Here is a 57,671-nt window from a genome sequence, read left to right on the forward strand (position 1 = left end):
CTTTGATACCGACAGCGCACTGTCGGCCGTTGACCTGCGCAAGATGCAGGAGCGTGCCGAGGTGATGCAGCTGGGTGGGCAGCTGCTGTTCAAGGGCGTGGGCGACCTGGGCGGCTACCTGAGCCAGAAGGCGGAGACCGAAGAAGGCAAGGCGTTCTGGGCCGACGGCGGCAACGGCCGCGCGCTGCTGCACGGCATGGCCGGTGCAGCGATGGCCGCATTGGGTGGTGCGGATGCGCTGAACGGCGCGGTGAGTGCTGCTGGTGCGGAGAAGGCCAAGATCGCGATCTCGGAATTCCTCGAGAGCAACAAGGGCAACCTGAGCTGGGAGGACTACCAGTCGCTGATGGAAGTTGGCAGCGCGATGGTGGGCGGGGCTCTGGGTGGAAGCACGGGCGCCAACATTGCCGTGACCGGGGATCGGTTCAATCGGCAGCTGCATCCGGATGAGGTGAAGTGGATCAACATGAATGCTGCCGCGTTCGCCGCCCAGGAAGGTATCAGCGAAGCAGAGGCGGTACGCAGGCTGACCACGGAAGGTGCCGCGCGTGTTGATGCAAAGGTCAACCGGTTGGTGGGCAACGAGAACGTTGATCTCGAAGCAACCGCGTTCCTGAGCAAGATGGGTGGGACGTACGGGTTCACCGCGACGGAGGCTGAGTACAACAACTTCAATCTCTATGGCAACGAGCTTCTCAACAACGATGCGCTGTACGGGCAGGTCATCGGATCCCTGCAGTCCTCCGGCGTATCCAAGGATGCCCTGCAGCTCAAATTCTATGATCTGAACAACCTCCGCGGAACGAAGATCCGGGGTGGTGACGGCTGGACGATGATGGGGACCTTCAGTGGCGACATTGGCGCCGCTGGTAGCGTGATCGCCAGCGTAGCCAAGGGCGACGGCAACGGTGCTGCCATCGGCGCAGCGACGTTCCTGATCCCGGTGCGGTTGCCCGGGGCGAAGATCGTTGGTGAAGTGGGTGCGGAGATCGCCGGGGCCGCGACCAAGCAGGGTGTGCTCAAATCTGAGGAGATCCTGAAGTCGGTACAGAATGCGGCTAGCGAAGCTGCCAAAGAAGGGCATGTAGCATTCGCTAATGATGTCGTAAATCTGCCGCTCTCCAACATCGGTCGAATTGATCACTCTGCCAGGCATTTGATTGAAGCTGGAATAATTACGGAGAATTCTGGGTCAAAAGCCGCTCGGCAGGCATTTCAGGATATTGGGCGGGCTATTCTTACAAAACCAATAAAAACTTTTGATCACGTAATGGTTCAAGGCGGGCAGCCGGTTAAAGGCTTTTATGGGAAAATTAACGGAGAGGACGTTGTTATCTTTGTGGCGAAGGAGCCTCGCGGCAAGATAGCGGCTGGAGATATTGTTACAGTGATCAAGCCATCCCCGCAGCAGATCAAGAATTTCGGACTATGATAACGAAAGGCAGCCTCGGAATATATTGGGCCATTCCAGACCAGTCTGGTCGTTTTGTTTATCAGGAGGAGGTATGCGGAATTATTTTCTACGGGTATTGGAGTTGTGGTTCGATTGGCGAATTTGGCAAGAATAGTGCCTCGTTTGAGGACATATGGAGTGGTCGCGTCGATGTGAGATTCAGGGAGTGGGAGGGGCAAGGTATGAGCAATTTGTCCGCCGAAGTTAAGATAAATTCCTGGCCTGATGAGGACGAGTGGTTGATATGCATTAGGCGATCACTGGAATGGTTTGTTGAGGGGGGCGCAATCATTTCCTGGTGTGGATCGGAACTGAGTAGCCCCTCCTTGGATGTGTTCTCATCAGTGGATAGCTCTGGTTCGGTATATGCCGCATATAGTGAACGTATCGGCTTTGTTTGTGGTTCGGGATTGAATTGTGAGTATCAGGATGTAAGTCCTTCGGAACTTGAACGTTTTAATAGGCTTGTTCTGGGGGCGGTGTAGATCTACTCATATTCTTGCATTTAGGGCTGCGCAAGTAGTTTCATCCGGGGCGATCGAGGACTCTTTTTATCTTTTGCTCGCATCATTTGCATCTAGAGATGGAATTGTGCGGCTTGGGCGTGAATGGCTGAGCGCGCAGGCGTCAATATGAAGGGAGATCGGTGATGTAGAGATCTCCGAGATCTGTGCTGGTGCGAGTGTGATATTTGTTTCGGGCCGATGATCTGGACTCTGCGCTTCGCCAAGACATTCCGCAGCACTGGATTTTTGATGACGTTGGAGATGCATTGAGGGCGAGCAAAGTATCTGATTCAGATCAGATGTACGCCCTGCTTGAGGCGCTTTATGGGTTGGCTGCTGATTATTGTTTGGCTTGGTATATTGCTGGACCGCTGTTTGAAATCAATATTGATCTTGAGCCTTGCTTTCACTTTTGGAGTGCTGGTGGGTGCTGTGCGCTCACGCGTAATGAGTTTATGGTCTCCAGCCGGACGGCACCTCTCAACTAGAGTGTGTTACGAACCTTGCCATGATCCCGCTGCCGTAAAGGGATGGTCGCATTTCCCCTTTCGCGAGGTCGTACGGGATGGTTCAGAGGCGGGAGTCCGCGTTGTCTTTGCTATCTATGGCTAAAATTCAGAGGCCATGGTTATATTTGAGCCTGATTTGAAGTGTCGATGATGGGCTTTGCGTAAAACGTAGCTGCGATCCTTCAGTTTTTCTGCCAGTGATCTGGACTATGCACTTCGCCATGGCATTCCGCAGAATTGGACTTTTGACGAGGCGGGAGATGCATTGAGAGCGAGAATGATGTCTGAATTAGATCAGATGTGCGCCTTCGAGGTAGTTTATATGCCTGTGGAAACAAATGATGTCGTGCGCCTGCTAGAAGACATTCCTTCGGAGGAGATTTGTCGTGGCAGTACCGGGGTAGTGGTTGCCCTCTTCTCCGAGCCAGAGGAGGCCTATGAGGTTGAGTTTTGCGACGAGCATGGCGCCTCAACTGTACAGGTTGCACTGCGGCCATCGCAGTTTGAGATCGTGATGTAGTAGCTCGTCGATGTCGCCTTAGCGGCCAATGTCGCCGCTGGCGTGGGCGACGCCATGCAGCAGGGGCTTCCGACGCCACCGACGGCGTGAGCCTGCACATCGGCATCGGTTCCTCCAGCTCCAGTGCCAGCCAGACCAGCGACGACCAGTTGGCGGTGGACCGCACCATCCGCAGCCAGGGCTACTTCAGCATCGTCGCCACTGCCGGTGACCTGAACAGCGCGCTGTCGGCCGTTGACCTGCGCAAGATGCAGGAGCGTGCCGAGGTGATGCAGCTGGGTGGGCAGCTGCTGTTCAAGGGCGTGGGTGACCTGGGCGGCTACCTGAGCCAGAAGGCGGAGACCGAGGAAGGCAAGGCGTTCTGGGCCGACGGCGGCAATGGCCGCGCGCTGCTGCACGGCATGGCCGGTGCAGCGATGGCCGCATTGGGTGGTGCGGATGCGCTGAAGGGCGCGGTGAGTGCTGCCGGTGCGGAGAAGGCCAAGATCGCGATCTCGGAATTCCTCGAGAGCAACAAGGGCAACCTGAGCTGCAGGCGCTGTCAGCCCCGCTTTCCCGCGAACCGTGCCTCGATCTCCTCCAGTGACTTGCCCTTGGTCTCCGGCAGCCAGAACGCGGCTACCAAGAAGAACACGAAGGTGCACGCCGCCCAGAACACGAACATGCTGGCGTAGCCGTAGTGGCCCACCGCGGGCAGGAAGATGGCGGCGATGGTGGTGGACACGAACTGGTTGATCAGCAGTGCGATGCTCATGCCGTTGGAGCGGATGCGGTTCGGCATCAGTTCCGACAGCGCCAGCCACACGCACACGCCGGGGCCGACCGCGAAGAACGCGACGAACACCAGGATGCAGGCGGCCACCGCCCAGCCGTGTGCCGGTGGCGGCACCGGGCCGATGCGCGCCTGTTCGATGCGCAGCGGCGCCTGCGCGGCACTGGCCGGGTCGGCGAACGGGTTCAGATGCAACTTGCGGAAGAATGCGCCGATCACGCTGTCTGGCTGTACGGTGCCGGTGCGGTCGATACGCAGTTCGCGATCAATCAGGTTGTCGCTACGCACGGCGCGCACGTTGGTGAAATCACCGTAGGCATAGGAGACGGTCAGCTGCATCGGCCGCCCTTCGCGGTCGATCCCCGCGCCCAGGCGCTGCCACTGCGCATCATCCAGCACCAGCTGCAGGCCGTCGCAGTTGACCGCCGCCTGCAGCTGCGGCTGCACATCAGCGCGACCGCGCTCGGCCTGGAAGAACAGCGTGGCCGCGGCCAGCAGCGCCACGCAGATGCCACCACTGCCGAGCATCAGCAGGAACTTGCGGCCCTTGCGGTCGACCAGCAGCAACGCGACCACGGTCATCACCGCATTCAGCAGCTTGATCGCCACGTCGGCGCCGTTGGCCACTGAACCGGACAGGCCGGCCTGATTGAGGATGTTCACCGCGTACGCCAGCACCGAGTTGATGCCGGTGGCCTGGGTGCAGGCCAGCACGACGCAGGCGAGCAGGAACGGCACCACGTAGCGGCGGCTGAGCAGCGGGTCGCGCTTGCTGTCGCTGCTGCTCGATTCCGGCGCCTGGATCTGCGCAAGGGTGGGCTCCACATCGGCAGCGGGCAGTACGCGATGCAGGCTGCGGCGGGCTTCATCAATGCGGCCCCGGCGTACCAGCCAGCGTGGCGATTCGGACAGCCAGAAGATGCCCGCGCAGAACAGCAGGCCCGGCGCCAGGCAGGTCCAGAAGATGGTGCGCCAGGCGTGGTCCTTCACCGTGAACAGCTCCTGCGCCTGCTGTGCCAGCGGCAGCGAGCGCACGGCTTCGGCGGCGGCATCCACGGCGTGGGCGTGGTACAGGCCGATCAGGGCTGCCAGCACCAGGCCAACGGTCAGCAGCAGCTGGAACATCGCGGCGCCGCGCCCGCGTCGCTCGGGGCTGAGGACTTCGGCCAGGTACAGCGGAATCACTACACCGATCAAACCGCCACTGATGCCCTGCAGCAGGCGGCCCAGCAGCAGCGGCGTGTAACCGGAGGCCAGCGCCATGATCGGAATCGAGGCGGTGAACAGCAGGCCGGCCAGCAGCATCGCGCCGCGGCGGCCGATCAGGTCGGCGATCATGCCGGCGAACAGCGACGACAGCACGCTGCCCAGCAGTACCGCGGCCACCACGAAGCCGAGCTGCTGGCTGCTGAGCTGCCAGGCGTGGCTGGCAGTCGCTTCAAGATAGGGCAGGGCGCCGGCGATGATGCCGATGTCGATGCCGTACAGCAGGCCACCGAGGCCGCCGATGAAGAGCAGGTAGCGTACGGGCCAGCGCGGAGCGGTGCTTGCGGTCATCGGCAGTTCCTGTGGTAGCGCCGGGCCAGGCCCGGCGGCGGTTCGTCGCAGAGTGCATTCTGTAGAGCCGAGCCATGCCCGGCTGCTTTCCGTTCCGATATCGAGGTTCCCCATGCCGCGCTTCGCGCGGTGAGCCGAGCATGGCTCGGCTCCACAGGGAGCCCGCGCGGCATCCGGGCCGCATCGCTTGCGTCAGCTCAGATCAATCACGCGCCCGCCAACCACCACCTGCTTCAGGTGCAGTTCGGCGTCCAGTACCACCAGGTCGGCGCGGGCGTCGGGCGCGATGCGGCCGCGATCGCCCAGGCCCAGGTAGTCGGCCGGGAAGGTGGAAACACGTTGCGAGGCGTCGGCCAGCTCCAGGCCCACGCGCACCAGGTTGCGCAGCGCCTGGTCCATGGTCAGCGCGCTGCCGGCCAGTGAACCCGTGGCCAGTCGCACGCAGCCGCCGCACTTGTGCACGCGCTGCTCGCCCAGCGCGTACTCGCCGTCGGGCATGCCGGTGGCGGCCGTCGCGTCGGTCACCGCATACAGGCGCGGGATCGCGCGCGCGGCCAGGCGGATCACGCCGGGATGGATGTGCTGCAGGTCGGGAATGATCTCGGCGTACTGTGCATGCGCCAGTGCTGCCGCCGCGATGCCCGGGTGATAGTGATCGACGCCGGTCATGCCGTTGAACAGATGGGTGAAGCCGGAGGCACCGGCCTGCAGCGCGGCCACGCCTTCCTCGTAGGTGCCGGCGCTGTGGCCGAGCTGCACGCGGATGCCCATTGCCGCCAGCGCGGGTATCAGTGCGGTGTGCTCGCCGATTTCCGGAGCCAGCGTCATCACCCGGATCGGCGCGAGTGCGTGCAGTTGCCGCACCAGCGCCAGCGTCGCCTCGATCGTACGGTTGGGCTGTGCACCCAGGCGCTGCGGGCTGATGAATGGTCCTTCCAGATGCACGCCGACGATGCTGGCGGCGTCGGCATCGGGCGCCGCCATCGCCGCAGCCACGCCCTGCAGCGCGTGCTCGATCTCATCCAGGCCGGCGGTCATGGTGGTCGCCAGCAGTGTGGTGGTACCGAAGCGCAGATGGGTGCGTGCGATGGTGCGCGCCACGTCGCCGCCCTGCATCAGGTCCACCCCGGCCGCACCGTGTACATGCAGGTCGATGAAGCCGGGCAGGATGACCGGCAGCTGCAGGTCGTCAGCACCACTGTGGTCATCCACCTGCAGCTGGCGCACGTGTGAATCGAAGTGGACCTGGCCACGCCGCCAGCCCAGCGGGGTGAGGATGCGGCCGTGCAGGGAACGGGCGTCGGTCATGCGGGAGGCTCGGCGATGATCACTTCGATGCCCAGCCGCTGCAGCCCTTCGCGGGTTGCGTCGTCGATACCGGCATCGGTGATGATGGCGTGGATCTGGTCCAGGCGGGCGATGCGGTGCAGGCTGACGCGGCCGAACTTGGAGGCGTCGGTCAGCACCACGATGCGGCGCGCACGCTCGACCATGCGGTGGTTGAGGCGGGCTTCGGCCTCGTCGTGGGTGGTCAGGCCGAACTGCAGGTCCAGGCCATCCACGCCCAGGAACAGGGTGTCGAAGCTGTACGAGTTGAGGCTGGCCTCGGCCTGGCTGCCCTGCAGCGACAGCGACTGCTGGCGCAGCAGGCCACCGGTCAGCAGCACGGTGATGCCCGCGGCATTGGCCAGTTCCCAGGCGATGTTCAGGCCATTGGTCATCACCGTCACGTCGCGATGCGCGCGCAGGTGGCGGGCCAGCGTCATCGTGGTCGAACCGGAATCGATGATGATGTTGTCGCCCGGCTGCACCAGGCGCGCAGCGCGCGCACCGATCGATTCCTTCAACGGCAGGTTCAGCGCGTCCTTCTCATGGATGTCCTGTTCCTGCGGCGGCGTGCGCACCAGGGTGGCGCCGCCGTGGGTGCGGTTGGCCAGCCCCTGCGACTCGAAGTGGGTCAGGTCGGCACGGATGGTCACCGCCGACACGCCGAAACGCTCGACCAGATCGGCCACCTGCACCGAGCCGTGCTCGATCAGCAGCTGCAGGATCTGTTGCCGGCGGGAGCGGGTGTTGCGCATGGCCATTCTCGGTTTCGCGGGGAAAGGTAGAGATTAGCCGTTCGCAGCAACTGCGGCAGCCGAACCTGCGTTCTGCGTGCGGGTTCCGGCCTGGTTGGCGCTGCAGGCGCGCGCGTACTCGCCCAGGCACAGGCCGATGCGGTGCTGCACCAGCGCGGTGGGGGTGTTGGCCAGCGTGCCCTCACGCACGGCGCGGTACTGCTCCGGCAGGTACTGGCTGAGCAGCACCAGTGGCGGCGCGTTCTGTTCCAGGTTGGCGAACAGGGTCTGCACCGCCTGCACCAGCGCGGGCTCGCCCCAGTAGTAACGGCAGCGGTCGCTGAAGGAGTAACTGCGCAGCAGGCGCAGCGCGGCGTCATCGCCCTGGTAGTAGGACTGCCAGTACTTCGGCTGCGCCACCATCACCTCGTCCAGCACCTGCGGCAGGCGCGAGCACTGTGCCGCCGGCAGCAGTTCGGCCTCGATCGCGGCCAGCGCGAACAGCGCTTCGCGGTAGGCGAAGGTGGCCGCGGGCCCGACCTTGAGGATGGCGAAGTGGTCGCGCACCAGCGCGTGCAGGCCGCTCTCGCGCTGGTAGTCGGTGGAGTGCGCTTCGAACACGATGCGTGGCTGCTGTTCGAGGAAATCGGCCAGCGTACTGGCAGCGGAGGCGTCGTACTCGTGCACGCTGCTGTGGTCGAAGTCCACGCCCGGCTGCACCACCATCGCGATCACACGCTGCCACGCATCGCGCAACTGCGAGGTATCGAAGGCCTGCCGGTGGATGGCCAGGGTCTGCGCGGCGGCGGCCGGCGTGGTCACCTGCAGGCCCTCGGCCAGCGAGGCTTCGCCTCCGGGAATCGGCACTTCGGTACCGATCACGTAGACCGGCGGCGGCAGGCCATGTTCGGCGGCGGTGCGCTCGGCGATTTCGGCCAGCTCGGCCGAGCGCGCGGCGACGATGGCATCGGGCAGCGGCACCGGATCATCGGCGCAGGACATGCTGCAATCCAGATGGATCTTGTGGAAACCGGCGGCGACGTAGGCCTCGATCAGCACGCGCGCGTGGGTCATCGCTTCGGCCGCCGGGCGCTTCTGCCAGGCATTCGGGCCGAGGTGGTCGCCGCCCAGCATCAGCCGCTCGCGCGGGAAGCCTTCTTCATCGGCCAGCGTGCCCACGTAGTCGCGGTACTGCGGCGGGGTCATGCCGGTGTAGCCGCCGAACTGGTCGACCTGGTTGGAGGTGGCCTCGATCAGCAGCACGGTGCCATGCGCCAGGGCGACGTGCATGGCCGCGCGCAGCACCTGCTCGTTGCTGCAGCAGACGCTGTACAGGCCGACGTTGGCGCCGGCGCGGTGGGAAGCAAGCAGGGTCTGCAACGGGGACATGGTCAGGCTCCGGAGATCAGGAAAACGAGGGTTGGCAGGCGAGCAGGGCAGCGCCACGTGCGCCACCGGCATCGCCGAACCGTGGCGGCACGATCGGCGGGACCTGCACGCCATTGAACAGATGGGTGGCGATGGCGGCCGGCAGCTGCTGGTACAGCGGCGCGTACTGCGAGAGTCCGCCGCCGAGCACGATCACGTGCGGGTCCAGCGCCAGCACCAGCGCGGCCAGGCTGTGGCCGAGCAGATCACGATGGATGTCCAGCGCCTTGCGCGCGCGGGCATCGCCGGCTTCGGCCAGCGTGATCACCGCACTGGCATCGACGGCGCTGCCTCCGAGGTGGCGTTCGATCATGGCCAATCCGCTGCCGGACACATAGCGCTCCACGCAGCCCTGCAGGCCGCAGCCGCAGTCCAGCAGCGGCAGGCCATGGCGCTGCAGCAGATGGCCGGGCACGCTACAGTGGCCCCATTCGCCGGCCAGACCGTTGAAGCCGGACAGCAGCCGGCCCTGCAGACAGAAGCCACCGCCGGCACCGGTGCCGAGGATGGCGCCGAACATGCTGGGGTAGCCGTCGGCGGCGCCGCCGTGCGCTTCCGACAGGGCAAAGCACTGCAGATCGTTGCCGAAGTGCAGCGGGCGCTGCAGGCGTGCCTGCAGATCCTGCGCCACGCATTGGCCGGTCAGTGCAGGCACGTTCGCGCTGAGCTGGCGGCCGCTGCGGCGGTCACGCACGCCGGGCAGGGCAATGCCGATGGCCGCATCATTCCGGCCCAGCGCGGCGTCGGCCTCGGCCACCAGCGTCACCACGGCCTGCAGGAAACCATCGTAGTCGCCCTGCGGCGTGGCCACGCGGCGGCGCCAGGTGACCTGCATCGCCGCATCGCACGCCACCAGCTCGATCTTGGTGCCGCCGATGTCGATGCCATAGCAGGCGTGGGCGATCAGCTCAGCCATGGTGGATGGTGACGCCCTTGACGACGCGGTTGACGGTGCCGTCCGGGAACGGGTTGTCCGGGGTCAGTCCCAGCGCGGCCGAGCGCTGCAGCGCGAACAGCTGCGCGAAGCCCAGCCACACCGGTGCCAGCCACGGATCGTCCAGCGCCGGTACGGTGAGGGTGTAATCGTCATCGGCGCCGATATCCGAATGCGGACCGATCGCCAGCACCTGCCCGGCCACGCCATCGCGGCGCAGTTCTTCCAGCAGGTCCTGCTCGTAGCGGCGCGCGAGCGGCTGCACGCTGCGCAGCACCACCACTAGGGTGTTGCCATCCAGCGTCGACTTGGGGCCGTGACGGAAGCCCAGCGGCGTGTTGGCCAGCGCCAGAACGCGGCCAGCGGTCAGCTCCAGCACCTTCAGTGCACACTCGCGGGCCAGCGCTTCCAGCGGCCCGCTGCCAAGGTAGATCACGCGGTTGAACGGGCGCTGCGCAAGCGTTGCCACTGGTGCGTCCCACTGCGCCTGGCCTTCGCGGGCCAGCGCGGCGATCTGCTTCAGGCGCGCCACGCGCGCATCCCACGGCGAGCGATCGAACACCGTCAGTGCCGCCAGCAGCATGCAGGTCAGGCTGCTGGTCATGGCGAAGGCACGATCGCAGCTTGCCGAGGGCATCAGCAGGGTGCAGGTATCGGCACGGCCGGCGCCACGGCGGGCCAGTTCGCCATCGGCGTTGCAGGTGATATCGAGGAAGTGCGCGTCGTCCACGTCGCTGCGCACGCGGTCCACCGCGGCCACGCTTTCCGGACTGGAACCACTGCGGCCAAACGAGACCAGCAGGGTGGGGCGGTCGCGCTGCAGGTACAGCGCCGGATGGGTCAGCAGGCTGGTGGTGTGCACCACGCGCACCTCGGCCGGCCACTGCGCGTTGATCGCATCGGCCACCATCTCGGCGATGAAGCCGGAGCTGCCGGCGCCGGTGAACAGCACGCGCTGGTTGGGATCGTTGAGGCTGTCGCCGAGGAAGGCCTGCAGGCGGTCGCGGGCACGCGACAGGTCCTGTGCAAGGGCTTCCCACAGCGCAGGCTGCTGGGCGATTTCGGTAGCGGTATCGGCTCCGCCAAGGCGCTGCCAGGCGGACACATCGGAAAGCAGGGTGACGTCCATTCGGAGGTTCCAGTTGGGCCAGCGCACCATCTGCGTTTTCTTTCGAAATGTCAAATAGCGAAAGTAAAAAGAAAGAAAATGGCGTGGTGGCTTTTCCCGCCAGGGAGTGCTCGGGGAAACGAAAGAACGGGCCGGATGCCGTATCGCACAATGCTTAACAGGCACCTGCAAGCGCTTACACAAAGTATTGCGACGCAACAACTTTCGTTTCAATGGAATATATCTTCCTTTTTCCTTTCAATTTGTTGACATCTTTCGAATCGCTGCCCTAGAGTCGGCCCAGTCGCTTTCGAAACGCCCGGTGAACGGGTTGGGAGTCCGCGTGGAAAACTGCGTTCGTCGCTCGCCGCTGATGCTGGCCCTGATGCCGGCCTTGATGCTGGCGTCCATGACGGCCCGGGCCGAGCCGGTCGGCAACCTGCGGTCGGTCAGCGCCAGCGCCAGCCGCGATGGCGTGCAGGGCTGGGACCTGCAGACCGACAAGGGAGCGCGCATCCGCATTGAACTGCCGGCGACCGACATCATCCGCGTGCAGGCCGGCCGCAACGGCACGTTGACCGGGGCCGGCGACAAGGCCGCACCGATCGTGCTGCCGCAGCCCAAGGCGAACGTGCAGGCGCAGCTGGAAGAAGACGCGCAGGAAATCCGCGTGCGTACCGACGCACTGGTCCTGCATGTGCAGCGGCAGCCGCTGCGCCTGCGCCTGGAACGTCTGGACAACGGCCAACCCACCGCGCTGTGGCAGGAACTGCAGCCGCTGGACCTGGAGGCCACGCAGAGCGTGCAGGTGCTGTCCTCGCAGGCCGATGAGGGCTACTTCGGGGGCGGCCAGCAGAACGGCCGTTACCAGTTCAAGGGCCGCGAGCTGGAAGTGTCCTATTCCGGCGGCTGGGAAGAGGGCGACCGCCCCAGCCCTGCACCGATGCTGCTGAGCAGCCGTGGCTGGGGCATGCTGCGCAATACCTGGAGCGATGGCAGCTACGACCTGCGCCAGCCCGATCAGGCCACGCTGCTGCATCGCGAAGACCGTTTCGACGCGTACTACTTCGTCGGCGCCGACCTGCCCAAGCTGATCGAGCGCTACACTCAGCTGACCGGCCGCCCGAACATGGTGGCGCGCTGGGCGCTGTCCTATGGCGATGCCGACTGCTACAACGACGGCGACAACAGCAGGAAGCCCGGCACCGTGCCCGAGGGCTGGAGCGACGGCCCGACCGGCACCACGCCGGATGTGATCGACAGCGTGGCCAAGCAGTACCGCGAGCACGACATGCCCGGTGGCTGGATTCTGCCCAACGACGGCTACGGCTGCGGTTACAAGCAGTTGCCGGAAACCGTGAAGGGGCTGGCCGGCTACGGTTTCCGCACCGGACTGTGGACCGAGAACGGCGTCGACAAGATCGCCTGGGAAGTGGGCAAGGCCGGCAGCCGCGTGCAGAAGCTGGACGTGGCCTGGACCGGCAAGGGCTACCAGTTCGCGATGGACGCCAACCGCCAGGCGTTCAACGGCATCCTCGACAATTCCGATTCGCGCCCGTTCCTGTGGACGGTGATGGGCTGGGCCGGTATCCAGCGCTACGCCGTCGCGTGGACCGGCGACCAGAGCAGCAGCTGGGATTACATCCGCTGGCACGTGCCGACCCTGGTCGGTTCGGGCCTGTCCGGCATGGCCTACGCCAGTGGCGACGTCGATGCAATCTTCGGCGGCAGCGCCGAGACCTTCACCCGCGACCTGCAGTGGAAGGCGTTCACGCCGGTGCTGATGGGCATGAGCGGCTGGTCGTCGAATGCGCGCAAGCACCCGTGGTGGTACGACGAGCCGTACCGCAGCATCAACCGCGATTACCTGAAGTTGAAGATGCGCCTGACCCCGTACATGTACGGGCTGGTGCGCGAGGCCGCGCAGACCGGCGCACCGCCGGTGCGGGGGCTGATGTGGGACTACCCGCGCGACCCGCATGCACAGGATGAGATCTACAAGTACCAGTTCCTGCTCGGCCGCGACCTGCTGGTGGCGCCGGTGTACCGCAGCCAGGCCGCCAGCCGTGGCTGGCGCCGCGATATCCACCTGCCGGCCGGGGGGTGGATCGACTACTGGGACGGCCGCCGCGTGCAGGCCGGTGCCGACGGCCGCCAGCTGGACCGCCAGGTGGACCTGGCCACGCTGCCGGTGTTCGTGCGTGCCGGCGCGATCCTGCCGATGTACCCGTCGATGCTGTTCGATGGCGAAAAGCCGCTCGATGAAGTGACCTTCGACCTGTACCCGCAGGGCGATTCGCAGTACACGTTGTACGAAGACGATGGCAACACGCGCCGTTACCAGCAGGGCGAGTCGAGCACGCAGCAGATCCGCGTGCAGGCGCCGGCGCAGGGCAGCGGCCCGGTGCAGGTGCAGATCGACGCGGTGCAGGGCCAGTACAACGGCCAGCTGGCGCAGCGCCGCTACGGCCTGCGTGTGCTCAGCCGGCAGGCGCCGCGTGCAGTGCAGGCCGGTGGCCGCGCCTTGCCGGCGCTGGCCGATGCCGCCGCCTTCAACAGCGCCAACGAGGGCTGGTACTTCGACGCGCGGGAGCGCCGCGGCACGCTGCATGTGCGCACGGCCACACAGGACATCCGCCAGCCGCTGCAGCTGCAGCTGGACTTCGCGGTGGCCGCTGCGGCCGCCGACGATGCCTATCCGGCCGCGCCGGTGCTGGGCCGCGAACTGCCCGCAGACAGCCTGCTGGTGGTCAACCGCCCGGCCGAGGAGCCCGGCCATGCGCTGGAGAACGCCTTCGATGATGATCCCAACACCTGGTTCCGCAGCGTGCGCAACCAGGCCGTGCGCACCGGCGCGCACGAGTGGGTGATCGGCTTCGGCGAGCGCAGGATGATTGATGGCATCGACATCGCGCCGCGCAACGACAAGAACTGGAAGCACGGCCAGGTGCGCGATTACGAGGTGTACCTGGGCGACAGCAATGGCGAGTGGGGCGAGCCGATCACCCGTGGCCGCCTGCAGCTGAAGCAAGGCGTGCAACGCATCGACTTCCCGGCCCATGCCGGCCGCCTGCTGCGCTTCCGCGTCCTGAGCGTGCAGAACCCGGAAGGCGACGGCGCCAGCAGCACCGACCCGATGGTGACGGCAGCACAGGGCAGTGCCCGCGCCTTCGATGCGTTGCAGCCGCGCGACGTCGGCCCGATCGCACTGTCCACCTTCCACATCCTCGAACACCAGGAACCGGAGCGACCGGCCCGGCAGCGCTATCTCTCCGAGCTGCCGGTGCCGGCCGCGCTGGCCAGCCAGCTGCGTACCGACCAGTCCTTCCGTGGCGACGCCGGCATGCGCATGAACGGCCTGCAGTTCCGCCGTGGCCTGGGGGTCGGCGCCAACAGCCGCATCGACCTGCGCCTGCAGGGCGGCTGGCACCTGCTGCGTGCCGACCTCGGCATCGACGACGCCTGCCGCAACGCCGGCGGCCTGCAGTTCCAGGTATGGGGCGACAACCGCCTGCTGTACGACAGCGGCCTGGTGAAGGCGCCCGGCGTGGTCAAGCCGGAGCTGGACATCCGTGGCCTTTCCACCCTGAGCCTGCGCACGCTGGGTGCGCAGGGCAGCCAACCCGCCCAGGTCTGTGCCAACTGGGCCAACGCCGTACTGATCGGCCAGGAGGGCGACTCCGCCAGCATCGTCGCCCCATGACCCCCACGTAACACCGCTCCTCCCCCGCCCCATCCCGACTACGGCCCTCATGGCCGTGGCCCGGGAGCGTTTTGCCCGCCGAACGCCCACGCGCTCACTCAGTTGCGCCGCACCCCTGCCAGGAGAGAACCCCGATGTTGCCCGCCCGCCACCACCGCCCCCCCTGCCGCTCGATCGCTCCGCTGACGCTGGCCATTGCCGGCGCGCTGTTCTCGCTTGCCGCTCCTGCCTTCGCCCAGGAGAGCAAGGACAACGCCACCGACCTGGCCCGCATCGAGGTCACCGGCTCCAACATCCGCCGCACCGACGTTGAAACCGCCTCGCCGGTGCAGGTGATCAGCAAGCAGGACATCCAGAACATGGGTGCGCGCACGCTGCTGCAGGTGCTCGACAACCTGCCGGCCGCACGCCCTGCGCAGCAGGATGCGCGCTCGCTGTTCACCGGTTCCGATGGTGCCTCGCAGGCCAACCTGCGCGGGCTCGGCGCACAGGGCACGCTGGTGCTGCTGAACGGTCGCCGCCTGTCGTACTACGGTGCGCCGGCCGGCTTCCAGACCCAGTTCGTCAACATCGATGCGATTCCGGCGGCGGCCATCGAGCGCATGGAAGTGCTGACCGACGGCGCGTCGGCCGTGTACGGTACCGACGCGGTGGCCGGCGTGATCAACGTGATCACCAAGCGCAACTTCCAGGGTGCCGAGATCAGCTTCACCAACGACACCTCCTCGCGCATCGATTCCTACGGTGAGCGCCAGGCCAGCATCACCGCCGGCTTCGGTGACCTGGCCGAGAACCGCTTCAATATCTATGGCGCGGTCAACATGTACCGTCGCGACGCGATTCCGCTGAGCGATTTCTACGACAAGCGTCCGGACCAGTACTACGTCAACAACCCGAACTACCTCAACAACCTGCGCCTGGGCGTGGGCAGCAAGCCGGGCGAGTTCAACCCGGGCACCTACTTCGCCTTCGATCCGGTCACCGGCCGCCGCGTGCAGGAAGCTGCGCCGGGCTGCAAGAACGTGCTGACCAGTGAAGCGGCCGGCCCGCGTTGCGTCTGGGAAACCTGGATGAACAACGAGATCGATGCCGGCGCCAAGTCCGAGCGCAACACCGCCTACCTCAACGGCACCTTCCTGGTCGGTGACAACACCGAGATCTTCGCCGAGGCGACCTACACCGACATCGACCTGCGCGCCAACGGCGGCACGCCGCGCACCTATGGCACCACGACTGGCAACCCGACCAGCTGGTTCTCGCGCAACACCGGCAACACCGTCAACCAGTTCCTGTACCCGTTCCTGGGCCCGAACAACGAGTACAACCACGCCAGCCCGCAGTTGAAGGCCATGATGGGCGGCGTGGTCGGCCTGAACTACCTGCTGCAGGATGCCGGCCCGAACTACTTCGGCCAGCGCAATACCGACAAGAGCTACCGCGTGCTGGCCGGTGCGCGTGGCAACCGCGGTGACTGGAACTGGGAGACCGCCTTCGCCAGCGCCGGTACCCACTCCACCACCTACCAGACGATCAACGTCAACACCAAGGGCTTCGAGAAGGCGTTCGGGCCGTACACGATCGATCCTGGTACCGGTCGGGTGATCATCTCCGACCACCCGGCGTACAAGTTCGGCGAGATCAGCGAAGCCAATGCCGCGTTGATCCGTGAAGCGTTCCCGACCTTCGACATCCAGTCGTGGACCCGCCTGCATACCCTGGACGGCAAGATCGAAGGACCGCTGTTCCAGCTGCCGGCGGGCGAGATGCGCGCCGCGTTCGGTTTCAACGCCAGCCGTGAGACCTTCTACACCCCGGGCAACGCCGATGCGGCCAATGGCCTGATCACCCAGCAGGGCGGCTCGTGGTTCGACGGCAAGCGCAACACCTACGCGCTGTTTGCCGAGACCGTGGCACCGATCACCGACAAGCTGGAACTGGATGCGGCGGTGCGCGTGGACAAGTACCCGAGCTTCAGTGCCAACGTGGCGCCGAAGATCGGCTTCAAGTACCAGGCGTTCGATCAGCTGATGCTGCGCGGCACCTATTCCACCGGCTTCCGCGCACCGAGCCTGGCCGAGTCCGGCAACGGCGGCGTGTTCGCACAGCTCGGTGGCTTCCGTGACGAACTGCGCTGCGGCGAGACCAACGCCATCGCCAACCTGCTGCTGAAGTCGCAGCGGCCGGGTGACGTCGACCTCGGCAAGACCCTGCTGAACGTCGACTGCAGCCGCACCGTGGCGCGCATGACCCAGCCGAACAAGGATCTGAAGCCTGAGAAGGCGAAGATCGCCACCCTCGGCTTCGTCTACGAGCCGGCAACCTGGCTGTCGGTGTCGGCCGACTACTGGTTCATCTACCGTGACAACGAAATCGTCGCGCCGGACTACCGCCGCATGGAAGACATCATCTCGATGTCGCGCTCGCCGATCACCGACAGCGACCGTGCCAATCTTGCCCAGTTGGCGGCGATGTGCGCCGACCCGGCCAGCGGCGTGAGCTGCCCGGCCACCCTGCCGGGCTACTCCGCCGGCAACGTGGCCAGCGTGGTCGGCCAGTACAAGAACCGCGGCAAGACGCTGATCGACGGCTTCGACATCGACGCGCGCAGCCGCTTCTCGCTGGGCGACTGGGGCAGCCTGAACATCGGCCTGGCCGCCACCATCGCCAACCGCAACCGCTTCTATATGGACGCGGAGAACGGCTGGTACTACGGCGACGTGGTGGGCTACTACAACAACCCGCGCCTGCGTGCCACGCTCAATGCAGACTGGACCTACAAGCAGGTGACCACCAGCATGTTCGTCAACTACGTGGGTGGCACCAAGTGGGCCACCGACCAGATCGACGAAGAGAGCAACAACAAGGAAACCTGCACCGGCGGCTACCTGGCCCTGCAGAAGAGCAAGTGCGATGGTGCACCGTCGTGGTGGACTGCCAACATGAGCGTCACCTGGCGCCCGGACGATGCGTGGAACCTGAGCTTCACCGTCAAGAACCTGTTCAACCGCCTGCCGTTCTACGATCCGAACAGCTTCCTGGGTGACTCCAGTGACTACGCCACCATCTTCGGTCGCGGTTACAGTGTGACCATCGGCTACCGGTTCAAGTAATTCCGTTTGCGTGACCTGGCGTGCCGGCTGCGGCCGGCACGCTGCCAAGAGGAGAGATGTTTGCCATGAAGCGTAGGGAATTCATCGCGGTCAGTGCCGCTGTCGCCGCCAGCAGCCTGCTGCCGCAGACCCCGGCATGGGCACGCGGGCGCAAGGTGCGCCTGGCCATGATCGGTACCGGCATGCGCGGGCTGGTGCTGCTGAAGGAGCTGGTACGTCGCGACGACGTCGAAGTGGTTGCCCTGTGCGACATCGAGCCGATCATGCTGGGCCGTGCCACAGAGATGGTGGCGAAGGCCGGCAAGCCCGCGCCGAAGACCTATGGCCAGGATCGTGATACCAACGCGTGGAAGCGCCTGCTGGAACAGAAGGGCATCGATGGCGTGATCATCGCCACGCCGTGGGAGTACCACGCACCGATGGCGATTGCCGCGATGCAGGCCGGCGTGGCCGTGGGCTGTGAAGTGGTGGCCGGCATCACCCTGCAGGACCACTGGGACGTGCTGAAGACCCAGCTGAGCACCGGCACCCCGTACATGCTGCTGGAGAACGTCTGCTACCGCCGCGACGTGATGGCGGCGTTGCAGATGGTGCGCCAGGGCCTGTTCGGCGAACTGGTGCATCTGCAGGCCGGCTACCAGCACGACCTGCGCGGCGTGAAGTTCAATTCCGGCGATCCGGACCAGCCCTACGACAGCGGCGTGGAGTTCGGGCCCAAGGGCTGGAGCGAAGCCCGCTGGCGCACCGAGCATTCGGTGGAGCGCAACGGCGAGCTCTACCCCAGCCACGGCATCGGCCCGTGCGCGATGTACACCGGCATCAACCGCGGCAACCGCTTCACCCACATCAATGCCTTCGCGACCAAGGCACGCGGCCTGCACGAATACACCGTGGCCAAGAGTGGTGGCACCACCCACCCCAGTACCCAGGTGAAGTTCAAGCTGGGCGACATCGTCACCACCACGCTGGCGTGCGAGAACGGCGAGACCATTCTGCTGCAGCACGACACCTCGCTGCCGCGCCCGTACTCGATGGGCTTCCGCGTGCAGGGCACCAAGGGCCTGTGGATGGACGTGAACCATTCGATCCACATCGAAGGCCGCAGCCCGCCGCACCAGTGGGAAGAGTTCAAGAAGTACCAGGATGAGTACGAACACCCGCTGTGGAAGCAGAATGCCGACACCGCCGCCAGCGCCGGCCACGGCGGCATGGACTGGTTCGTCATCCATGCATTTGTAGAAGCACTGAAGGCCAAGGCACCGATGCCGATCGACATCTACGACGCAGTGACCTGGAGTGCGATCACCCCGTTGAGCGAGCAGTCGATCGCCAACAGCTTCCAGACGCTGGAGTTCCCGGACTTTACTGCTGGTGCGTGGAAGACGCGCAAGCCGATCTTCGCGTTCGACGGGAGGTATTGAGGTTTACACCCTTCCACGCTGTGACGGAGACGCCGGGCACTGCCCGGTGTTTCTGTTTCTGGAGGCATTCGCCTTGTAGAGCCGAGCCCACGCTCGGCTGAATTTCCGACACGTTCCCCCCCCTGAATCAGAAAACTCTGAAATCCGACCCACTCCACAGTTTCTGACGTGAATGTGTAAACGACATCGGAGATAACGTCCCCCATGCGGTCAGACCGCATTCCGGACCAGGGACGATCCGAAGCATGACGTGGTGAGGCAACCGCCCCACGTTCTCGTTCCTGCCGGTGCTGTGCTTGTCCAGGAAGGAGAACAGGGATGTTGGAACGACTGAAGACCATTTCGTGTGCCGCACTGGCGATGATCGCGCTGGGGAGCTTGGCTCCTTGGGCTGCGCAGGCGCAGGAGGTGCAGAAGAAATGGGAGAGCTACCTGTCGATGGGCCAGCCGCGAGCCACCGAAGCGGCGGTGCAGAAGGACATCAAGTCGCTCTTTTCCCAGTACGAAAAGGACAAACCCTTCGATTGGCATGTCAAACGCCAACGCGTCCTTGGAAAGAAGGTCATCTACGATTACCGGGTGAGACCCGAGAAGATCGTTACTACCGACTGGGTCTACATCCACTCAGGGCAGGAGTACTCATCCGAAGATCAGATTCGTAGCGTGATCCTCGCTACCCGCGTCAGCGACCCGCAGTGCCCGGCGACTTCACTCACGGAGGATCCTTGGGTGGAGCTCCTCGGACTTGGCAGGGGCGACGACGGTAGCGTCACCAACGAGGAGAAGGATTTCCATTACACCTTGAACTTCTATCATCAGAGCACTCAAGAATGCTCGTCGATAGTGGGGTGGGAGCGTGTGCGCCGGGCCAGAACGGCGCTTTGTCCGAATCGACCGTCCCTGACGTGGAATGAGGCCCTGCAGATGTGCTCCCTGGTCCAGCAGGACGAGCCGCACATGTCGCCCATGCTCTCCTATACAAGCGGGCCGCTGCCGCCGCAGCAGTGTCCTGTTGGTAACCCGTGTGATCCGACCACTGGCGATAAATCCCAGCCTGAGCCGGATTTCAACCTTGGATGGGTGAGCTTCCAACGCCACTATCACTCCCTGACGAGCACGGCGGGCGGCGCGTTGGGTACGGGCTGGACCCATTCCCACAATCTGCGGCTTACCGCAGGCGTAGACGATTCCACCTTCCCTCCCAGCTCCGAACTGAAAGTTGGGCTGATCGGCGCCGATGGCGGGCAGACCGCATTCCAGAAAGTGGGGGCAAGCTACGAAGCCATGGACGGAAGCGGCGATCGCGCGGTCCAGCAGGGCACCAACTGGCAACTTTCACGTGCCGGAGAGCGCATTTATTTTGATGCTGATGGCTTGATGCAGCGCCGCGATTTTGAAGACGGTACTTCGCTGACCTATGCACACGACAGCCGCGGCCGCCTGCTCAGCATCACCCATTCAACCGACCGACGCGTGGACGTCCAGTACCTCGCGCCAGGCGACGATTCACTGATCTCGGCCCTGGTGATCGCCGGCCAGCCTGTGGTGAGCTACGCCTACTCCCCGGCCGGGGAACTGATCACCGCGACCTATGCAGACGGTGCCAGCCGTACGTATCACTATGAGGACGCCCGCTTCCCGGGCTACCTGACCGGCGTGACCGCCGAAGACACCCGGCGCTACAGCTGGTACGGCTACGACGCCAAGGGGCGGGTCACCTGCAGCCGCCATTCCGGCGATTGCAGTCAAGCCGACGTGGGCATTGATGGCGTGCGCCTGGAGTACACGCCGGCAGGCACCACCATCGTCACCGACGCACTGGGCAAGCAGAGCACCTACGCGTTGACCGCCAGCGGCACCAGTGGCCTTCCGCGCAAGGTCAACGGCATCACCGAGAGCAACGGCAGCATCAGTCGCACCTATCTGCCCGAGGGCACCGATTTCCGGCGTCGGCTTCAGTCGGTGACCGATCGCCGTGGCGTTGTTACCAACTACGCCTATGCCGAGGCCAGCGACGCTGTCGCAGGTGCTGTCAGTGTGACCACCACCACCGAAGCGGCCGGTACTCCGGACCAGCGCATCAGCGAAACGCGCGTGGCCATGGACAGCAATCGGCTGGTGCAGCAGACCGTCGGTAACCGTGAGGTCCGCGTCGCGCGCAATGCACGCCTCCAGCCAACCACCATCACCGTGCGCGACAGGGTAACCGATGACACCCGCATCACCACGCAGACCTACTGTGAGGCCGAAGGGCCGGAGTGCCCGCTGGTGGGACTGCTGCGTAGCGTGGATGGCCCACGCAGTGATGTGGCGGATGTCTCCACCTATGCCTACTACACCGCGGACGACGCGGGATGCGCGACCAGTGGTGCCTGCAGTTATCGCAAGGGCGACCTGCGCAGCGTGACCAATGCGCTGGGCCAGACGGTCGAGACCTTGGCCTACGACGCGTTCGGGCGGCCGTTGTCGGTCAAGGATGCCAACGGCGTGGTCACCGATTACACCTACCATGCGCGCGGCTGGCCGACCTCGGTCACCGTGCGCGGTGCCACCACAGCCGAGGACCGGGTGACCCAGATCAGCTACTGGCCGACCGGCCAGGTGCAGCAGGTCACCGAGCCGGACGGCAGCAGTGTCACCTATGTCTATGACGCCGCCCAGCGCTTGACCGATATTGCGGACAACAGCGGCAACACGATCCACTACGCATTGGACAACGCCGGCAACCGCCTCAAGGAAGACACGCTGGATGCAGGCGGCACCCTGCGCCGTACCCTGGCGCGGACGTTCAACACGCTTGGCCAGCTGACCGCGCTGAAGGATGCGGGCAACCACGCCACCGGCTTTGCCTACGATGCCAACGGCAACCCACAGACGGTGACCGATGCCCTGCAGCGCGTGACCAGCCAGCAGTACGACCCGCTGAACCGCCTGGCGCAGACCCTGCAGGACGTGGGCGGCGTCGCGGCGGAGATCCGCAGCCAGTACAACGCGCTGGACCAGGTCACCCAGGTCACCGACCCGAAGGGCCTGCACACCACCTACGCCTACAACGGGTTCGGTGATCTGACCGGGCAGGTCAGCCCGGACAGTGGCGCCAGCAGCTTCACCGTGGACGCCGCCGGCAACCGCAAGACGGCCACCGACGCGCGTGGCGTCACTGCCACCTATCACTACGATGCGCTCAATCGCCTGATCGGCATTGCCTATCCAGACCCCAATCTGGACGTGGGCTACAGCTATGACGTGGCACCGACTGCCTGTGCCGCCGACGAGCGCTTTGCCAAGGGGCGCGTGGGTCAGGTGCTGCATGCCAATGGCAGCACCCAGTACTGCCACGACCGCTTCGGCCAGGTCACCCGTAAAGTGCAGACGATCAATGGTGTCACCAGCACGCTGCGCTACGCCTACAGCAAGTCGGGCCGTCTGACTGCGTTGACCTACCCTGACGGCAGCGTGGCCGACTACGTGCGTGATATCCAAGGGCGCATCAGCCAGATCGGCCTGACCCGGCCCGGCCAGGCACGCCAGATCGTGGTGAACAACGTGACCTATGCGGCCTTCGGCCCGGCGACCGGCTGGACCTACGGCAACGGCCGCCAGCTGCAGCGTCCGCTGGATCTGGATTACCGCCCGCAGGCGGTGCATGACCCCGCGGCAGGCGGTCTGTCACTGGGCTATGGCTACGATCCCGTCGGTTCGATCACCGAGCTGAAGAGCGGCGCAGGCTCGTCGGTGCTGGCCAAGTACGCCTACGACGCGCTGGGTCGCCTGACCCAGACCCAGGACGGGACGACAGGCACGCCGATTGAAACCTATGCCTACGACGCCACCGGCAATCGCACCGCGCTGACCACCTCGGCAGGCACCGCCAGCTACACCTATCCCGCAACCAGCCACCGGCTGACCGCCGTGGACGGCGAAGCGCGCAACCATGACGCGGTGGGCAATACCACCAGCATCGGCAGCAAGACGTTCACCTACAGCGATGCCAACCGCATGAACGCGGTGAAGCAGGGCGATGCCGTGCTGGAAAGCTACGGTTACAACCACCGCGGCGAGCGCGTACTGCGTACCCCGGGTAGTGGCGCAGCGCAGATCACCCTGTACGACGAAGCAGGGCAGTGGCTGGGCAACTACTCGGCTACGGGCCAGGCGCAGCAGCAGGCCATCTGGCTGGACAACTACCCGGTGGCTTTGATCAGCGTGCCGAGCGCCGGCGTGCCGGAACTGGCCTACGTGCAGCCGGATCATCTGGGCACGCCGCGCGTGGTGATCGATCCGGTGCGTGATGTGGCGATCTGGGAGTGGAGCAACAAGAGCGAGGTGTTCGGCAACCAGATTCCGAGCGCTGATCCGGATGGGGATGGTGTGGCGTTCGAGCTGGCGCTGCGCTTCCCGGGCCAGCAGGCGACGGATGCGAGTGGGTTGTTCTACAACTACCAGCGTGAATACGACCCGGCTGTGGGGCGGTATTCGCAGAGTGATCCGATTGGGTTGATGGGGGGGGGGGGCAGTTACGTGTACGCGAACTCCAATGTTGCATCGTTCCTGGACCCATTTGGGTTGCAGTCTTCGATTGCCCGTGCCGTCCGCTCGCCCCCAGGAGGCTACTACGGGGGCGGAGACGGTCAGCTCCAGCAGCAAAACCCGGACCTTCCCAATTACGGTCGCAACGAACCGCCTGGGTTATATATCTATCCAGAGAAAATTGCAGAATCGATAGTGGCCAATGCACTCATTGCGTTGTCGAAATCCAAGGACCTTGTCTTCCCTGGGTTGATGATGAACAAGAGTGAGGATGGCTCAGCTTGTCCAATTCCGGGCCAGCGCGGCTTGCCGGCAAGTGGTGAGCCGAATACATGGTCAGATCACCCGACAGGCAAGCAGTCTCGTTACTATGGGGACGATGGAAGTCCCAAGTTCGACGTGGACAGAGGGCACGATCATGGCCAAGGAAATCCGCATGTTCACGAATGGGAAAGTGGGGTCAGAAAATCGGGGGTTCCGGTAAGTGATTGGCCGAAGAGGTGAGCCTATGAGTATTGATATTCATGATTTCCAGTTGGCTGGAATTCGTCTTGATCCGGTGTCAGGTGTGACCGTTTCTCTGTTTGATGATTCTTCGCAGGGATCCTATGATTTAGTCTTTGGTCGAGTCAGAAAAGCGAGCATTGATGGTTTCTCTAGCCAGAATGTCGTGCTCGATCTTAAGGTCTTCAATCGAAAGGATGATTCCTTTGAGTTCCAGCGGTGTTGCTTCCTCCTTGGTTTAGACCCAGTGGCTGCCCGGGAAATCGTCGATGGCGACACCTTGGTCTTCATTGAGGCCTCTGTCGGTGCGGAGATTGCACTTCTGGTAGATGGCACTTGGGAAGGCCGGTTGATTCCTGTCAAATCATGATTCTTGAGCAGAGCTTCCCGGGGCGATCGAGCTATCGATCACGGGGGCAACAGCAGATGGATACGCCGGATGGGGAGGGAATTTTCATTTCTACACAAATCCATCGTGAGTGCGGAGTGATCAGTTGAGGGCATCGCTCCACGGCGCACTCACCGCTTGGCTTGAGCTGGGACGGGCTGTGGGTCATGTGGGCCGGCAGGGAGCTGACGGAGAGATGGATTACAGGACGGACCACCATCGGGCCAACGCAATGGGCTCTACCGTGCGTGCAGCCCGATGAACATCATGGATCCTGTACTCAGCGAACTGCTTTCCCGGCTCGGTGTCGACACTGACTTCGGCGATACGGTGCTGACCTGTCCGGAGACCCAAGGAGCCTATGAGGACACGCCCCTGCATGTGGTGGCCTATTACAACGATGTGGCCCTCCTCAGCGCATTGATGCCCTTCGTGACCACCATCGATGTGCATGGCGATCTTGATCTGACGCCGCTGGCAAGCGCGGTGGCACATGGCAGCTTCGCGGCTGCGGCCTATCTCCTATGGTGCAGACCCACACGCACGGAATGAGCTTGATCGGACACCACTGGAAATGATGTGCCAGGACCCGAGGTTTGATGATGTGGTGTGTATGGTCGACGCCGCAGATGGAACCTGCTGATGGAAACTTCTGAAAAGAGGTTTTACCGATGCGCCTGATGACCTTCATCTGCCCACTTTGTGGCGCTAGCGGGCAGCGCTTTCCCCTGCGATTTGCTGGAAGGCGTCAAGCAAAGACGTCGTGCCGGGGGGGGCGCGTGGAGCTTCGTTCAGACCCGCGGTTGGGCACGTACACGCTCTATCTTCTGTACACACAGGTCGTCATCCTTGTGGCGGCATTGCCGCTGATCGGGGCCAGTGTCGCGGGTGAATGGGTACGGCTGGGAATGATCTGTCTGGTAGTGCTGATGCTGTGCTGGTTCCCGGGCGTGATCAGGCACGCACGAAGTCCGATCGTGCGCGCCTGCCGGGATGCCGATTACAGCTATGCGCGCAGGCCAGGTGCTTCGACTGCGCACGCTGCCGCAAATCCGGAGCAGCGTAGCGACACGCCAAGTGCCAGCCCATGATAGGGAAGTCAAGAAATGACATACCATCTTGGGCGCGAGGTGCAGTCCCTGAATCGTTTTGCAGAACGGGTTGCAGATGGTAATTAACATTTGGCCGGCCCTTTCTGGGGCTCTCATGTCCATGCCGAAGGCTGGCATCTTGCGTGTAGCGGTGCTGCTCTTGCCAATGCTGGGGGGCTGCAGCATTCATCAGTTTCAACATACGGAATGGAGGTCGGACTGGGTCGATGTTTCGTCCGGTGCGATCTTCCCTGGCAATTCAACGACGCTGCCGCTTGACCGCATTTCCACGCTTGATCCTGATAGTGAGGCAGCCATTGCGAAGTGGATGTTGGAGCATTCGCTGGTCGTTGTCTCGGCATCAGAGGTTGAAGGGAAGATCGGTCCAATGCCGTTGAGTGACCTGAAGCCAGCGCCCGGGGAGAGCGTCTATCTCGTCAGGGCCGCTTCGGATGAAAGTAGGGGCAAGTTCATCGGCTACGTCAACGACAGGGGACTTCTCATCGTGTATGGGGTGATGGGGGGCTGCGGTGAGCAGAAGCAACGGGTGGTTGCCGTGAGCCTTCGGGAGAAGCCCGCCAACGTATTCGGTCGATGCTCGGCGGCGCTATAGTCGAGTGCCATGGTTGGAACGCCACTCCATGGGCGGTGAGCGGGTGGAGCTTGAAGTTGGAAGTCTTTCGATGACTAATCTGATATTCAAAGAGTCGCATTGGGGCAGCAGGAACCACTGGCCTAACATCTTTCCGCCCTGGCCTGCCTCCTCTACGAGATAGGGGGGAGGTTGAATGAAGAAGTGTGATTGCAGATGCGCGTGCAGGTGCCGGAGCATCCCATGGGCTGCGTGATCGCTGTGAGCCTGAAGGAGAAGCCCACCAGTGTCTTCTCGGGATGTTCTGCAGCGCGCTGACAGCTCTGTTCGTTGTCGCCGCTCCAGAGTAATCAGCGCAAAGGTTGGAATAGGGCGGGTAATCCAAATAATTTGGTTGAATGGACGGTGATTTACCATGGACCTTGAAGCGAAAAGGGTAATTTTCTTTTCTCAACAGGATGAACGGTGCTTCTTCGAGTGGATTGGTCGAATCGGCTGCATCGGGAATGTAGTCGGCAGAGGGGATGTCATCTATCTACCCCTGGATCCAGATGCGGTTCTGGAGGAGGAGGTCTGGGAACTGGCCGCACTGTTCAGGAGGTATCGGATTCCACTGGCCCAGCTGCGAACGCTGGAGGCAGGCAGGTACTCTCGAGCGCTGCGCGATGCCTTGCGCGAGTAGGGCGCCAAGCGGGAGGCAAGGTGCATGAGCTCCCGCACTCCTCCACAAAGGAACGCGATCGGGCTGCACGCCCTCGGAGAGGTACAAGATGAAAGCCAGGCAGATTCTTCGGTACGGGCTGGCCTACGCGGTGTCGTGTGGAGCACTCTGGCTGTTCCTGCACTTTGTGGGCAGGGCGCTTTACGCCTTCGACTCACATCAGGTTTTCTTCTGGCTGTATGCCGTCAGCCTTTTGTTGCTGGGAATCTGCGCACGGGTTCCCGCCGCGGGCCGCCTGACGATCAGGCGGCTTGCCAAGGGGGCTGGCTTGGGGCTGCTCGCGGGCCTTCTGGCCCAGGTCGTGGTGCTTGTACTGGAAGCCTATAGATTCAGCGGATTCAGCCCATCGCTGCTCTGGCAGGTACCGGTTTCGCTGACGGTGATGAGCGTCGTGCTGCTCACGCCGCTCTGGGGCGTAGTGCTGGTTGCCCTCACTGCCGAACACCGCCGCGACAACCACCCACGTCAGGCCTCGAAGCCATGAAGCACCTGAACGCCTTTTGCCTCGTGGTTGCACTGACATCCTGTGCGGCGCATCCGAGCCGCACCACGAAGTGTCCGCCGGCCCATTTCACCTACGTCGGCACCGAGAGCGTCGACGGACTGACCTACGGGCGCTTCCAGGTCACCCACAATGCTGATCAGCCGCTTCAGCTGTGGGTGGATGAGAGACGCAGGTTGAACCCAAGGACCGCTCGCGCAGAGATGAGGCGCACAGGCGAGGATGCCTGGCGGCCTTACAACGTGATCCTTGAGGAAATCACACCGGGAGCGATCGGGCTGTCGATCGGGCAGGAAGAACAGCAGAGCGTTCTGTTCGATGGTGATGGCCTGTTCCTGCCCGGCGCATCCAGCGCGGGCGCGAATTACTCCATCGTGGTACAGGATGCAGCCGGTTGCGAACATCGCTCGGCAACGTTCATTCCCTGACATTTCTGGCGGCGCGCCGGCCAGGCAACGAAGGAAAAATGGCGCGCCCGGAGGGATTCGAACCCCCGACCAATGGCTTCGGAAGCCACTACTCTATCCGGCTGAGCTACGGGCGCGTTGTAGAACCGCCGCGCCGTCGGCCAGTGCCGGGGCGGGCATCGCAGCGCCATGAGGCGGTGCGGGACCGGCATTCTATCCAGTTTCGTCGAACAAATCTCCCCCCACCGGCAAAGCCCTGCCAGAGGGGCAGGAGTATCCTATCGCCATGGCTGATACCCCCCTCACTTCGCCGCAGTCGCCGGCGACGCCGCGTTGGCGGCATTACTGGAGTCTGATGCGCGCTGATCGCCCGATCGGCACGTTGCTGCTGCTGTGGCCCACCTGGTGGGCGTTATGGCTGGCTGCCGGCGGCCTGCCGCCGCTGTGGACGCTGTTCGTGTTCACCGCCGGCGTGTGGCTGACCCGCTCGGCCGGCTGCGTCATCAACGACTACGCCGACCGCTGGCTCGACCCGCACGTGGAGCGCACCAAGGCGCGTCCGCTGGCCACCGGCGCAATCAGCGGACGCGCCGCGCTGGCGCTGTTCGCGGTGCTGATGCTGGTGGCGTTCGGCCTGGTGCTGACCCTGAACGGGCTGACCATCGGCCTGAGCTTCATCGGCGTGTTCCTGGCTGCCAGCTACCCGTACCTGAAGCGCTACACCCATCTGCCGCAGGTCTACCTGGGCATGTCGTTCGGCTGGGGCATCCCGATGGCGTTCGCCGCCGTGCAGGGTGAAGTGCCGATGCTGGGCTGGCTGCTGTATGCCGGCAACATCCTGTGGTCGACCGCCTACGACACCTGGTATGCGATGGTCGACCGCGAGGACGACCTGAAGATGGGCTCGCACTCCACCGCGATCCTGTTCGGTGATCTCGATCTGGTCATCCAGGGCGTGCTGTACGCGCTGTTCCTGGCCACCATGGCGCTGGTTGGCGTGCGCGGCGGGCTGGGGGGCTACTACCTGGCCGGCGTGGCCGTGGCTACGGTACTGGTGGTGTACGAATTCTGGATCTGCCGCAACCGCGAGCGCGGCCCGTGTTTCAGGGCGTTCCTGCACAATAACTGGGTGGGCGCCGCGCTGTTCGCCGGTATAGCCGTGGACCTGGCGCTGCGTTGAGAAGCGCAGCCGAGCGTGGGCTCGGCTCTACAGCTGACAGTGCTTCCGTAGCGCCCGAGCCTACGCTCGGGCGGCGGCGCGCAGCGCCGGGCCTTCCGCCACCTACGACCAATAGGTGGCTGACAGCCTGCACCCCACCGCCCAGAATCGATCCATCGAACCTGGGAGGGTAGGCGATGGCCTCGACGGCAGCAGTACAGGATGGCTGGATGGCGCGCGCAGCGCTGCGCTCGGCCGCCTGGGCGGAAAAGTGGTTCCCCGACGCGTACGTATTCGCAGTGCTGGGCGTGGTCATCGTCGCGCTGGCCGCGATGGGTTTCGGTTCGACCCCTCAGGCCACCGCCAGCGCCTTCGGTGACGGCTTCTGGAGCCTGATCCCCTTCACCATGCAGATGGCCTTCGTGGTCATCGGCGGCTACGCCGTGGCGACCGCGCCGGTGGTCGCGCGCTTCATCGACTTCCTGGCCCGGGTGCCACGCACCGGCCGCGGTGCGGTGGTGTACGTGGGCCTGGTCAGCATGCTCGCCTCGCTGCTCAGCTGGGGCTTCTCGCTGGTGTTCGGTGGCCTGCTGGTCCGCGCGCTGGCCCGCCGTACCGAGCTGCGCATGGACTACCGCGCGGCCGGTGCGTCGGCCTATCTTGGCCTGGGCGCGGTGTGGGCCATGGGGCTGAGTTCCTCGGCCGCACAGCTCCAGGCCAACCCGGCCAGCATGCCGCCGGGGCTGGTGGAGATCACCGGCGTGCTGCCGTTCACCGAAACCATCTTCCTGTGGCAGTCGATCGCCCTGACCGCGGTGCTGATCCTGGTCTCGCTGCTGATCGCCTGGCTGACCGCGCCTGCGGCCGGCAGTGCGCGTACTGCCGAGGAGTTCCCCGGCGCTGCGCAGGCCGAGCCGGAACCGCTGCAGCGACGCACGCGCCCAGGCGAATGGCTGGAATACAGCCCGTTGCTGACCGTGCTGCTTTCGCTGCTGGCATTCGGCTGGCTGTTCAACGAGTTCGCCAACAAGCCGGTGGTCACCGCCATCGCCAACCTCAACACCTACAACTTCCTGTTCATTTCGCTGGGCCTGCTGCTGCACTGGCGCCCGCGCAGCTTCCTCAACGCGGTGGCCAAGGCGGTGCCGAGCACCACCGGCGTGCTGATCCAGTTCCCGCTGTACGGCGGTATCGCGATGATCCTCACCCACGCCGCCGGTGGTGACGGGCAGACCCTGGCGCACCGGCTGTCGAGCCTGTTCGTGCACGTGGCCAGCACCGATAGCTTCGCGCTGGTGATGGGCGTCTACTCGGCGGTGCTGGGCTTCTTCGTGCCGTCCGGTGGCGGCAAGTGGATCATCGAGGCGCCGTACGTGATGCAGGCCGCCAACGAACTGAAGGCGCACCTGGGCTGGGCCGTGCAGGTCTACAACGCGGCCGAAGCACTGCCGAACCTGATCAATCCGTTCTGGATGCTGCCATTGCTGGGCGTGCTGGGGCTGAAGGCACGCGACATCGTGGGCTTCACCTTCATCCAGTTGCTGGTGCACATCCCGCTGGTGCTGGGCCTGTTGTGGCTGCTGGGCATGACGCTGGCGTATGTGCCGCCGGTGATGCCGTGAGTGCAGGGCTGGCGTCCGTGCGCGAGCAGGACGCCAGCTCCGTTCAGCGCGTGTTTCCGACAGAGCGCGCCATGAATGCGCACAGTCGCGCTGACGGCATGAGCACATGCCGAACCCATATGAATCCTTCATCGGCTTGTGCCGCAAGGGGCCTTGCCCGTTCATTCACGCGCGTACACATCCGTGTAGCCGCCCACCCACGCGCGATTAACTCTCCGCTGCAGACGATGGCCCCGTCCACCGCATTCCGCGCGTGGCTTTCGGAGAACGGACATGGCACAGCAGAACCAGAACCCGAACCAGAAGCAGCAGGGCCAGCAGAACCAGCAGGATCAGCAGCAGGGTCGTGGCCGCGACCAGCAGCAGCAACAGCAGCAGGAACAGCAGCAGCGCAACCAGCGCAACCAGCAGCAGGGTGGGCAGGACGAGGAAGAGTGACTTCGGCACCCACTTCCTGTGGTGCGCGAAGCCCCGCCCCGTGCGGGGCTTCGCTTATTCCAGCACGCCGATGCGTTGCAGCACCGGCGCTGCTGACATGTCGTTCGGGTTGGTGCCCGGCTGATCCTGCGGCACCTCCATGCCCATGGCGCGGTAGAGATCGACCCAGTGCCGTGCGATCTGCCCGGTCTTCGGGTTGCGGAAGTTCATCGGCTGCAGTGCGAACACATGGTGCGCACGGAACGCGCGCTCGATGAAATCCGAACAGTAGTAGCTGTCCTCGTTCAACACATACGACGTGTTGTAGGGCTTGCCCAGCATCGTGCGTGCGGTCGCGACCGCATCCTTGATGGCAGCCTGCTGCGATGCGTGCAGGCGATAGACCACGACCTGCCGTTGCTTGGCCCGGGCGTCCTGGCGGAACTCGACCAGCGATTGCCGGCGCGAGCCTTTCTCGTCCGCATGCAGTACCTCCCAGCCGTCTGGCGCCGCAGCGACCAGGGCCACGTGATCGAAGCTGGGCGCGCCCTGCTTGCCGGTGGCATCGTCGATGGCCGCGCTCAGGCCGGCATGGCCGGCGGTGACGAACAGCAGATCGCCTTCCCGGACCTCCAGCGCGGCCACACCACCAGGCCACAGCATTGGCACCAGCAGGGAGAGGGCAAGCAGGAATGCGCGCATGGGGCCAGGATCGAAGCGTGTGCGGCGTAGTCTAACGGCTGCTGCGATGACGTTGATTTCAGTATTAGTGTGATACTAGTCTCATTTCAGCATGTCGGGATATTCCTGACAGCGGATGTTGAAACTGAATTGACCGAGGCATGGCTATCCTTGCCTCCCTACCGCGCCGGAACCGCGCGCGACCGCCCGGAATCAGGAGGATCCCGTGAACCAGCTCCGCCCCGTTGCCCTGCTTGCGCTTGCCCTGGGGCTTGCGCTGTCCGGCTGCAAGCCTGCGCCCCAGGCGGCCCCCGCTGACGCCGCCGCACCGGCTGCGACCAGCACGGCCGCCGCCACGGCGCCGGCCACGCCGGTTGCCGCGGCCCCGGCAGACGCGTCTGCCAGCTGCCCCCATCCGGTCTTCGACGACTTCCTCAAGCATTTCGGCAACGAGATCGCGCTGCAGGAAACGTCCACTGCCGATCCGCTGCTGGACAGCCACATCGACAGCGAAGCCGAGCCGGAGCCACGCAAGGTGGAAGAGAAGGTGCCGCTTGCCAAGGTCGAATGGCCGGTGATGCCGGACCCGGTCACGCTGCAGCGCCAGGGCCGCGAGATGCAGGTCACCCGCCTGCCCGATGGCCAGGTACAGGTGCAGATGCGCACCCCCGATACCAGCGACCAGCAGATCTACACCTTTGCCCAGAAGCCGTGCTGGCAACTGGTCAAGCGTGAGGACGAATCGATCTGACCCCTGAGCGACCGCCTGCGGGCGGTCGTGTGATTCACCCAAGGAGCCCCGCATGCGTCTGTCTCCCGTTGCCCCCGTGCTGGCCCTGATGCTTGCTGCCTGCAGCGGCCCTGAGGCGGCTGTACCGGCGGCCCCTGCTTCCACTGACCCGGCAGCGACGCCGGCCGCACCTGCGGCTGCCGTTGCGGACCATTCCACCCCTCTTACGCGCGACGAGACCGGCATGCATATCGATTGCCAAGGCACCCGCCTGCACCTGGCGGCCCAGCCCACCCAAGACACGGACGCTTCCCGGCTGACCACGCTGGAAATTGAAAAGGACGGCGCACGCCAGGCCATTGCTGCGCCCAAGGAGATGGACGGCTATACCGCCGTTGGCCTGGCCTGCGTGCAGGACCGCAGCGGTACGCCGTACTTCGTCGTGCAGTACGGTGAACTGCCGTTCGGCTGCAGCTTCTGCGAGTGGTACTACCTGTACGACGCCAGTGGCCGCCAGTTGACCCACAGCACACCGCCGCTGCGCGGCGCGGAAGGCGAGGAGCAGGAGCCCAACAACGACGAGTACGAGAAGTTGATCGACTCGCTCGGCATCAAGCACCCGGAGGTGAACTACATCGAAGACTGAGCGCAGCGGCAGGACGTCGCACGCGCGCTGTGAACGCAGCACTGCAGTACCGCAGTACCAGAAGTACCAGGAGCAGTACCCCTTAAGGAAATCCCCCTTTTCATAGAATGGATAGCACAGACATGGCAGACATCTACCAGGACATGGTCCAGCCCCGCGGGGCGGCCTACAGCAGTGACCGCATCAAACCGTGGAGCCACTACCGCGAGCCGATCGACCAGAGCGACGGCCGCCTGCATGGCAACTCCCGCCGGTGGGGCGATGCGACCCCGGAAGTACAGTCACGGGTGATCGACACGATCATCGAGTCGGCGCGCGAGAAGGGCCTGACCCCGCGCGAAACCGCGCACGTACTGGCCATCGCCCGCGTTGAATCGGGCTTCAACCCCGATGCCGCCGCTGGCACCACCTCGGCCTCGGGCCTGGGCCAGTTCATCGACAAGACCGGCAACCACTACCACCTCAACAACCGCAACCGCTTCGACGTCGGCGCACAGTCCGACGCACTGGTTGACCATTACATCGATAACCGCACGCTGGCGCACAAGCGCGGCCAGGGTGAGGAGTACATCTACAAGTACCACCACGACGGTCCGACCCGCGATTACGGCGGCCTCGCCCTGTCTGAAAAGAAGGTGATGCCGTACGTGGACAAGTACGAGCGGTTCGTGGAGCAGCGCCTGGGACTGACCCACGGCCAGTCCCAGGGCAGCCACGCGGCCCCCGCCGTAGCTGCGGCCACGCACGCGCAGGCCAAGCCGGCAGCGGTGCATGCCGAAGGCCAGACCCGCACCTTCGAGCAGACGATGCAGGTGATGCTGCCCCCGCAGAACGGGGTCAAGCCGCACATTACCGGCGAGTTCGGCGAACACCGCGCGCACAAGCCGCACGGAGGCACCGACTTCAACTATGTCGGCGGCCAGCACGGCCGTAATCTGCAGCACCCGACCGTCAACGCGCCGATCTCCGGAACGGTGACGTTCGTCGGTGGCGACTACGGTACGGTGAAGATCAGGGATGCACAGGGCAACTCGCACGAGATCCTGCACCTGCAGTCGACCCAGGTGAAGGAAGGCCAGCCGATCAAGGCGGGTGAGCCGATCGGTACCATGGGCGGCCGTGGCCCGGGCGGTGCGGGTCAGTATGCCCAGCACGTGCATTATCAGTTGAAGGATCCGCACGGCAAGCTGATCAGCCCGCAGGACTTCTGGGACCACGGCAAGCTGAAGGAAACCGGCAAGGGTGGCCATTCGCATGACGCCGACCACAACGGTGTGCTGCGCCAGGGGGCCAAGGGCGAGGAAGTGACTGCGCTGCAGAAGGAACTCAACCGCCTGGGCGTGCGCGACGGCCAAGGCAACCCGCTGAGCGAGGACGGCAAGTTCGGTGCCAATACCAGGGACGCACTGATCGCCTACCAGAAGCAGCACGGGCTCTCCGCCGATGGCGTGGCGGGTCCGGCGACGCTGGGCAAGCTGGCCGAAGGCCGCAGCCATGCCGAGGCGGCGCCGAAGGGGCCGCAACTGGGCGACAAGGCGCATCCGGATACGCCGCTGCACAATGCGATCCGCAGCCACATGCCGGGCATGATCTGCAACGAGATGAGCGCGCATGTGACCGCCCAGGCCAAGGCCGCCGGCATCGATTCGCCGGAAAAGCTGCAGGGCGTCACCGTGCAGGATGGCAAGGCCTTCGTCGTGGGCACCGTTCCCGGCTTCCGTACTGCGGTGGACATGACCCAGACGGCACCTAGCCTGCAGGAGACCAGCGCTGCAATGCTGGCCAAGCACGAGCCTTCGCAGCAACACGTGCAGGACGAGCAGCAGCGAGTGGCCATGGGCCGTTGACCGCTGCGTGTGAAGATGTGTGTGGTAAAGGAGGCCGGCCGGAGTAATCCGGCCGGCTTTTCCGTTCATGGGGCAAGGACATACACGGATGCCGTTTCGCATGATGCACAGCACGCCGCCAATGCAAGGCACGGCGTCCACATGAGCCGGGTGCTGCGGTGGCGCAACGCATGGCAGTGGGGAGGGCTGGCACTGCTGCTCTGCCTGTTGCCGCTGCCAGTGCTGGCGGCGGTCCCGATTCCGGCACTGGACGACCCGGTGGTGGACACCGCCAACGCGCTGTCCGCCAGCACCCGCGCAACGCTGCGCGAGCAGGCATTGCAGCTGCAGGCACGCAAAGGCGCGCAACTGCAGGTGCTGGTGGTGCCCAGTGTTGGCGATGACGGCATCGAAGCCTATGCACAGCGTGTCTTCGACCAGTGGCAGCTGGGCCGCGCCGGTGTCGATGACGGGGTGTTGCTGCTGGTGGCGGTACAGGACAGGCGCGTACGCATCCAGACCGGCTATGGCCTGGAAGGCACCATTCCCGATGCCTATGCCGCGCGCATCATCGACAAAGCCATCGTGCCGCGCCTGCGCGAAGGAGACCTGGACCGGGGCATGCTGGACGGCAGCAAGGTGCTGGTGGCGCTGATCGATGGCGAGCCGCTGCCGCCCGAGCAGGATTCATCCGCACGCAACCTGTTGCCTGCGGATTGGCGCACAGGGGATTCGGTCGTTGCCCTGACGTTGCTGGTGGGGTTCCTGGCCGGTCTGTGGCGATCACCGCCGCGCCTGCTGGCCACCAGGACCGAGGCCGAGTCCAGCGGTAAACGCCGTGAGCGGCGGCGCAAGGCACTGGCAGCCAATGCGGCAATGCCCAGGCCGAACTGGCCGACATTGCCTGCCTGGGGCAGGCCGTTGCTGGTAACGGCGGTGATGGCCGCTGGGTTGGTTTCGGCGACGCTGCTGCTGCCGCGGCATGTGCTGCCTGCGCTGTTCTTCGTGCTGTTACCCGCCGTACCGGTGGCGGCGCTGCTGGGGTGGTGCTGGCGTCGCAGCCGTGGTGTGCGCATCGTGCTGTGCGGCATGTTGGCCGTCAGTATCGGTTTCTTTGTGGTGATGCTGGTCCGTGGTCAGTTGCCGCCCAGCCTTGCCCTGCACACGTTGCTGAACCTGGCGGTCGCCATTGCCGCCATGCTGGTGTTCTTCCTGGTGCAGGCCGGCCGCGCGCGCTGGCGGAAGAACCGCAACAGCTTCGCCGTGCGCCTGGTGGTGCTGGTGCTGTTGACCGGCGGCTATGCGCTGGGCGCGCTGCTGGCCATCGACCGGGCCAGCGACGAGAACGCACGCGTGTTGGCGACGATCGTGTCCAGCGCAAGCACGCTGTTCCTGTACTTCATCTGGGTGTTCACCCTGCTGCCCGGCGAAAAAGCACGCAGCGGACGAAGGTCGTCCCAAGGCTACCGTTCCTCGTCCAGCACCTCGTCGTCGAGTTCGTCCTCAAGCAGTTCCGGCAGCTGGTCCGGTGGTGGTGGTCGCAGCGGCGGCGGCGGCGCTTCGGGCAGCTGGTAGTTCAGGCCGCCCACACCCGCCAGCCCAGCGCCGCATCGCGCAGCTCGCCGCTGCCGCTCACATCACCCACCTGCAGCTGCACGCCCTGCGCATTGGGCAGGTCTTTCTGCTCGGGGAACCAACGACGGTCGGCGGCGACGATGATCAGCAGGCCCTCGTCGTCGCCCATCGGCGCGAACTGCGGCGACGGCGGGCTGATCGGCTGCAGGCCGAAGCGCTGGCTGGACTGTTCGCGCACCGCATCGACATCGTGGCTGGGCAGGCCAACCTCGCTCAGGCAGGTCAGCTCGCTGCCATGGAACACGCCTTCGCGCGCGCTGGCCGGCAAGCGACGGCGGCCGATCAGTTCAAGGATCAGGCCGTCCGGGCCGGTGAAGTACACCGACTGTGACTGCCAGCTGCTTTCCAGCGCAAAGTAATCCAGGCCCTCAGGATTACGTTGCAGCGGGGTACGTTCGCGCAACCAGGCCATCGCCTCGCCGAAGCGGTTGTCCGGTACGTTGAAGGCCAGGTGCACGCCACCGACGGGGTGATCACCCGCCGCCTGCAGTTCGATCGTGCTCCAGCCGATGTGCACATGGTTGCCGACCACGCGCTGCTGCAGCACATCGTGGAAATACGCGGCGACGGTGGCGACGTCGGACACCGGCAGGGTGAGGTGAAGCAGGCGCATGACCGATTCTCCATGGACGCGCTCACTGTAGCGCTGGGGACTGCCCGGCGGCCACTAGCGCAGTGACTGGTTGAAGAATCGTATTGCGGCGTCCACTGCCTGCGCGTGGGTCTGCGCCTTCGGCACCGACGTCCTGCACAGGTCCTGCAGCCGCCGCTGTCCGGTCGGGGTGCATGCGGCGAGGAAATCGTAATGGCCGACGCCGGGCAGTACCTGCAGTGCAGCGCCCGCAATCACCGCACGCGCAGCCTCGCCATTGCTCTGCGGTGGCGCAACCGTGTCAGCCTCGCCCAGTACGATCGCCACCGGCTGTTCCAGCGAGGAGAGCTGTTCGGGCGCAAAGGCCTGCACGATTGCCGGTGCCAGCAGGAACACCGCGCGCACGCCGGGAAGGGCGCGTGCGTCGTTGGCGTGGGACATCCACGGCGACAGCTCGGGCGACGCCGCAGCGGCAACGCGCGCCTCCATCGTGTGCGTTGCCGCTTCCTGCTGGGGCCGGCAGACGCCGTCATCCGGATGCGCCGTGCAGAAGGCCAGCAGTCGCTGCAGGTCCGGTCGCGCGCCGGCCGCCAACAGTGCGGTGTAGCCGCCGGTCGAGAACCCGGCGACCCCCAGGCGCTCAGGATCGACATGCGGGCCCAGCACCGGATCGGCCTGCACAGCCGCCAGTGCGGCACGCAGGTCATCGGCGCGCAGCCAGGTCAGCACGCTGCCGGGCAGGGTCATGCTGTCAACGCCGTTGTTGCCCGGATGATCGACTGCGATCACCAGATAGCCTGCCCGCGCCAACGCGGTGCCCAGCCAGCCCATCATGCGCGCGCTGCCGCCGTTGCCATGGGAGAGCAGCAGGGTCGGCAGGCGATCACCCGCGACCGGCGCATCCTTGGACGACCGGCCGACCTCGAACAGCGGCGCGTCGGGTGGACCGATGGTCAGCGCGGTTTCCCGGCTGCCTGCAAGTGCCGGATACCAGACCGTGTAGCGCAGCGCGTCGCGGTGCTCTGCGTCGCGCACGGCGGCGCTGGCCAGCGTCGTTGTGCCGTGGCGCTCGCCGGCCACCCCGCTTTCGCGGGCGGCGCCGGTGCTCGCGAACACCATCAGCATCGCTCCCAGCACAGCAGCGGTCATGCGCATCTTCAACTCCTTGTCAGTGGCGACGGTCGTCGACGGGCAGCCAGATTTCCACGCCGCCCTGGCCGGTGTGCTCGTCGAACCGGGCGTCGTAGCGCTCCAGATCCGGCGCATCGGCAAGGCTCAGGTTGGACGCAGGGAGATAATGATCCAGCAACCAGAACCAGGTCGAGCGGATGGCCGAGATGTGTCCGCCGTGCCAAGCCACCAGGTAGCGGCGCGCCGGGATGTCCACGCGTCGCCAGTGCGCAGGCACGCTCGGCACCGTGCTTGCCGGTAGTGCCGCAATGTAGTCGAAGCTACCATCGTCATCACTGTTGCAGCACACGCCGAAGCTGACCGTTGCCGGCGTCGGCCACTCGCGGTTGAGCTGGGCCCATTGGCCCGGAATCGCGCCGCTGCTGTCGCGGGTATGCCGCATGCCGACGCCTGCCAGCTGGAACGCGGGCGTATCGAGCAGTCGCGGCGCTTCACCACAGGGCGCCGGCGCGTCGTCCACGCGGATCGCCTGTACCAGCGCCAGGCCATCGGTGCCCTGTTCGCGTACGCGCTCCGGCGTCTGCCCGAACTGTTCGCTGAAGGCACGCGTGAAGGCGGCATGGGTGGTATAGCCGGCATCCAGCGCCACCTGCAGGATGTCGCCGGCGCCGTTGGCCAACTGCTGCGCGGCAGCGGTCAGGCGGCGCCCGCGCAGGTAGCGCACCACCGAGGTGCCGGTGCGGGCCTGGAACAGGCGCGACAGATGGAATGGCGACAGGCCCGCCGCAGCGGCAATGTCGGCCAGCGCCAGTGGCTGGTCCGCATGGGTTTCGATGTACCACAACGCCTTGCCTGCCGCGCTCATCCTGCCGTTCCTTGAATCCGATGCTGGGCACAGTAGCGGATCGGCAGGCGCGGCGTTTAGCAGTTCTTGCGCCTGTGCGGATTCAAGCTGTCGCACTGACGTCATGCCTCCTTCACAGATCGCGCCGAGACTGCGCGCCTTGTCCAGGCCTGCGCTACCCCCGCAGGTGCTGGCCCTGCCGCGTCCTCCCGGAGCCCTGCCGTGCATCGTTCGAAGCTTTCGCGTTCCATCCTCCTTGCCCTTTGCATGGCCAGCGCAGGAGGCGCGATCGCAGCGGAGGCCGATGCGGTCGATGCCGCCGGCGGCAGCCGCGCCGCGCCCACCCAGCTCGACGCGATGCTGGTCACCGGTACCCGCGCGTCCAATCGCACCCAGTTCGAAACGCTGGCGCCGGTGGATGTGTTCACCAAGGAAGACATCAGGTCCGTTGAATCCACCGACCTGAAGGACGTGCTGGCGCAGCTGGTGCCATCGTTCGTGGTGCAGCGCCTGCCGATGGCGGACGGCCAGGTGTTCGTGCGCCCGGCCACCCTGCGTGGCCTGTCGCCGGATCAGACCCTGGTGCTGGTCAACGGCCGCCGCTTCCATCGCAGCGCGCTGCTCGGCAACCGCGGTGCGCAGGCGGCTGATCTGGCACAGATTCCCACCAGTGCGATCAAGCGCATCGAAGTGCTGCGCGATGGTGCGTCGGCGCAGTACGGTTCGGATGCCATCGCCGGTGTCATCAACATCATCCTCGAAGAGGGGCCCGGCACCGAGATCACCGCCGGCTACTCGCAGTATGCGCAGGGCGATGGCGCCTCGCGCGATTTCAGCGCACGCACCGGCTGGTCGCTGGGCGACTACGGCAGCCTGGTGTTGTTCGCCGAATCGTCCAACTCCGATGCCACCTCGCGCACCCGCCAGCGCCCGGACGCGATCGCCTTCCAGGCTGCACATCCGGAGCTGGAGGTGCCCAATCCGGTGCAGCGCTGGGGCCAGCCGGAACTGGAAAGCCGCCGCGTCGGCTTCAACGTGAAGGCCCATGCCAACGACACGCTGGAGCTGTATGCGTTCGGCCTGTACAGCCACAGCGATGGCGTCAGTGATTTCAACTGGCGCAACCCGGACACCACCACCGGCGCCTATCGCACCACCACCATCTTCCCCGGCTGGAACCTGCGCTCGCTGTATCCGGTCGGCTTCAGCCCGCGGTACGGCAACACGCAGAACGACCTGCAGCTGGTCGGCGGCCTGCGCGGCGAGATCACGCCGAAGCTGCGCTGGGATGTCAGCGCCTCGTATGGCCGCAACGCCATCGACTACAGCCTGAAGAACTCCATCAACGCTTCGCTCGGCCCGGCCAGCCCGACCGCGTTCGATCTTGGCCGCCTGACCCAGACCGAGAAGAACGCCAACGCAGACTTCAGCTACGAGTGGGACGTGGCCGCGCTGTCCCAGCCGGTCAACGTCGCCTTCGGTGGCGAGTTCCGCCAGGAGACCTACCAGGTGCGTGCCGGTGACCCGGCCTCGTACGCGGTGGGTCCGGGCGCGGCCGCGGGCCTGGAGGCCAATTCCAACGGCGCTCCGGGTTTCTCGGCCAGCCAGGCCGGGCAGTGGAGCCAGCGCAGCAAGGCGGCCTACGTGGATATGGAAGTGCCGCTGGGCGAGCGCTGGAGCATCGGTGCGGCCAGCCGCTACGAGGACTTCTCCAGCTTTGGCAGCACGCTGGACGGCAAGCTCTCGGCGCGCTTCGCGATCACCCCGGACGTGGCCCTGCGCGGCACCGTGTCCAGCGGCTTCCGTGCGCCGACGCCGGCGCAGCTCAACACCACCAGCACCACCCAGGGGTTGGATACGCGCACGCTGCAGATCTTCACCAGTGGCCGCCTGTCGCCGAACGATCCGCTGGCGCAGCTGCTCGGTGCCAGGCCGCTGAAGCCGGAAGAATCGCGTACCGCGTCGCTGGGCCTGACCTGGCGCACCGACCTGGGCCTGTCCGGCTCGGTGGATGTCTACCAGATCAAGCTCAGCGACCGCTTCAGCCAGTCGGCCAGTTTCGCCATTCCGGCCGGTACGCCCAATCCGCTGGGCTATACCTCGGTGAACTATTTCACCAACGACTTCGATACCACCACCACCGGCGTGGACGTGGTCGGCAACTACCTGCGCGACCTCGGCGCCGGCCGCATGACGCTGACCCTGGCCTACAACTACAACCGCACCCGCGTGGACAACGGCAGCACCTCGGTGGCCACCAACGAAACCCAGCGCGTGCTGTTCGAGGATCGCCTGCCCGAGCACAAGGGCAGCCTGACCGGCAGCTGGGACATCGGCGCCTGGTCGCTGATGGCACGCATGCGCTACTACGGCGCCTGGACCGATTCCAGCGGCAATGCAGTGGGCGATATCTACCAGCGCTTCGGCGCGATGAGCTTCCTCGACCTGGCCGTCGGCTATCGCATCAACGAACATCACAGCCTGCGCGTCGGTGCCGACAACGTATTCGACCGCTATCCGGACGAAGCCACCTTCCAGGCCAGTCGCGGCCTGGTCTACTCGCGCAACGCGCCATACGACACCGACGGTGCCAACCTGTACGCACAGTACCGGCTGAGCTTCTGATGGACCCGGCCCGCCGCTCCCTGTTGCGTGCCGGCGCCTTGCTGCCGGCCGCAGCCGCACTTTCTTCACCGCCGGCCATGGCTGCCACGCGTTACGCTGCGTCCATGCAGATTCCCGCAACGACCGTGGCGCCGGACGTGCTGGCCCGCGATGAAAACTACTGGGCCGCCGTGGCCAGCCACTTCGATGTCACCGACGAAGTGAACCATCTGGAGAACGGCTACTGGGGCGCGATGGGCCGCGAGACGCTGGCCAGCTACCAGCGCCACACCGCTGAAGTGAACCGAGGCAATGCCTGGTATGGCCGCCGTGAGTTCCCGGCGCAGTACATGGCGGTGCAGCGGCAGGTGGCCGAACTGCTGGGCGTGAGCGCTGAAGAGATCGCACTCACCCGCGGTGCCACCGAGGCGATGCTGGCGCTGATCGGCGGCTACAACCGCCTGCAGCCTGGCGACCAGGTGCTGTACGCCGACATCGACTACGAAAGCATGATCGGCGCGATGCGCTGGCTGCAGCAGCGCCGCGGCGTGCAGGTCGAGCGCATCGCGCTGCCGGCCGTGCCCGACCATGCGCAGATCCTGCAGGCCTACGAGGCCGCGTTCGCGCGGCTGCCACGCCTGAAACTGGTGCTGCTGACCCAGGTCAGCCATCGCCATGGACTGGTGCTGCCGGTGGCCGAAATCGCCGAACGTGCGCGGGCACGCGGCATCGACGTGATCGTTGATGCGGCGCACGGGTTCGGCCAGATCGACTACGCGGTGCCGCAGCTCAAGGCCGATTTCGTCGGCATCAACCTGCACAAGTGGATCGGCGCACCGGTCGGTGTCGGCGCGATGTACGTGCGCAGGGGCCGCGTTGCGGACCTCGACCCGTACATGGGCGAGACCGACGACGGCCGCGTGGGCAGCCGCGTACATACCGGCACGGTCAACTTCGCCGCTTACCTGGCACTTCCGGAGGCGATTGCCCTGCACCAGCGCATCGGTGCGGACAACAAGCAGGCGCGCCTGCGTTACCTGCGCGAGCGCTGGACGCTGCCGGCGCGGCAGATGGCGCACATCGAAGTGCTGTCTTCGCCGGATCCGGCGTTGGCGAGTGCATTGGCCAGCTTCCGCCTGCGCGGGCGCACCAGCGTGGCTGACAACATCGCGCTGCAGAAGCGCCTGCTGGACGAACATCGCGTGTTCACCACCCATCGCGACGGCTTGGACTCCGGCGCCTGCGTGCGGGTGACGCCGTCGGTGTTCACCCGGCCGCAGCAGATGGATGCGCTGGTGCAGGCCCTCTCCGCCTTGGCCTGACCCTGCTTTGGTGGGTGCCAACCTTGGTTGGCACATTCCAACCGTGCCGGGGAATCTTCCGCCGGCCAGCGGCCGGCGCTACCGGTCGGGTGGGTGCCAACTGTTGGCTGGCACATTCCAACCGTGCTGAGGAGTCTTCCGCCGGCCAGCGGCCGGCACTACCGGTCGGGTGGGTGCCGACCGTTGGTCGGCACATCCCATTCCAGGGCTACCGCTCGATCGCCGGCAACGCGTCCGACAACAACAACCGATCAATCCGTCGCAGCGCACTCTCCAGCTGTCGGCGGTCCGCCGCCAGCCCCAGCGACAACCGCACGCCGCTCTGGTGCGAGACCCCTGGCGGACAGAACGCCGAAGATGGCGCAATCGCCAGCCCCTGCAGCTGTGCGGTACGCACCAGGGTGGCGTCAGTCCATGGCGCTGGTACCCGGCACCAGGCATGCAGGCCTTCGGCGCGCAGCAGCAGCGAAGGCGCCAGCAGGTAGCGCGCCATGCGCATGCGCTCGTGCGCTTCGCTGCGCACCTGCGCCAGCAGCGATTGCGCCGAACCATCCAGCAGCAGCTGGCTGGCCAGCGCCGCCACCAGCGGATGCCCCATCAACCGGGTGGAGCGCAAGGCCGAAGCCATCGCCTCGGCGTGCGCGGCACCCGGGCAGCGCACGAAGGCCGTGCGCAGGCCGGGGCTGATCACCTTCGACAGCGTCGCCACATGGAACACGTGGCGCGGTGCCAGCGTTGCCAACGGTATGGGTGCCTCTTCGGCAAGGTGCCAGTAAGGATCATCCTCGACCGCCAACAGGCCCTGGCTTTCCAATACGCGTGCCAGCGCTTCGCGCCGCTGCAACGACAGCGTCAGCGCGGTCGGGTTCTGGCAGGTGGGGTTGAGATAGACCAGCCGCGCGCCACTCCCGCGCGCCTGCCTCACCAGTGCCTCGGGGCACATCCCGTACTCATCGCCTTCCACCGGTACCAGCCGCCGCCGAAGCGCCCCGGCGGCCTGCAGCAGCCCCGGGTAGACCAGCGTGTCACACAGGATCGCGTCGCCATCGCGGCCCTGGCTGAGCAGGATCGCGGCCAATGCCACCTGCGCGCCTTCGGTCAGCAACAGGCTGGCATCCTCCACCGCGCCCAGCATCGGTTGCAGCCAGCGCGCTGCCGCGTGGCGGTCGGTGGGATTGCCGCCGCCCAGGTGGTAGGTCATCAGGTTCGGCGCGTTGCTGCGCGCAAGCACGGCGGCGGCACCGCGGCGCAGGGTCTCGGCCAGCGCATCGGCATCGGGCACCGGCGGCACGTTCATGCTCAGGTCCACCACCTGGTCGAAGCCGGCCTTGGGTGGTGCGATGAAACTGCCTTGTGGCCCGCGCGCCTCGATCAGGCCGCGCTTGCGCGCTTCGTCGAACGCCCGCGTTACCGTGGTCAGGTCGACGCCGAGCTGCTGCGCCAACGCGCGCTGCGAGGGCAGGCGTTGTCCTGGTGCAAGACCACCGCGACGCACCGTGCGCTCCAGCGAATTGACGATGCGCAGGTAGATCGGCCCGTTGTGCGCGAGCACGTCCTGCACCCATTCGCGGGCTGCGACATCCGGTCGCGGCATGTACGGAGCATGTCGGGGCGTATCGTTGCTTCCAACGGCGGGAGCCTGTCCATAACCATCGGTCGGTTCGGACAGGTGACCGCCGTTGTTGCTTGTGGCGGCCACAGCGGCCAGCGTCAGTGGTGTCATTGCGCGTCCTCAGCGCTTGGCCTGCCAGGGGCAGTAGCAGCCCACGGCAAGCAGTCCTTTCGGGCGCACGGTTTCGCCGCGCACCAGTCTGTCCAGCAGTGGTTCGACGAAGCTGTTGGCCGAGTTGCAGACCATGCCGATGCTGTACGGGCCGGCATAGGCGAGGTGGCCCTGCCGGTCCCAGATCGCCACGGCAGGGCTGGCCGGGATGTGTTCGATGCCGTCGATGGTCGGCAGGTTGATCACCTTGTTGCGCAGCGGCTCAGGCAGTTCGCCGTGGGTACCGGGGCGGCGGATCGCATAGAAGTCGATGCCGGCGCGGCGGTACATGCTGATCAGGTAGCTCAGGTGTGCGCCGGTTTCGCGGTTGCAGACGGCACACGCCGGGTCCCAGAAGTGCACCACGCGGATGCGGCCGGTATCACCGGCCAGATCGGACGGCAGGCGCAGCTGCGAGTCGTCGAAGACGATGGCCTGTTCGGTGAACGTCGACTGCGCGCTGTAGCCGAAGTACTGCCACAGCGCAGCCGCCACGCCGGCCATGAACAGGCAGGCGAGGTCGATCATCGTCGGCAGCAGCCAGCGGCGGCGCGGCGCGGCTGCGCCCATCAGGACGCGTCCCCGCCGAACTTGTGCACGTACTGCTTGCGCATCTCGCGGCAGGAGTCGGCCTGCGCGCGACGCTGGATCTCGCTACGCGACGGATCCTCGCTGCGCTGCACGCATTGCTCGATGGCGTGGCGCTCGGCGGCCTGCACATCCACGGTCTGCGGCTGCAGGCAGACCCAGGCCAGCGCGGCCAGCATCAACACCACAAAGCCACCACAGCCGGCCATTACCAGGTGGAACTTCAGTCTCTCGGCGCGCATCGATGCACGTCCCTTCATCCATACATTGAATACAAAATATCATCTTGTATGGATGTGGCGCCATGCGCCCGGTTCAGACGATGGCGTTGTGCCGGGCCTCGGGGGCTTCAGACAGGATCTCGTTCAGTTTGGCCAGCGCCCCGGCCAGCGCATCCTGGTCGACCGCGCCGCCCAGCGACAGGCGGATGGCGTTGCCCGGTGGCGGTTCCTCCACGCTGAAGGCGTCCGAGCTGGCGATGCCCAGCCCCTGTTCCTGTGCGGCCTGGATCAGCCGGTACTGGTCCAGCCGCGGCGGTAGCGGCAGCCATACGTGCAGGCCGGCCGGGTGCGCCCGCGCGCGGGACGGCAGGTACTGCGCGGCAATCGCCTGGCGCTCGCGCAGCTCCTGCTGGAAGCGCTGCACCATGTCCTGGGCCTGGCCGCTGCGGATCCACTGCGACGCCACCGCCACCATCGACTGGGTCGGCATCAGCGCGATCGCACGCAGGGCGTCCAGCACCGGTTCCATCGGTTCGCCGGCCGGCACCACCAGGTAAGCGGTGCGCAGGCCCGGTGCCAGGCATTTGGACAGGGTGGAGATGTAATACACCGGGCAGCCGGCGTCGCGGTGGGCGGCCAGCGGCGGTGCGGCGTCCCCGGCCAGCAACCAGTAGGGATCGTCTTCGATCACGGTCAGATCGTGGCGCTTGGCAACCGCCAGCAGGGCCTGCCGGCGTTGTGCCGACATCGTCGCCGTGGTCGGGTTCTGGATGGTCGGTACCAGGTACAGCAGGCGCGGGCGGCGTAGCTGGCAGGCCTCTTCCAGCGCTTCGGGCAGCATGCCTTCGGCGTCCATCGCCACTGGCACCACACCCCGCTGCAGCACGCGCGTGGCGGCCAGCAGGCCCGGGTAGGTCAGCTGCTCGGCGGCGATCAGCTCGCCCGGCTGGGTGCGGGCCAGGATCAGTGCGCACAGTGCGGTCTGCGCGCCGGGGCAGATCACCACCTGGTCGGCACCCACCGTGCCCAGCACCGGTGACAGCCACTGCACGGCGGCGGCGCGGTCCTCGCGGGTGCCGGCGCCGACGTGGTAGCTCATCAGTTCGCCCTGGCCCAGCTGCTGGCCCACGTGCTGGAAACCGGCCTCCATGCCCTGTGCGAACGGCGCGCTGCCCAGCAGCGGCGGGATGTTCATGCTCAGGTCCACCGAGGTGCTGCGGTTGCCGGCCGACAGCGCGATGAAGGTGCCGCCGGCGCCCTGCGCATCCAGCAGGCCAGCCTGGCGCAGCTCGGCAAAGGCACGGGTGACCGTGGTCAGATCCACGCCCACCTGCTGGGCCAGGTCGCGCTGCGGCGGCAGCCGGTCGCCCGGGCGCAGCACGCCGTCATCCACCGCCTCGCGCACCTGCTGGGCGATCTGCAGGTACAGCGGGCCAGCGCCCTCGCGGAAGGGGCGAACCCAGGTGCGATTGGGGTTTTTCAGGCGGCGGCCGGCGGGAGGTGGCGTCATCGGTCAGTTTTCCATACGTGCAGATGCACAAGTCCATACAATCATGTATCTTGTATGGGCTTGATTGGAGTGGATCGCTCTCTTGTAGGCGACCTCGTACCCACAGTGTAGCCGCTCCACGCCCGGGCGCTGCGCGCAGGCGAGCCGGTCAAGCGCGCTTCTTCAACAGGGTTGACCTCCAATGAATATCTGCTGGAACCGCATCCGCCTGGCGCTGGTCGCCCTGGCCTGCGTCGGCCTGTCGGGCTGTGACTGGGTGCTGCTGGATTCGAAGGGCATGGTCGGGCTCGCCCAGCGCGACCTGATCCTGATCTGCATCGGCCTGATGCTGATCGTGGTGATACCGGCCATCGTGCTGACCTTCGTATTCGCCTGGCGCTTCCGCGCCGGCAACACCAAGGCGAAGTACACGCCGGACTGGTCGCACTCCACCAAGGTGGAGATCGTGGTCTGGGGCGTGCCGCTGCTGATCATTGCCGGCCTGGCGGTGATCGTGTGGAAGTCGACCCACGAACTGGACCCGTACAAGCCGCTGGACGTGGCCGGTGAGCCGCTGCACGTGGACGTGATCGCCACCGACTGGAAATGGGTGTTCGTATACCCGGACCTGGGCATCGCCACGGTCAACCAGCTCAACTTCCCGGCCAACCGCCCGCTGGCGTTCAACATCACCTCCAACTCGACGATGAATACCTTCTTCATCCCGCAGCTGGGTGGGCAGATCTACGCGATGGCCGGCATGCGCACGCAGCTGCACCTGATCGCCAACGAGCCCGGCCAGTTCCGTGGCATGTCCGGCAACTACAGCGGGCATGGCTTCTCGAACATGAAGTTCATTGCCACCGCCAGCAGCAACGAGGAGTTCGAGCGCTGGGTGGCCGAGGTACGCAGCGCACCACAGGCGCTGGACTTCAACCAGTTCAAGGCGCTGGCCGCACCGTCGAAGAACGCGCCGGTGCAGCACTTCTCCAGCGTCGAACCGCTGCTGTTCAAGAAGGTCATCGACCAGTTCATCGGCGTCGGTGAGAACACCGCTGCTGCGTCCCCGGCGGGTGCTGCCGGTGGTGCCCAGGTTTCCCAGGAGTAACGAACATGTTGGGTAAATTGACGTGGGAGGCCGTGCCGCTGCACGAGCCGATCGTCGTGGTCACGCTGGCGGCCATGGTGCTGGGTGGCCTCGCGCTGCTTGGCGCGGTGACGTACTTCAAGCTATGGGGCGTGCTCTGGCGCGACTGGTTCACCACCGTGGACCACAAGAAGATCGGCATCATGTACGTGGTAGTGGCGCTGGTCATGCTGGTGCGTGGCTTCGCCGACGCGCTGATGATGCGCGCGCAGTTGGCCGCGGCCGGGCCAGGCAGTGATGGCTTCCTGCCACCGGAGCACTACGACCAGATCTTCACCGCGCATGGCGTGATCATGATCTTCTTCGTGGCCACCCCGTTCGTGGTCGGCCTGATGAACATCATCGTGCCGCTGCAGATCGGCGCACGCGACATGGCGTTCCCGTTCCTCAACGCCTTCAGCTTCTGGATCTTCGTGGTTGGCGCTGCGCTGATGATGATCTCGCTGGGCGTTGGCGAGTTCGCCATGACCGGCTGGGTGGCCTATCCGCCGCTGTCGGGCATCGAGTTCAGTCCGGGCGTAGGCGTTGACTACTACATCTGGGCGTTGCAGGCCTCGGGCATCGGCACATTGCTGACCGGCGTCAACCTGTTCATCACCATCCTGCGCATGCGTGCGCCGGGCATGACCCTGATGAAGATGCCGGTGTTCACCTGGACCGTGCTGGTCACCAGCGTGATCATCATCGCCGCCTTCCCGATCCTGACCGTGGCGCTGGGTGCGCTCACCCTGGACCGCTACCTGGACTTCAACTTCTACACCAACACGTTGGGTGGCAACCCGATGATGTACGTGAACCTGGTGTGGGCCTGGGGCCACCCGGAGGTGTACATCCTGGTGCTGCCGGCGTTCGGCATCTTCTCTGAAGTCACCGCCACGTTCGCGCGCAAGAAGCTGTTCGGCTACAAGTCGATGGTGGGCGCCACGCTGGCGATCGGCATCCTGTCGTTCATCGTCTGGCTGCACCACTTCTTCACCATGGGCTCGGGTGCCAGCGTCAATGCCTTCTTCGGCATCATGACGATGATCATCGCCATCCCCACCGGCGTGAAGATCTTTACCTGGCTGTTCACCATGTACGGCGGCCGCGTCGAGTTCAGCGTACCGATGCTGTGGACCATCGCCTTCCTGGTCACCTTCACCATCGGTGGCATGACCGGCGTGCTGCTGGCCATCCCGGGCGCGGACTTCCTGCTGCACAACAGCCTGTTCCTGGTCGCCCACTTCCATAACACCATCATCGGCGGCGCGCTGTTCGGCTACCTGGCCGGCTTCGCCTACTGGTTCCCGAAGGTGTTCGGCTTCACCCTCAACGAGCGCCTGGGCAAGTGGTCGTTCGCCTGCTGGGTGATCGGCTTCTACCTGGCCTTCATGCCGCTGTACATGCTGGGCTTCATGGGCATGACCCGCCGCATGAACCAGTACGACAACCCGGCGTGGACGCCGTACCTGATCGTCGCCTTCATCGGTGCACTGTTCGTGTTCGCGGGCATCATCCTGATGCTGGTGCAGATCTACGTGAGCGTGCGCGACCGCAAGCGCAACCTGGACCTGACCGGCGATCCGTGGAACGCACGCACGCTGGAATGGGCCACGCCGTCGCCGCCGCCGTTCTACAACTTCGCCGTGGTGCCCAAGGCCGATGAGCTGGATGCCTTCCACGAAGCGAAGAAGCGCGGCCTGCCGCCGCCGCCGAAGACGTACGCCCCGATCCACATGCCGAAGAACACCGGCGTGCCGCTGATCCTAAACATCTGGATCCTGGTGCTGTGCTTCGCCCTGGTCTGGCACATCTGGTGGATGGCCGCAGCCAGCTTCATCGCGATGATCGTGACCCTGATCGTGCGGTCCTACGATGAGGACGTGGATTACTACGTCAGTTCCGAAGAGGTGGCGCGCACCGAAGCGGCCAACCTTGCCAAGCTGAAGGAGGTACGCGCATGAACCTGTTGACCCGCCCGGAGCTGGCCAGCGACACGCAGGCGCACGAGGACCACCACGAGCACGACCATGGCCACGAACAGGGCGGCATGAAGGTGTTCGGCATGTGGGTGTACCTCATGTCCGACCTGGTGCTGTTCGGTTCCCTGTTCGCCTCGTACGCGGTGCTCAGCATCGCCTACGCCGGCGGCCCCACCGGCAAGGAGCTGTTCTCGTTGCCGTTCGTGATGGCCGAGACCTTCCTGCTGCTGGTCTCCAGCATCACCTACGGCCAGGCCGTGCTGGCCATGCATCGCCACGATGCCTCGGCGGTGCTGCGCTGGCTGGGCGTGACCTTCGTGCTCGGTGCCTCGTTCATCGGCATGGAGATCTACGAGTTCTCGCACCTGATCCACGAAGGCGCGGGCCCGAGCACCAGTGCCTACCTGTCGGCGTTCTTCGCGCTGGTCGCCACCCACGGACTGCACGTCGCCAGTGGCCTGATCTGGATGGCGGTGGTCATGCACCAGGTCTACCGCCGTGGCCTGACCCCGACCAACATCACCCGTGTTTCGTGCCTGAGCCTGTTCTGGCACTTCCTGGACCTGGTGTGGATCTGCGTCTTCACCTTCGTCTACCTGATCGGAGCCTTCTGACATGGCCCACGTCGAAACCTCGCGCGCCGGCAATGCGCACGGCTCCACCAAGTCCTACCTGATCGGTTTCGTGCTGTGCGCGCTGCTGACCGTGGTGCCGTTCGCACTGGTGATGAATCCGGTGCTGTCGCGGCCGCTCACGCTGTTCCTGCTGGTCGGCTTCGCAGTGGCGCAGATCCTGGTGCAGCTGGTCTATTTCCTGCACATGGACCGCAAGTCCGAAGGCGGCTGGAACCTGGCCAGCTTCGTGTTCACCCTGGTGATCCTGTTCATCGTCATCGCACTGTCGGTCTGGATCATCTGGAGCATGCACTACCACATGATGATCAACTGAGCCTGCGAACCGTGAAAGGCATTGCGTTCCCCCATCGTGGCCTGCGCCTGGCCGCAGGCCTGCTGCTCGGCCTGCTGGCCGGCTGCAGCGCGCAGTCGCGCATGGACTTCTATGCGAAGGACATCGCCTGCGAAGAACTTGGCCAGCAGTGGTCGATGCCCGACAGCCACGGCACCGTGCGTGGCCCCAAGGACCTGCAGGGGCAGGTGACCTATCTGTTCTTCGGCTTCACCAGCTGCCCGGACGTGTGCCCGACCACGATGGTCGAGCTGAGCCAGGTCAAGCACCTGATGGGCAAGGATGCCGATCAGCTACAAGTGGTGTTCGTCAGCGTCGACCCGGCCCGCGACACGCCTGAGGTCGCGCGCACCTATGTGGAAGCGTTCGATCCCAAGGCAATCGCGCTGGTTGGCAACGATGCGCAGCTGGCCGCGATGGCCAGCGACTTCAAGGCGTTCTACGAAAAGGAACCCGGTCAGGTACCGGATACCTACACCATGAGCCACATTGCCGGCGGCTACGTGTTCGACCGCCAGGGCCGCCTGCGCCTGTTCGCGCCGTACGGCATGCCGGTGGAAAAGCTGTTCTCCGATGTGCAGCGCCTGCTGCTCGAGCCTGGCTACCCGGCCGCCGGCAACGACGCACTGGCCAGCTGCCACCTCAAGCACAGCGGCACACTCGCCGCGCGCTGACGCCGGTGGGTTTCGACCACTGTCCCCGGTAGGTGCCAACCTTGGTTGGTACGTGCGGATCCGCTCTTGGTAGGTGCCAACCTTGGTTGGCACAGCTGTAGAGCCGAGCCCATGCTCGGCTCAACGCGACACGCGCGCGCCGCGCAGACAGCAGCCGAGCATCGGCTCGGCTCTACATGCTCGCCGCCCCTCGCAGGACCAATCCCCCGGCCGGCCAGGAGAGCCAACCGGCCAGGGGCACCACTCAACGCCTTACTTGGTCTCTTCCCACTGCACCACGTCCGGCTCGGTCGCGCGGATACCGGCGGTGGACAGCAGCCTGGTGGTCGCATCCAGCGCCGCGTTTACCGACGGGTACTCCACGATCGCCTGGCCCGAAGCCTTGGAGACCTTCACCACGGTACCGCCAGTGGCGGCGGCTGCGCGCTGGGCCGAGGCCGCATCGGTGAAGAACACCTTGACCCGCGACGTCGCCACCACCGGCGCGCCGTCACGGGAGACCGCCGCCGCGAACTTGCCGGCGCCGGCATCGGCAGGTGCCGCCGTTGCGCCATCCAGCGAACGCTTGGTACGCGAGCTGGTGGTCGCCGCCGCCTGCGGGGTGATCGTGAACTGGCCGCCGCTGGCCTGCTTCACGGTGGCCGAGGGGGACAGCTGGAATCGCGTGCCGCCCACATCGAACGTGCGGCCGGTAGCGGAGGCCTTCAGTTCCTGCGCATCCACGGTCGACAGGGTCCTGGCTGGAGGGGTCTGCCCCGAGCTCTGCGCCCAGGCAGGGGAGGTCATCGCCGCGAAGGCGAGCGTGCTCAACAGAATGGTGGTCTTCATCATCAGTGCCCCAGAACGCGGATCTTGAAGAATTCGAGGTTGCCGCGCGATGCTGCGGTCGCGGCCTGCCCCATGTCGGTCACTTCCAGCGTCCAGGTGCCGCTGGCATTCTCATCCAGGAAGGCATTGCTGGACAGCAGGTCCCAGCTGGTGAAGTTGCTCTGCGCGCCACCCGTGCCCGAACCGATCGCGGTGAACGCCGGTTGCACCACGCTGCGGGTGCCGCTGGGCGACACCAGCACGAACTGCAGCTGGCGCGTGTTGCGGTGGTTGACCCGGAAGCCCAGCTGCACGCTTTCGATATTGCGCGCGCCGTTGGCCAACTGGAAGGTCAGGCGTGCGGCGGCAGCCGAGGTGTTGCCGATGGCCACGGTACGCGTCGTGTTGCGCCAGCCACTGTCGACCAGCGGGCCCAGCGACTGGAAGTTCTCAGCGACCTGCACTGCACGCGCAGCGTTGACCACGCCGAAGCCATACCAGTTGCTGTAGGCACGGCCGGCAGCATTCACCGTCCAGCCCGGCACCAGCGTGCGCCCGTCGGCCAGCGTCACCGCCGGCTGGTTCGGGTGGTTGCGGGTGGCGGTGGTGGCCAGGATGTACTTCACATCGCGATAGGACAGGTTCGGATTGGCCTCCAGCACCAGTGCCGCCACGCCCGACACCATCGGCGCCGACGCCGAGGTGCCGTTCATCTTGGCGGTGTAGTTGCAGGTGCTGTCGATGGCCGACAGGTTGCTGTCCAGCGTGTTCTGGCGGTTGGTGTTCTTGTTGCTGCCCTGCGCGCACCCGGTCACGTCGGTGGTGACGATGGCCGGGTCGTACGCGCGCGCCACCAGGCCGGGCGCAAACTGTGCCTGCAGGCCGTACTCACCACCAAAGGCCGACACCCACAGGGCCGAGCCGGTGGAGGAGTAAGACGAGCGCACGCCATCGGCGCGCACCGCGCCTACCGTGATCACGTTGAACAGGTTGTTGCGCGGATCACGGCCGGCCGGCACACAGCCGGTGTTGCGGTTCTTGGTGTCGGTGGTGCAGACATCCTGGGTCTGGCTGATCGAGGCATTGTTGAAGTTGTTGCCGGCCGACTTCACGTAGATGCCGCCGCGGCCACCGCGCGTCCCCGACAGTGCCTGCTCATACGAACGAATCGTGTTTTCGCTGTACGCCAGCGGCAGGTTCGGATTGCCCGGGCCGGCGCCCCAGCTGTTGTTGAACACCTGCACGTCGGCCGATTCCGCGCCGTCCCACCAGGCGTACTCGATGTTGCTCTGCTGGTTGCCCAGGGCCGAGCGCGAAATCGGGTTGAAGCCCTTCAACGTCGCCGCCGGGGCTACACCGCGCACGCCCAGGTTGTTGGCGCCCACCGCACCGGCGATGCCGCCGACCATGGTGCCGTGGTTGTCGACATCCGGGTTGGTCGGGGTGGGGTTGTTCGAGCCATTGGTGAAGTTCTTGCCGGCTACAGCGGCCACGTTGGCCGCCAGGTCCGGATGCGCGATCTGCAGGCCATCATCGACGATGGCGATGGTGACGCCCTGGCCACGGATGCCATTGCGGAACAGGCCATCCACGTTCAGGTCGTTGCCGGCCACCGGCAGCGTGTCGGCCGGGACCGTCTGCCCGGTGTTGAGCAGGTGCCACTGGATTGCCGCCAGTGGATCGGCCTGTTGGGCCTGGGCGGTGACGGCCAGGCTGCCCAGTACCAGGGCAGTGGCCAGGGCCAGGCGCGCGGAGCGCGGTGGCGCGGTGCGTTGCGTGTGTCGCTTCATACACGAATCCTTCTGTTGTGAATCGGCATGGCAGGACGGCGGGGCGGATCTGCCCCATCGCAACGAGCCAAACGCGACACAACGAACAACCCCCTACCTCTTCACACAAGCAATCTGCAGATGTGCCAATTGCGTCACAAACGCTTAGTACGTCTGGTTATGACAGTGCACACAAGCATCTTCACGCGATCTTCGCGCGGTTGAATCTGAGTTGTGGGAAACAGGGAGAACTACGTGCAGATGACCACACACATGAAGAACGAACGGAAGCGCGGCCGTGCGCGCGCGGACCAGACCCCGCTCTCGGTTGCCGCCATCCGCAAGGTGGTGCTGTCCGTGCATACGCGCAGCCACGACTACGGCGACGATGCCGATATCGCCGAGTTGCTGCCCGAGTTGGCAGCATTCGGCATCACCACGGTGAAACCGCTGCGCCTGCTGATGAAGAAACACCGTCGCGCACTGCTGCAGGAGGAACGGATCGTCATGCGCCGCGCAGAGACGCTGCATCTGCGCACTGAGTGGCGGCCCGGTGGCATAGACGTGCATGCCAACACCAGCCGTTACGCCATCGGCGGCCTGGTCCGCACCAGCATGGAACACGAATTCGGCTTCGAGACGATGCTGCCCTTCCACGAGGTGCGCGAGGACGAGCCCGCGTAGTGCGGTGCCTGCCCGGTGGGTGCGGCAGCCCTGCCGGGGCATCATCGCGTGCCCTCACATCGCGCTGTGCTACTACAGCCCGTGCACCCTTCCGCACGGAGCACGATGATGGTCAATCCGCTCGCCCAGGCCCATCGCGGCCTCGGCACCACGCTGTTCAGCCTGTTGAACCCGATACCCTTCGGCTTCTTCGTCGGTGCCCTGATCTTCGACGCGATCTACCTCAACAGCGCCGAGGTGATGTGGGGCAAGGCCGCTGCCTGGCTGATCACCTTCGGCCTGCTGATCGCCATCATTCCGCGGCTGATCAACCTGTTCACGGTCTGGCGCCGCAACGGCACCGCCACCCGCATCGACCGCATCGACTTCTTCCTCAACCTGGTCGCGGTGGTGCTGGCCATCTGGAATGCCTTCGTGCACAGCCGTGATGCGTATGCCATTGCAGTGCCGGGCACGATCCTGTCGGCGCTGACCGTGGCCCTGATCGCCCTGGGCCTGATCCTGCTGTCACTGCAGCCGCCGCTGCTGCAGGGAGGTCGTCATGGCTAAGCACATCCTGCCCACCGTGGCCGCGCTGGCACTGGCCGTCACGCTGTCGGCCTGCGCGGGCAAGGCCGAATACCACCCCTCCGACCAGTCCGGCGCAAAGCCGCCGCTGCCGGCGCCGAAGAACTTCCTGATGCCGCCGATGCAGGTGCCCAAGGGCGTCGGCTGGGCTGATGGACAGACCCCCACGGTGGCCGAGGGCCTGAAGATCGAACGCATCGCCGCCAACCTGCAGCATCCGCGGCGGCTGCTGACCCTGCCCAATGGCGATGTACTGGTGGTGGAGGGCAACGGCCCCGGCGAAGAACCGGTCACCACGCCCAAGCAGTGGATCGCCGGCAAGGTGAAGGCGCGCTCGGGCAAGGCCGGCAAGGGCGGCAACCGGGTCACCCTGCTGCGCCGCTCGCCGGGAACGAACACCTGGACCCAGCATGTCTACATCGAGGGCCTGCATTCGCCGTTCGGCATCCAGCTGATCGGCGACACGCTGTACGTGGCCAACACCGGCAACATCATGCAGTACCACTACGTGCCCGGCGAAACCCGCATGTCGGACAAGGGCCGCGAGTTCACCGACCTGCCCAGCACCATCAACCATCACTGGACCAAGGAACTGCTGGCCAGCCGCGATGGCCGCAAGCTGTACGTGGGCGTCGGCTCCAACAGCAACATCACCGAAAATGGCCTGGCCGTTGAATACCGCCGTGCGGTGGTACTGGAAGTGGACGTGGCCACCCGTGGCAGCCGTATCTTTGCGTCGGGCATCCGCAATCCGACCGGCCTGGACTGGGAGCCGAGCACCGGCACGTTGTGGGCCGTGGCGAACGAACGCGACGAGATCGGTGCCGACCTGGTGCCTGATTACCTCACCTCGGTGAAGGAAGATGGCTTCTACGGCTGGCCCTACAGCTACTACGGCCAGCACGTGGACGAGCGCGTGCAGCCGCAGCGGCCGGACCTGGTGGCCAAGGCGATCGTGCCGGACTACGCCATCGGCTCGCACGTGGCACCGCTGGGCCTGCTGTTCTACACCGGCCAGGCACTGCCGGCGCAGTATCACGGCGGTGCCTTCATCGGCGAGCACGGCAGCTGGGACCGCTCGCCATTGAGCGGCTATGAAGTGGTCTACGTCTCGTTCAAGGACGGCAAGCCGACCGGGCGGCCGCAGACCGTGGTCAGCGGCTTTGCATCGAAGGACGAGAAGACCCTGATGGGCGCACCGGTGGGCATGGCGATGGATGCCGAAGGCGCATTGCTGGTGGCCGACGACGTGGGCGACGTGGTGTGGCGGGTGTCGGCCAAGTAGTTCTGTAGAGCCGAGCCCATGCTCGGCTTACGCGCGCAGCGCGGGGTTTCCGCGTACAGGTTGAAGAGCAGCCGAGCGTGGGCTCGGCTCTACAGTTCCGCGGTACTGCTGCGGAACCCGCTGAACACCGATTCGGCGGCAAATCCCACGCCGCCCAGCAGCACGCCGAAATACACCACCGTGGCCACCACGAAACCATAGCCGGCTGCCACTGCCGCGCCATCGCGCTGGATGAAACCAATGGCGAAGGACATCAGCGCCAGCGCCGGCAGCGTGTTGCTGAAGGGTATCGGCCCGGCCGGCGCCATCAACAGCAGGGTCGCGAACACCAGCATCAGGTTGTTCAGGCGCATCATCTTCTTCGAGCGCACCATCACCGCCAGCCGCATCGGCCGCGACAGCCGCTCCATGCGGTGCACCCATTTCAGCGCACGACCCAGGTTGGCCTTCAGCTTGTCGGTGGCGATCTCGCGGCGGGCCAGCTTCTGTGGCACCCACAGCGGGCGGCTGCGCACCCGGCTCAGGCCGATCAGCAGGATCGAGGCGCCAAACACGGTACTCAGCCCGGGAATCGACACCGGAATGATGAAGATGGCCGAGAGCAGGATCACGATCAGCAGCAGGCCCTCATCGCCCAGCGCGCTGAGCAGGGTGCCGACGCGCACCTGGTCGCCGGGCAGCTCGTCGATCATCTGCTCGATCTGCTGGGCCAGGGGCGCGCTGTCA

46 protein-coding genes, 1 tRNA gene and 1 pseudogene (1 of these 48 running past the window's edge) are annotated in these 57,671 nt (G+C 65.4%); 30 read left to right on the plus strand and 18 right to left on the minus strand.

What is annotated here, in order from left to right:
* The 3 genes and pseudogenes from RCF13_RS22800 to RCF13_RS22810 all read left to right on the plus strand — a co-directional run.
* Positions 1-1,432 (plus strand): annotated as a pseudogene (locus RCF13_RS22800) (hypothetical protein); the annotation flags it as partial.
* Between the two features lie 712 nt (positions 1,433-2,144).
* Positions 2,145-2,447 (plus strand): hypothetical protein, encoded by a 303-nt coding sequence (locus RCF13_RS22805; RefSeq protein WP_308141564.1) that lies wholly within the window; start codon positions 2,145-2,147, stop codon positions 2,445-2,447.
* 298 nt (positions 2,448-2,745) lie between these two features.
* Positions 2,746-2,988, plus strand: a complete 243-nt coding sequence (locus tag RCF13_RS22810) for a DUF4926 domain-containing protein (protein WP_198422618.1) — start codon at positions 2,746-2,748, stop codon at positions 2,986-2,988.
* A gap of 541 nt (positions 2,989-3,529) precedes the next feature.
* Here the strand turns inward: RCF13_RS22810 and RCF13_RS22815 are convergent.
* The 6 genes from RCF13_RS22815 to RCF13_RS22840 form a co-directional block, all read right to left on the minus strand.
* Complete coding sequence (locus tag RCF13_RS22815) at positions 3,530-5,317, minus strand: MFS transporter (protein WP_231352373.1); 1,788 nt, start codon at positions 5,315-5,317, stop codon at positions 3,530-3,532.
* 192 nt (positions 5,318-5,509) lie between these two features.
* Positions 5,510-6,625, minus strand: a complete 1,116-nt coding sequence (gene nagA / locus RCF13_RS22820; RefSeq protein WP_134968251.1) for an N-acetylglucosamine-6-phosphate deacetylase — start codon at positions 6,623-6,625, stop codon at positions 5,510-5,512.
* Positions 6,622-7,398 carry a DeoR family transcriptional regulator gene (locus tag RCF13_RS22825; RefSeq protein ID WP_049417055.1) on the minus strand — a complete coding sequence of 259 codons (777 nt, stop codon included), beginning with the start codon at positions 7,396-7,398 and terminating at the stop codon, positions 6,622-6,624. The genes nagA and RCF13_RS22825 overlap by 4 nt, the downstream gene beginning before the upstream one ends.
* 33 nt (positions 7,399-7,431) lie before the next feature.
* A complete protein-coding gene (locus RCF13_RS22830; RefSeq protein WP_231352372.1) occupies positions 7,432-8,766 on the minus strand; it encodes a D-tagatose-bisphosphate aldolase, class II, non-catalytic subunit in 1,335 nt (444 codons plus the stop codon).
* A 16-nt stretch (positions 8,767-8,782) separates the two neighbouring features.
* Complete coding sequence (locus RCF13_RS22835; protein ID WP_134968250.1) at positions 8,783-9,721, minus strand: ROK family protein; 939 nt, start codon at positions 9,719-9,721, stop codon at positions 8,783-8,785.
* Complete coding sequence (locus RCF13_RS22840) at positions 9,714-10,868, minus strand: SIS domain-containing protein (protein ID WP_231352371.1); 1,155 nt, start codon at positions 10,866-10,868, stop codon at positions 9,714-9,716. The genes RCF13_RS22835 and RCF13_RS22840 overlap by 8 nt, the downstream gene beginning before the upstream one ends.
* A 322-nt stretch (positions 10,869-11,190) precedes the next feature.
* On the opposite strand from RCF13_RS22840, the gene RCF13_RS22845 reads away from it, so the two are divergent.
* From RCF13_RS22845 to RCF13_RS22890, 10 genes are all read left to right on the plus strand, one after another.
* Complete coding sequence (locus RCF13_RS22845) at positions 11,191-14,550, plus strand: TIM-barrel domain-containing protein (RefSeq protein ID WP_231352370.1); 3,360 nt, start codon at positions 11,191-11,193, stop codon at positions 14,548-14,550.
* 134 nt (positions 14,551-14,684) lie between these two features.
* On the plus strand, positions 14,685-17,660 hold the full coding sequence (locus tag RCF13_RS22850; RefSeq protein WP_231352369.1) for a TonB-dependent receptor: 2,976 nt from the start codon (positions 14,685-14,687) through the stop codon (positions 17,658-17,660).
* A gap of 65 nt (positions 17,661-17,725) precedes the next feature.
* A complete protein-coding gene (locus RCF13_RS22855; protein ID WP_134968249.1) occupies positions 17,726-19,081 on the plus strand; it encodes a Gfo/Idh/MocA family oxidoreductase in 1,356 nt (451 codons plus the stop codon).
* A 318-nt stretch (positions 19,082-19,399) separates the two neighbouring features.
* A complete protein-coding gene (locus RCF13_RS22860) occupies positions 19,400-24,115 on the plus strand; it encodes an RHS repeat-associated core domain-containing protein (RefSeq protein ID WP_308141565.1) in 4,716 nt (1,571 codons plus the stop codon).
* 4 nt (positions 24,116-24,119) lie between these two features.
* Positions 24,120-24,485, plus strand: a complete 366-nt coding sequence (locus tag RCF13_RS22865) for a hypothetical protein (RefSeq protein ID WP_134968248.1) — start codon at positions 24,120-24,122, stop codon at positions 24,483-24,485.
* A gap of 285 nt (positions 24,486-24,770) precedes the next feature.
* Entirely contained in the window at positions 24,771-25,055 is a 285-nt protein-coding gene (locus RCF13_RS22870; RefSeq protein ID WP_134968247.1) for an ankyrin repeat domain-containing protein, read from the plus strand.
* Between the two features lie 654 nt (positions 25,056-25,709).
* On the plus strand, positions 25,710-26,207 hold the full coding sequence (locus RCF13_RS22875; protein ID WP_229298494.1) for a hypothetical protein: 498 nt from the start codon (positions 25,710-25,712) through the stop codon (positions 26,205-26,207).
* Between the two features lie 394 nt (positions 26,208-26,601).
* The gene (locus tag RCF13_RS22880) at positions 26,602-26,868 is read left to right on the plus strand and encodes a hypothetical protein (protein ID WP_134968245.1); all 267 of its coding nucleotides are present in this window, start codon (positions 26,602-26,604) and stop codon (positions 26,866-26,868) included.
* 88 nt (positions 26,869-26,956) lie between these two features.
* The gene (locus RCF13_RS22885; protein ID WP_005420072.1) at positions 26,957-27,391 is read left to right on the plus strand and encodes a hypothetical protein; all 435 of its coding nucleotides are present in this window, start codon (positions 26,957-26,959) and stop codon (positions 27,389-27,391) included.
* The gene (locus RCF13_RS22890) at positions 27,388-27,837 is read left to right on the plus strand and encodes an adhesin (protein WP_134968244.1); all 450 of its coding nucleotides are present in this window, start codon (positions 27,388-27,390) and stop codon (positions 27,835-27,837) included. Before RCF13_RS22885 ends, RCF13_RS22890 begins: the two co-directional genes overlap by 4 nt.
* A gap of 39 nt (positions 27,838-27,876) precedes the next feature.
* Here the strand turns inward: RCF13_RS22890 and RCF13_RS22895 are convergent.
* Positions 27,877-27,953: transfer RNA gene (locus tag RCF13_RS22895), tRNA-Arg, on the minus strand.
* A gap of 149 nt (positions 27,954-28,102) precedes the next feature.
* Here RCF13_RS22895 and ubiA point away from each other — a divergent pair.
* The 3 genes from ubiA (at position 28,103) to RCF13_RS22910 (ending at position 31,035) form a co-directional block, all read left to right on the plus strand.
* Entirely contained in the window at positions 28,103-28,996 is an 894-nt protein-coding gene (gene ubiA, locus RCF13_RS22900) for a 4-hydroxybenzoate octaprenyltransferase (protein WP_049454031.1), read from the plus strand.
* Between the two features lie 176 nt (positions 28,997-29,172).
* Positions 29,173-30,597, plus strand: coding sequence for a TIGR00366 family protein (locus RCF13_RS22905; protein ID WP_180869447.1), 1,425 nt, complete (start codon positions 29,173-29,175; stop codon positions 30,595-30,597).
* Between the two features lie 273 nt (positions 30,598-30,870).
* Positions 30,871-31,035 carry a hypothetical protein gene (locus RCF13_RS22910; protein WP_005414774.1) on the plus strand — a complete coding sequence of 55 codons (165 nt, stop codon included), beginning with the start codon at positions 30,871-30,873 and terminating at the stop codon, positions 31,033-31,035.
* A gap of 54 nt (positions 31,036-31,089) precedes the next feature.
* Here the strand turns inward: RCF13_RS22910 and RCF13_RS22915 are convergent, their stop codons facing one another.
* Positions 31,090-31,677, minus strand: coding sequence for a YiiX/YebB-like N1pC/P60 family cysteine hydrolase (locus RCF13_RS22915; RefSeq protein ID WP_229298579.1), 588 nt, complete (start codon positions 31,675-31,677; stop codon positions 31,090-31,092).
* Positions 31,678-31,921: 244 nt separating this feature from the next.
* On the opposite strand from RCF13_RS22915, the gene RCF13_RS22920 reads away from it, so the two are divergent.
* From RCF13_RS22920 to RCF13_RS22935, 4 genes are all read left to right on the plus strand, one after another.
* Positions 31,922-32,446 (plus strand): hypothetical protein, encoded by a 525-nt coding sequence (locus RCF13_RS22920; protein ID WP_231352368.1) that lies wholly within the window; start codon positions 31,922-31,924, stop codon positions 32,444-32,446.
* Between the two features lie 52 nt (positions 32,447-32,498).
* On the plus strand, positions 32,499-33,071 hold the full coding sequence (locus tag RCF13_RS22925; RefSeq protein WP_231352367.1) for a hypothetical protein: 573 nt from the start codon (positions 32,499-32,501) through the stop codon (positions 33,069-33,071).
* 122 nt (positions 33,072-33,193) lie between these two features.
* Positions 33,194-34,918: a peptidoglycan-binding protein gene (locus RCF13_RS22930; protein ID WP_134967965.1), complete on the plus strand. Its 1,725-nt coding sequence runs from the start codon at positions 33,194-33,196 to the stop codon at positions 34,916-34,918.
* A 141-nt stretch (positions 34,919-35,059) separates the two neighbouring features.
* Positions 35,060-36,472: a TPM domain-containing protein gene (locus RCF13_RS22935; RefSeq protein ID WP_134967964.1), complete on the plus strand. Its 1,413-nt coding sequence runs from the start codon at positions 35,060-35,062 to the stop codon at positions 36,470-36,472.
* A gap of 1 nt (position 36,473) precedes the next feature.
* Here RCF13_RS22935 and RCF13_RS22940 read toward each other — a convergent pair whose 3' ends face one another.
* Genes RCF13_RS22940 through RCF13_RS22950 form a run of 3 tightly spaced genes read right to left on the minus strand, consistent with a single transcriptional unit; the run spans position 36,474 to position 39,120 of the window.
* Positions 36,474-37,145, minus strand: a complete 672-nt coding sequence (locus RCF13_RS22940; RefSeq protein ID WP_072167984.1) for a VOC family protein — start codon at positions 37,143-37,145, stop codon at positions 36,474-36,476.
* Positions 37,146-37,199: 54 nt separating this feature from the next.
* Positions 37,200-38,279 (minus strand): alpha/beta fold hydrolase, encoded by a 1,080-nt coding sequence (locus tag RCF13_RS22945; protein ID WP_134967963.1) that lies wholly within the window; start codon positions 38,277-38,279, stop codon positions 37,200-37,202.
* A gap of 13 nt (positions 38,280-38,292) precedes the next feature.
* A complete protein-coding gene (locus RCF13_RS22950; protein ID WP_134967962.1) occupies positions 38,293-39,120 on the minus strand; it encodes an AraC family transcriptional regulator in 828 nt (275 codons plus the stop codon).
* Between the two features lie 201 nt (positions 39,121-39,321).
* On the opposite strand from RCF13_RS22950, the gene RCF13_RS22955 reads away from it, so the two are divergent.
* Positions 39,322-41,724 carry a TonB-dependent receptor gene (locus RCF13_RS22955; RefSeq protein ID WP_134967961.1) on the plus strand — a complete coding sequence of 801 codons (2,403 nt, stop codon included), beginning with the start codon at positions 39,322-39,324 and terminating at the stop codon, positions 41,722-41,724.
* Complete coding sequence (locus RCF13_RS22960; RefSeq protein WP_061479732.1) at positions 41,724-43,025, plus strand: aminotransferase class V-fold PLP-dependent enzyme; 1,302 nt, start codon at positions 41,724-41,726, stop codon at positions 43,023-43,025. The genes RCF13_RS22955 and RCF13_RS22960 overlap by 1 nt, the downstream gene beginning before the upstream one ends.
* 208 nt (positions 43,026-43,233) lie before the next feature.
* Here RCF13_RS22960 and RCF13_RS22965 read toward each other — a convergent pair whose 3' ends face one another.
* The 4 genes from RCF13_RS22965 to RCF13_RS22980 form a co-directional block, all read right to left on the minus strand.
* Positions 43,234-44,748: a PLP-dependent aminotransferase family protein gene (locus RCF13_RS22965; RefSeq protein ID WP_134967960.1), complete on the minus strand. Its 1,515-nt coding sequence runs from the start codon at positions 44,746-44,748 to the stop codon at positions 43,234-43,236.
* A gap of 9 nt (positions 44,749-44,757) precedes the next feature.
* Positions 44,758-45,357 carry a DUF6436 domain-containing protein gene (locus tag RCF13_RS22970; RefSeq protein ID WP_134967959.1) on the minus strand — a complete coding sequence of 200 codons (600 nt, stop codon included), beginning with the start codon at positions 45,355-45,357 and terminating at the stop codon, positions 44,758-44,760.
* Positions 45,357-45,617, minus strand: a complete 261-nt coding sequence (locus tag RCF13_RS22975; RefSeq protein ID WP_014648733.1) for a hypothetical protein — start codon at positions 45,615-45,617, stop codon at positions 45,357-45,359. Before RCF13_RS22975 ends, RCF13_RS22970 begins: the two co-directional genes overlap by 1 nt.
* A gap of 73 nt (positions 45,618-45,690) precedes the next feature.
* Complete coding sequence (locus tag RCF13_RS22980; protein WP_134967958.1) at positions 45,691-47,106, minus strand: PLP-dependent aminotransferase family protein; 1,416 nt, start codon at positions 47,104-47,106, stop codon at positions 45,691-45,693.
* Positions 47,107-47,287: 181 nt separating this feature from the next.
* Between RCF13_RS22980 and cyoA the strand changes: the two genes are divergently transcribed.
* The 5 genes from cyoA to RCF13_RS23005 are packed head-to-tail and all read left to right on the plus strand — an operon-like array spanning position 47,288 to position 51,833.
* Positions 47,288-48,193 (plus strand): ubiquinol oxidase subunit II, encoded by a 906-nt coding sequence (cyoA, locus tag RCF13_RS22985; RefSeq protein WP_014648731.1) that lies wholly within the window; start codon positions 47,288-47,290, stop codon positions 48,191-48,193.
* Positions 48,194-48,198: 5 nt separating this feature from the next.
* Positions 48,199-50,175 (plus strand): cytochrome o ubiquinol oxidase subunit I, encoded by a 1,977-nt coding sequence (gene cyoB, locus RCF13_RS22990; RefSeq protein WP_134967957.1) that lies wholly within the window; start codon positions 48,199-48,201, stop codon positions 50,173-50,175.
* Entirely contained in the window at positions 50,172-50,807 is a 636-nt protein-coding gene (gene cyoC, locus RCF13_RS22995; protein WP_134967956.1) for a cytochrome o ubiquinol oxidase subunit III, read from the plus strand. The genes cyoB and cyoC overlap by 4 nt, the downstream gene beginning before the upstream one ends.
* A gap of 1 nt (position 50,808) precedes the next feature.
* On the plus strand, positions 50,809-51,141 hold the full coding sequence (gene cyoD, locus RCF13_RS23000) for a cytochrome o ubiquinol oxidase subunit IV (RefSeq protein ID WP_134967955.1): 333 nt from the start codon (positions 50,809-50,811) through the stop codon (positions 51,139-51,141).
* Positions 51,142-51,152: 11 nt separating this feature from the next.
* Complete coding sequence (locus tag RCF13_RS23005) at positions 51,153-51,833, plus strand: SCO family protein (RefSeq protein ID WP_134967954.1); 681 nt, start codon at positions 51,153-51,155, stop codon at positions 51,831-51,833.
* A 252-nt stretch (positions 51,834-52,085) separates the two neighbouring features.
* Here the strand turns inward: RCF13_RS23005 and RCF13_RS23010 are convergent, their stop codons facing one another.
* Together RCF13_RS23010 and RCF13_RS23015 are read right to left on the minus strand one after the other, a co-directional pair.
* Positions 52,086-52,664: a hypothetical protein gene (locus tag RCF13_RS23010; RefSeq protein ID WP_061479728.1), complete on the minus strand. Its 579-nt coding sequence runs from the start codon at positions 52,662-52,664 to the stop codon at positions 52,086-52,088.
* A complete protein-coding gene (locus tag RCF13_RS23015; protein WP_061479727.1) occupies positions 52,664-54,430 on the minus strand; it encodes a S8 family serine peptidase in 1,767 nt (588 codons plus the stop codon). The genes RCF13_RS23010 and RCF13_RS23015 overlap by 1 nt, the downstream gene beginning before the upstream one ends.
* A gap of 252 nt (positions 54,431-54,682) precedes the next feature.
* Here RCF13_RS23015 and RCF13_RS23020 point away from each other — a divergent pair, with 252 nt between their 5' ends.
* From RCF13_RS23020 to RCF13_RS23030, 3 genes are all read left to right on the plus strand, one after another.
* A complete protein-coding gene (locus RCF13_RS23020; protein WP_231352364.1) occupies positions 54,683-55,093 on the plus strand; it encodes a hypothetical protein in 411 nt (136 codons plus the stop codon).
* Between the two features lie 108 nt (positions 55,094-55,201).
* Positions 55,202-55,642: a DUF2231 domain-containing protein gene (locus RCF13_RS23025; RefSeq protein WP_134967953.1), complete on the plus strand. Its 441-nt coding sequence runs from the start codon at positions 55,202-55,204 to the stop codon at positions 55,640-55,642.
* On the plus strand, positions 55,635-56,945 hold the full coding sequence (locus tag RCF13_RS23030) for a sorbosone dehydrogenase family protein (protein WP_134967952.1): 1,311 nt from the start codon (positions 55,635-55,637) through the stop codon (positions 56,943-56,945). The genes RCF13_RS23025 and RCF13_RS23030 overlap by 8 nt, the downstream gene beginning before the upstream one ends.
* A gap of 89 nt (positions 56,946-57,034) precedes the next feature.
* Here the strand turns inward: RCF13_RS23030 and RCF13_RS23035 are convergent, their stop codons facing one another.
* Positions 57,035-57,671, minus strand: partial view of an exopolysaccharide biosynthesis protein gene (locus tag RCF13_RS23035; protein ID WP_061479724.1) — the 3' portion only. Its footprint extends 26 nt past the window's final position; the window shows 637 of its 663 coding nt (coding positions 27-663); the start codon falls outside the window, past its right edge — the gene reads right to left on this strand; the stop codon is at positions 57,035-57,037.

Source organism: Stenotrophomonas maltophilia group sp. RNC7 (assembly GCF_030910085.1).
GTDB lineage: Bacteria > Pseudomonadota > Gammaproteobacteria > Xanthomonadales > Xanthomonadaceae > Stenotrophomonas > Stenotrophomonas sepilia.

Excerpts from the sequence above, each read along its gene's own strand:
- RCF13_RS22965 (WP_134967960.1), bottom strand. The coding sequence starts at position 44,748 with ATGACACCACTGACGCTGGCCGCTGTGGCCGCCACAAGCAACAACGGC.
- RCF13_RS23015 (WP_061479727.1), bottom strand. The coding sequence starts at position 54,430 with ATGAAGCGACACACGCAACGCACCGCGCCACCGCGCTCCGCGCGCCTG.
- RCF13_RS23010 (WP_061479728.1), bottom strand. The coding sequence starts at position 52,664 with ATGATGAAGACCACCATTCTGTTGAGCACGCTCGCCTTCGCGGCGATG.
- ubiA (WP_049454031.1), top strand. The coding sequence starts at position 28,103 with ATGGCTGATACCCCCCTCACTTCGCCGCAGTCGCCGGCGACGCCGCGT.
- RCF13_RS22915 (WP_229298579.1), bottom strand. The coding sequence starts at position 31,677 with ATGCTGTGGCCTGGTGGTGTGGCCGCGCTGGAGGTCCGGGAAGGCGAT.
- RCF13_RS23030 (WP_134967952.1), top strand. The coding sequence starts at position 55,635 with ATGGCTAAGCACATCCTGCCCACCGTGGCCGCGCTGGCACTGGCCGTC.
- RCF13_RS22975 (WP_014648733.1), bottom strand. The coding sequence starts at position 45,617 with ATGCGCGCCGAGAGACTGAAGTTCCACCTGGTAATGGCCGGCTGTGGT.
- RCF13_RS23020 (WP_231352364.1), top strand. The coding sequence starts at position 54,683 with ATGAAGAACGAACGGAAGCGCGGCCGTGCGCGCGCGGACCAGACCCCG.
- RCF13_RS22880 (WP_134968245.1), top strand. The coding sequence starts at position 26,602 with ATGGACCTTGAAGCGAAAAGGGTAATTTTCTTTTCTCAACAGGATGAA.
- RCF13_RS22930 (WP_134967965.1), top strand. The coding sequence starts at position 33,194 with ATGGCAGACATCTACCAGGACATGGTCCAGCCCCGCGGGGCGGCCTAC.
- RCF13_RS22910 (WP_005414774.1), top strand. The coding sequence starts at position 30,871 with ATGGCACAGCAGAACCAGAACCCGAACCAGAAGCAGCAGGGCCAGCAG.
- RCF13_RS22885 (WP_005420072.1), top strand. The coding sequence starts at position 26,957 with ATGAAAGCCAGGCAGATTCTTCGGTACGGGCTGGCCTACGCGGTGTCG.
- RCF13_RS22905 (WP_180869447.1), top strand. The coding sequence starts at position 29,173 with ATGGCCTCGACGGCAGCAGTACAGGATGGCTGGATGGCGCGCGCAGCG.
- RCF13_RS22865 (WP_134968248.1), top strand. The coding sequence starts at position 24,120 with ATGAGTATTGATATTCATGATTTCCAGTTGGCTGGAATTCGTCTTGAT.
- RCF13_RS22835 (WP_134968250.1), bottom strand. The coding sequence starts at position 9,721 with ATGGCTGAGCTGATCGCCCACGCCTGCTATGGCATCGACATCGGCGGC.
- RCF13_RS22860 (WP_308141565.1), top strand. The coding sequence starts at position 19,400 with ATGTTGGAACGACTGAAGACCATTTCGTGTGCCGCACTGGCGATGATC.
- cyoB (WP_134967957.1), top strand. The coding sequence starts at position 48,199 with ATGTTGGGTAAATTGACGTGGGAGGCCGTGCCGCTGCACGAGCCGATC.
- RCF13_RS22870 (WP_134968247.1), top strand. The coding sequence starts at position 24,771 with ATGGATCCTGTACTCAGCGAACTGCTTTCCCGGCTCGGTGTCGACACT.
- RCF13_RS22850 (WP_231352369.1), top strand. The coding sequence starts at position 14,685 with ATGTTGCCCGCCCGCCACCACCGCCCCCCCTGCCGCTCGATCGCTCCG.
- RCF13_RS22935 (WP_134967964.1), top strand. The coding sequence starts at position 35,060 with ATGAGCCGGGTGCTGCGGTGGCGCAACGCATGGCAGTGGGGAGGGCTG.
- RCF13_RS22940 (WP_072167984.1), bottom strand. The coding sequence starts at position 37,145 with ATGCGCCTGCTTCACCTCACCCTGCCGGTGTCCGACGTCGCCACCGTC.
- RCF13_RS22890 (WP_134968244.1), top strand. The coding sequence starts at position 27,388 with ATGAAGCACCTGAACGCCTTTTGCCTCGTGGTTGCACTGACATCCTGT.
- cyoC (WP_134967956.1), top strand. The coding sequence starts at position 50,172 with ATGAACCTGTTGACCCGCCCGGAGCTGGCCAGCGACACGCAGGCGCAC.
- RCF13_RS22830 (WP_231352372.1), bottom strand. The coding sequence starts at position 8,766 with ATGTCCCCGTTGCAGACCCTGCTTGCTTCCCACCGCGCCGGCGCCAAC.
- RCF13_RS22925 (WP_231352367.1), top strand. The coding sequence starts at position 32,499 with ATGCGTCTGTCTCCCGTTGCCCCCGTGCTGGCCCTGATGCTTGCTGCC.
- RCF13_RS22960 (WP_061479732.1), top strand. The coding sequence starts at position 41,724 with ATGGACCCGGCCCGCCGCTCCCTGTTGCGTGCCGGCGCCTTGCTGCCG.
- nagA (WP_134968251.1), bottom strand. The coding sequence starts at position 6,625 with ATGACCGACGCCCGTTCCCTGCACGGCCGCATCCTCACCCCGCTGGGC.
- RCF13_RS22970 (WP_134967959.1), bottom strand. The coding sequence starts at position 45,357 with ATGGGCGCAGCCGCGCCGCGCCGCCGCTGGCTGCTGCCGACGATGATC.
- RCF13_RS22875 (WP_229298494.1), top strand. The coding sequence starts at position 25,710 with ATGTCCATGCCGAAGGCTGGCATCTTGCGTGTAGCGGTGCTGCTCTTG.
- RCF13_RS22815 (WP_231352373.1), bottom strand. The coding sequence starts at position 5,317 with ATGACCGCAAGCACCGCTCCGCGCTGGCCCGTACGCTACCTGCTCTTC.
- RCF13_RS22855 (WP_134968249.1), top strand. The coding sequence starts at position 17,726 with ATGAAGCGTAGGGAATTCATCGCGGTCAGTGCCGCTGTCGCCGCCAGC.
- RCF13_RS23025 (WP_134967953.1), top strand. The coding sequence starts at position 55,202 with ATGGTCAATCCGCTCGCCCAGGCCCATCGCGGCCTCGGCACCACGCTG.
- RCF13_RS22950 (WP_134967962.1), bottom strand. The coding sequence starts at position 39,120 with ATGAGCGCGGCAGGCAAGGCGTTGTGGTACATCGAAACCCATGCGGAC.
- RCF13_RS22980 (WP_134967958.1), bottom strand. The coding sequence starts at position 47,106 with ATGACGCCACCTCCCGCCGGCCGCCGCCTGAAAAACCCCAATCGCACC.
- RCF13_RS22840 (WP_231352371.1), bottom strand. The coding sequence starts at position 10,868 with ATGGACGTCACCCTGCTTTCCGATGTGTCCGCCTGGCAGCGCCTTGGC.
- cyoA (WP_014648731.1), top strand. The coding sequence starts at position 47,288 with ATGAATATCTGCTGGAACCGCATCCGCCTGGCGCTGGTCGCCCTGGCC.
- cyoD (WP_134967955.1), top strand. The coding sequence starts at position 50,809 with ATGGCCCACGTCGAAACCTCGCGCGCCGGCAATGCGCACGGCTCCACC.
- RCF13_RS22825 (WP_049417055.1), bottom strand. The coding sequence starts at position 7,398 with ATGCGCAACACCCGCTCCCGCCGGCAACAGATCCTGCAGCTGCTGATC.
- RCF13_RS22810 (WP_198422618.1), top strand. The coding sequence starts at position 2,746 with ATGATGTCTGAATTAGATCAGATGTGCGCCTTCGAGGTAGTTTATATG.
- RCF13_RS22945 (WP_134967963.1), bottom strand. The coding sequence starts at position 38,279 with ATGCGCATGACCGCTGCTGTGCTGGGAGCGATGCTGATGGTGTTCGCG.